At 72.2% G+C, this 56108-nt stretch carries 53 protein-coding genes (1 of these 53 running past the window's edge); 26 read left to right on the plus strand and 27 right to left on the minus strand.

What is annotated here, in order from left to right:
- Positions 1-187 precede the first annotated feature (187 nt).
- Positions 188-1522, minus strand: a complete 1335-nt coding sequence (locus tag ADL15_RS35065; protein WP_067700430.1) for a hypothetical protein — start codon at positions 1520-1522, stop codon at positions 188-190.
- 71 nt (positions 1523-1593) lie between these two features.
- On the minus strand, positions 1594-2631 hold the full coding sequence (locus ADL15_RS35070; RefSeq protein ID WP_067700280.1) for an NAD-dependent epimerase/dehydratase family protein: 1038 nt from the start codon (positions 2629-2631) through the stop codon (positions 1594-1596).
- Positions 2632-2763: 132 nt separating this feature from the next.
- Here ADL15_RS35070 and ADL15_RS35075 point away from each other — a divergent pair, with 132 nt between their 5' ends.
- From ADL15_RS35075 to ADL15_RS35105, 7 genes are read left to right on the plus strand one after another with little or no spacing between them, the layout of a single operon-like run.
- Positions 2764-3423 (plus strand): glycosyltransferase family 2 protein, encoded by a 660-nt coding sequence (locus ADL15_RS35075; protein ID WP_067700284.1) that lies wholly within the window; start codon positions 2764-2766, stop codon positions 3421-3423.
- Entirely contained in the window at positions 3420-4055 is a 636-nt protein-coding gene (locus ADL15_RS35080; RefSeq protein WP_067700287.1) for a TIGR04282 family arsenosugar biosynthesis glycosyltransferase, read from the plus strand. The genes ADL15_RS35075 and ADL15_RS35080 overlap by 4 nt, the downstream gene beginning before the upstream one ends.
- Positions 4052-4747, plus strand: coding sequence for a methyltransferase domain-containing protein (locus ADL15_RS53430; RefSeq protein ID WP_067700433.1), 696 nt, complete (start codon positions 4052-4054; stop codon positions 4745-4747). Before ADL15_RS35080 ends, ADL15_RS53430 begins: the two co-directional genes overlap by 4 nt.
- Positions 4720-5952: a molybdopterin-dependent oxidoreductase gene (locus ADL15_RS35090; protein ID WP_083972181.1), complete on the plus strand. Its 1233-nt coding sequence runs from the start codon at positions 4720-4722 to the stop codon at positions 5950-5952. Before ADL15_RS53430 ends, ADL15_RS35090 begins: the two co-directional genes overlap by 28 nt.
- On the plus strand, positions 5949-6365 hold the full coding sequence (locus ADL15_RS35095) for a hypothetical protein (protein WP_157441802.1): 417 nt from the start codon (positions 5949-5951) through the stop codon (positions 6363-6365). The genes ADL15_RS35090 and ADL15_RS35095 overlap by 4 nt, the downstream gene beginning before the upstream one ends.
- Positions 6366-6374: 9 nt before the next feature.
- Complete coding sequence (locus ADL15_RS35100) at positions 6375-7070, plus strand: response regulator transcription factor (RefSeq protein WP_067700439.1); 696 nt, start codon at positions 6375-6377, stop codon at positions 7068-7070.
- Positions 7063-8067 (plus strand): sensor histidine kinase, encoded by a 1005-nt coding sequence (locus ADL15_RS35105; RefSeq protein WP_067700293.1) that lies wholly within the window; start codon positions 7063-7065, stop codon positions 8065-8067. The genes ADL15_RS35100 and ADL15_RS35105 overlap by 8 nt, the downstream gene beginning before the upstream one ends.
- Before the next feature lie 288 nt (positions 8068-8355).
- Here ADL15_RS35105 and ADL15_RS35110 read toward each other — a convergent pair whose 3' ends face one another.
- Positions 8356-8961 carry a TetR/AcrR family transcriptional regulator gene (locus ADL15_RS35110; protein ID WP_067700295.1) on the minus strand — a complete coding sequence of 202 codons (606 nt, stop codon included), beginning with the start codon at positions 8959-8961 and terminating at the stop codon, positions 8356-8358.
- A gap of 85 nt (positions 8962-9046) precedes the next feature.
- Between ADL15_RS35110 and ADL15_RS35115 the strand changes: the two genes are divergently transcribed.
- Positions 9047-10480, plus strand: coding sequence for an MFS transporter (locus ADL15_RS35115; RefSeq protein ID WP_067700298.1), 1434 nt, complete (start codon positions 9047-9049; stop codon positions 10478-10480).
- Here ADL15_RS35115 and ADL15_RS54615 read toward each other — a convergent pair.
- A complete protein-coding gene (locus ADL15_RS54615; protein WP_198171147.1) occupies positions 10467-12755 on the minus strand; it encodes an Hsp70 family protein in 2289 nt (762 codons plus the stop codon). The genes ADL15_RS35115 and ADL15_RS54615 overlap by 14 nt on opposite strands.
- A gap of 53 nt (positions 12756-12808) precedes the next feature.
- Here ADL15_RS54615 and ADL15_RS35125 point away from each other — a divergent pair, with 53 nt between their 5' ends.
- A complete protein-coding gene (locus ADL15_RS35125; protein WP_067700301.1) occupies positions 12809-13306 on the plus strand; it encodes a hypothetical protein in 498 nt (165 codons plus the stop codon).
- A gap of 5 nt (positions 13307-13311) precedes the next feature.
- Here ADL15_RS35125 and ADL15_RS35130 read toward each other — a convergent pair whose 3' ends face one another.
- The 5 genes from ADL15_RS35130 to ADL15_RS35150 all read right to left on the minus strand — a co-directional run bounded on the left by ADL15_RS35130 (position 13312) and on the right by ADL15_RS35150 (position 21132).
- Entirely contained in the window at positions 13312-14808 is a 1497-nt protein-coding gene (locus ADL15_RS35130; protein WP_067700304.1) for a dynamin family protein, read from the minus strand.
- A complete protein-coding gene (locus ADL15_RS35135; RefSeq protein WP_067700307.1) occupies positions 14805-16604 on the minus strand; it encodes a dynamin family protein in 1800 nt (599 codons plus the stop codon). Before ADL15_RS35135 ends, ADL15_RS35130 begins: the two co-directional genes overlap by 4 nt.
- Before the next feature lie 76 nt (positions 16605-16680).
- Positions 16681-17418, minus strand: a complete 738-nt coding sequence (locus ADL15_RS35140) for a hypothetical protein (protein WP_067700310.1) — start codon at positions 17416-17418, stop codon at positions 16681-16683.
- Between the two features lie 97 nt (positions 17419-17515).
- Positions 17516-19972, minus strand: a complete 2457-nt coding sequence (locus ADL15_RS35145; RefSeq protein ID WP_067700313.1) for a helix-turn-helix transcriptional regulator — start codon at positions 19970-19972, stop codon at positions 17516-17518.
- Positions 19973-20028: 56 nt separating this feature from the next.
- On the minus strand, positions 20029-21132 hold the full coding sequence (locus ADL15_RS35150; RefSeq protein ID WP_083972185.1) for a sensor histidine kinase: 1104 nt from the start codon (positions 21130-21132) through the stop codon (positions 20029-20031).
- Positions 21133-21254: 122 nt separating this feature from the next.
- On the opposite strand from ADL15_RS35150, the gene ADL15_RS35155 reads away from it, so the two are divergent.
- Positions 21255-22295: an isopenicillin N synthase family dioxygenase gene (locus ADL15_RS35155; protein ID WP_067700319.1), complete on the plus strand. Its 1041-nt coding sequence runs from the start codon at positions 21255-21257 to the stop codon at positions 22293-22295.
- A 6-nt stretch (positions 22296-22301) separates the two neighbouring features.
- Here ADL15_RS35155 and ADL15_RS35160 read toward each other — a convergent pair whose 3' ends face one another.
- Genes ADL15_RS35160 through ADL15_RS35170 form a run of 3 tightly spaced genes read right to left on the minus strand, consistent with a single transcriptional unit; the run spans position 22302 to position 24304 of the window.
- The gene (locus ADL15_RS35160; protein WP_067700322.1) at positions 22302-23081 is read right to left on the minus strand and encodes a DinB family protein; all 780 of its coding nucleotides are present in this window, start codon (positions 23079-23081) and stop codon (positions 22302-22304) included.
- A 27-nt stretch (positions 23082-23108) separates the two neighbouring features.
- Entirely contained in the window at positions 23109-23669 is a 561-nt protein-coding gene (locus ADL15_RS35165) for a GNAT family N-acetyltransferase (protein ID WP_067700325.1), read from the minus strand.
- Entirely contained in the window at positions 23666-24304 is a 639-nt protein-coding gene (locus ADL15_RS35170; RefSeq protein WP_067700327.1) for a TetR/AcrR family transcriptional regulator, read from the minus strand. Before ADL15_RS35170 ends, ADL15_RS35165 begins: the two co-directional genes overlap by 4 nt.
- Before the next feature lie 83 nt (positions 24305-24387).
- Here ADL15_RS35170 and ADL15_RS35175 point away from each other — a divergent pair, with 83 nt between their 5' ends.
- From ADL15_RS35175 to ADL15_RS35185, 3 genes are all read left to right on the plus strand, one after another.
- Positions 24388-25506 carry an FAD-dependent oxidoreductase gene (locus ADL15_RS35175; RefSeq protein WP_067700330.1) on the plus strand — a complete coding sequence of 373 codons (1119 nt, stop codon included), beginning with the start codon at positions 24388-24390 and terminating at the stop codon, positions 25504-25506.
- A gap of 418 nt (positions 25507-25924) precedes the next feature.
- Positions 25925-26212: an ArsR/SmtB family transcription factor gene (locus ADL15_RS35180; protein ID WP_067700333.1), complete on the plus strand. Its 288-nt coding sequence runs from the start codon at positions 25925-25927 to the stop codon at positions 26210-26212.
- Between the two features lie 20 nt (positions 26213-26232).
- On the plus strand, positions 26233-27234 hold the full coding sequence (locus ADL15_RS35185) for an LLM class flavin-dependent oxidoreductase (protein ID WP_067700442.1): 1002 nt from the start codon (positions 26233-26235) through the stop codon (positions 27232-27234).
- Between the two features lie 104 nt (positions 27235-27338).
- Here ADL15_RS35185 and ADL15_RS35190 read toward each other — a convergent pair whose 3' ends face one another.
- The 3 genes from ADL15_RS35190 to ADL15_RS35200 form a co-directional block, all read right to left on the minus strand.
- A complete protein-coding gene (locus ADL15_RS35190) occupies positions 27339-28307 on the minus strand; it encodes a diacylglycerol/lipid kinase family protein (protein WP_067700336.1) in 969 nt (322 codons plus the stop codon).
- Between the two features lie 67 nt (positions 28308-28374).
- Positions 28375-29541: a UDP-N-acetylglucosamine--N-acetylmuramyl-(pentapeptide) pyrophosphoryl-undecaprenol N-acetylglucosamine transferase gene (locus ADL15_RS35195; protein WP_067700339.1), complete on the minus strand. Its 1167-nt coding sequence runs from the start codon at positions 29539-29541 to the stop codon at positions 28375-28377.
- Between the two features lie 75 nt (positions 29542-29616).
- Complete coding sequence (locus ADL15_RS35200; RefSeq protein ID WP_067700445.1) at positions 29617-30204, minus strand: DinB family protein; 588 nt, start codon at positions 30202-30204, stop codon at positions 29617-29619.
- A gap of 173 nt (positions 30205-30377) precedes the next feature.
- Between ADL15_RS35200 and ADL15_RS56635 the strand changes: the two genes are divergently transcribed.
- Positions 30378-31109 carry a tetratricopeptide repeat protein gene (locus tag ADL15_RS56635; RefSeq protein ID WP_067700342.1) on the plus strand — a complete coding sequence of 244 codons (732 nt, stop codon included), beginning with the start codon at positions 30378-30380 and terminating at the stop codon, positions 31107-31109.
- Positions 31106-31912 (plus strand): hypothetical protein, encoded by an 807-nt coding sequence (locus tag ADL15_RS35210; protein ID WP_067700345.1) that lies wholly within the window; start codon positions 31106-31108, stop codon positions 31910-31912. The genes ADL15_RS56635 and ADL15_RS35210 overlap by 4 nt, the downstream gene beginning before the upstream one ends.
- Here the strand turns inward: ADL15_RS35210 and ADL15_RS35215 are convergent.
- The gene (locus tag ADL15_RS35215; RefSeq protein ID WP_067700348.1) at positions 31869-32771 is read right to left on the minus strand and encodes an NmrA/HSCARG family protein; all 903 of its coding nucleotides are present in this window, start codon (positions 32769-32771) and stop codon (positions 31869-31871) included. The genes ADL15_RS35210 and ADL15_RS35215 overlap by 44 nt on opposite strands.
- A 55-nt stretch (positions 32772-32826) precedes the next feature.
- On the opposite strand from ADL15_RS35215, the gene soxR reads away from it, so the two are divergent.
- From soxR to ADL15_RS35230, 3 genes are all read left to right on the plus strand, one after another.
- Positions 32827-33282, plus strand: a complete 456-nt coding sequence (gene soxR, locus ADL15_RS35220) for a redox-sensitive transcriptional activator SoxR (RefSeq protein WP_067700351.1) — start codon at positions 32827-32829, stop codon at positions 33280-33282.
- 25 nt (positions 33283-33307) lie between these two features.
- On the plus strand, positions 33308-33997 hold the full coding sequence (locus ADL15_RS35225) for a GntR family transcriptional regulator (protein ID WP_083972193.1): 690 nt from the start codon (positions 33308-33310) through the stop codon (positions 33995-33997).
- A gap of 368 nt (positions 33998-34365) precedes the next feature.
- Entirely contained in the window at positions 34366-34848 is a 483-nt protein-coding gene (locus ADL15_RS35230) for a hypothetical protein (protein ID WP_067700353.1), read from the plus strand.
- A gap of 72 nt (positions 34849-34920) precedes the next feature.
- Here the strand turns inward: ADL15_RS35230 and ADL15_RS35235 are convergent, their stop codons facing one another.
- From ADL15_RS35235 to ADL15_RS35245, 3 genes are all read right to left on the minus strand, one after another.
- The gene (locus ADL15_RS35235) at positions 34921-36138 is read right to left on the minus strand and encodes a L,D-transpeptidase (RefSeq protein WP_232344745.1); all 1218 of its coding nucleotides are present in this window, start codon (positions 36136-36138) and stop codon (positions 34921-34923) included.
- A gap of 158 nt (positions 36139-36296) precedes the next feature.
- Positions 36297-37166: a 5-oxoprolinase subunit C family protein gene (locus ADL15_RS35240; RefSeq protein WP_067700359.1), complete on the minus strand. Its 870-nt coding sequence runs from the start codon at positions 37164-37166 to the stop codon at positions 36297-36299.
- Positions 37163-37780: a 5-oxoprolinase subunit B family protein gene (locus ADL15_RS35245; protein WP_067700361.1), complete on the minus strand. Its 618-nt coding sequence runs from the start codon at positions 37778-37780 to the stop codon at positions 37163-37165. Before ADL15_RS35245 ends, ADL15_RS35240 begins: the two co-directional genes overlap by 4 nt.
- Positions 37781-37902: 122 nt before the next feature.
- Between ADL15_RS35245 and ADL15_RS35250 the strand changes: the two genes are divergently transcribed.
- Together ADL15_RS35250 and ADL15_RS35255 are read left to right on the plus strand one after the other, a co-directional pair.
- The gene (locus tag ADL15_RS35250; protein ID WP_083972186.1) at positions 37903-39225 is read left to right on the plus strand and encodes an MFS transporter; all 1323 of its coding nucleotides are present in this window, start codon (positions 37903-37905) and stop codon (positions 39223-39225) included.
- Positions 39226-39262: 37 nt separating this feature from the next.
- Positions 39263-39982, plus strand: a complete 720-nt coding sequence (locus tag ADL15_RS35255; RefSeq protein ID WP_067700367.1) for a glycosyltransferase family 2 protein — start codon at positions 39263-39265, stop codon at positions 39980-39982.
- A gap of 459 nt (positions 39983-40441) precedes the next feature.
- Here the strand turns inward: ADL15_RS35255 and ADL15_RS35260 are convergent, their stop codons facing one another.
- Positions 40442-41446 (minus strand): NADPH:quinone reductase, encoded by a 1005-nt coding sequence (locus ADL15_RS35260; RefSeq protein WP_067700370.1) that lies wholly within the window; start codon positions 41444-41446, stop codon positions 40442-40444.
- Between the two features lie 100 nt (positions 41447-41546).
- On the opposite strand from ADL15_RS35260, the gene ADL15_RS35265 reads away from it, so the two are divergent.
- The gene (locus tag ADL15_RS35265; RefSeq protein ID WP_067700373.1) at positions 41547-42509 is read left to right on the plus strand and encodes an endonuclease/exonuclease/phosphatase family protein; all 963 of its coding nucleotides are present in this window, start codon (positions 41547-41549) and stop codon (positions 42507-42509) included.
- Here the strand turns inward: ADL15_RS35265 and ADL15_RS35270 are convergent.
- The 4 genes from ADL15_RS35270 to ADL15_RS35285 all read right to left on the minus strand — a co-directional run bounded on the left by ADL15_RS35270 (position 42503) and on the right by ADL15_RS35285 (position 45072).
- Positions 42503-43426 carry a S66 peptidase family protein gene (locus ADL15_RS35270; RefSeq protein ID WP_067700376.1) on the minus strand — a complete coding sequence of 308 codons (924 nt, stop codon included), beginning with the start codon at positions 43424-43426 and terminating at the stop codon, positions 42503-42505. The genes ADL15_RS35265 and ADL15_RS35270 overlap by 7 nt on opposite strands.
- A 150-nt stretch (positions 43427-43576) precedes the next feature.
- Complete coding sequence (locus ADL15_RS35275; protein ID WP_232344746.1) at positions 43577-44248, minus strand: hypothetical protein; 672 nt, start codon at positions 44246-44248, stop codon at positions 43577-43579.
- A gap of 25 nt (positions 44249-44273) precedes the next feature.
- The gene (locus tag ADL15_RS53435; protein WP_157441804.1) at positions 44274-44498 is read right to left on the minus strand and encodes a hypothetical protein; all 225 of its coding nucleotides are present in this window, start codon (positions 44496-44498) and stop codon (positions 44274-44276) included.
- A gap of 148 nt (positions 44499-44646) precedes the next feature.
- Complete coding sequence (locus ADL15_RS35285) at positions 44647-45072, minus strand: VOC family protein (protein ID WP_067700382.1); 426 nt, start codon at positions 45070-45072, stop codon at positions 44647-44649.
- Positions 45073-45252: 180 nt separating this feature from the next.
- Here ADL15_RS35285 and ADL15_RS35290 point away from each other — a divergent pair, with 180 nt between their 5' ends.
- Positions 45253-46917, plus strand: coding sequence for a discoidin domain-containing protein (locus tag ADL15_RS35290; protein ID WP_067700385.1), 1665 nt, complete (start codon positions 45253-45255; stop codon positions 46915-46917).
- A gap of 10 nt (positions 46918-46927) precedes the next feature.
- On the opposite strand, the gene ADL15_RS35295 is transcribed toward ADL15_RS35290, so the two are convergent.
- Positions 46928-48577, minus strand: coding sequence for a methyl-accepting chemotaxis protein (locus ADL15_RS35295; RefSeq protein WP_232344747.1), 1650 nt, complete (start codon positions 48575-48577; stop codon positions 46928-46930).
- A 136-nt stretch (positions 48578-48713) separates the two neighbouring features.
- Between ADL15_RS35295 and ADL15_RS35300 the strand changes: the two genes are divergently transcribed.
- Complete coding sequence (locus tag ADL15_RS35300) at positions 48714-50327, plus strand: AMP-binding protein (RefSeq protein ID WP_067700392.1); 1614 nt, start codon at positions 48714-48716, stop codon at positions 50325-50327.
- Between the two features lie 18 nt (positions 50328-50345).
- Here ADL15_RS35300 and ADL15_RS35305 read toward each other — a convergent pair whose 3' ends face one another.
- On the minus strand, positions 50346-50702 hold the full coding sequence (locus ADL15_RS35305; RefSeq protein WP_067700395.1) for a nuclear transport factor 2 family protein: 357 nt from the start codon (positions 50700-50702) through the stop codon (positions 50346-50348).
- Between the two features lie 161 nt (positions 50703-50863).
- Here ADL15_RS35305 and ADL15_RS35310 point away from each other — a divergent pair, with 161 nt between their 5' ends.
- The 3 genes from ADL15_RS35310 to ADL15_RS35320 all read left to right on the plus strand — a co-directional run bounded on the left by ADL15_RS35310 (position 50864) and on the right by ADL15_RS35320 (position 54675).
- Positions 50864-51655, plus strand: a complete 792-nt coding sequence (locus ADL15_RS35310) for a hypothetical protein (protein ID WP_067700398.1) — start codon at positions 50864-50866, stop codon at positions 51653-51655.
- A gap of 58 nt (positions 51656-51713) precedes the next feature.
- The gene (locus ADL15_RS35315; protein ID WP_232344748.1) at positions 51714-53330 is read left to right on the plus strand and encodes a xylulokinase; all 1617 of its coding nucleotides are present in this window, start codon (positions 51714-51716) and stop codon (positions 53328-53330) included.
- A gap of 154 nt (positions 53331-53484) precedes the next feature.
- Positions 53485-54675: an MFS transporter gene (locus tag ADL15_RS35320; protein ID WP_067700404.1), complete on the plus strand. Its 1191-nt coding sequence runs from the start codon at positions 53485-53487 to the stop codon at positions 54673-54675.
- Between the two features lie 62 nt (positions 54676-54737).
- On the opposite strand, the gene ADL15_RS35325 is transcribed toward ADL15_RS35320, so the two are convergent.
- On the minus strand, positions 54738-56108 hold the 3' portion of the coding sequence (locus ADL15_RS35325) for a M14 family zinc carboxypeptidase (RefSeq protein WP_067700407.1). The gene runs 705 nt beyond the window's last position; 1371 of the gene's 2076 nt are visible here — the last part of the coding sequence; the start codon falls outside the window, past its right edge; the stop codon is at positions 54738-54740.

The following is a 56108-nucleotide window of genomic DNA, read 5'->3' on the forward strand; positions in this document are numbered from 1 at the left end:
GGGCTGGTCGGTTGCGGTCGCCATGGGCGTGGGCTGGTCGGTTGCGGTCGCCATGGGGGCGGGCTGGTCGGTTGTGGTCGTCACGGGCGTGGGCTGGTCGGTTGCGGTCGCCATGGGGGCGGGCTGGTCGGTTGCGGTCGTCAAGGGCGTGGGCTGGTTGGTTGCGGGGTGAGCCGTGGGGGCCGGGTCACCAGCTGGTGAGGACCAGGTGGTTGATCAGGAGGGCGGTGGTGGCCTGCAAGGACAGCCAGCCGCGGCGGTCGGTGGCCGGCAGCAGGGACGCGGCGGCGGGGAGCCAGATGGCGAACGGGAGCCAGATGCGCTCCACCTCGGCCTTGCTCAGGCCGGACAGGTCGGCAGCGATGATCGCGGCGGCTGCGCCGAGGCAGAGCAGGACCGCCGGGGTGCGGGAGGTCAAGACTCGTGCGGCGGCGTGACGCAGGGTGGCTGCGGCGGCGGGGCCGGCACTCAGGGTGAGGGCGGCGAGGTTGGCCCAGATCCAGTACGCGTAGGGGCGCTGGCTCGCCAAACCCTGGTAGTAGCGTTGTTTGACCAGGTGATAGCCCTGCCACCAGTCGAACCCGAGCCCGGTCATCGCGGCCACCACGAGTCCCGCGCCGAGCCCGGCCCAGACCAGCAGCCCGATCCGGCGCGCTCGTATTGCGAGGACGGCTGCGGCGGGGAGGATCAGGAGCACCAGACCGTACGAAAGATAGGCGCAGAGCGCGAGGAAAAGACCACCGAGAGTGACCGCTAACCGGGAGGGGCGGGTCAGGCCGGTGGCGAGCAGCGCGAGCGCGGCCGCGGCGACGCCCATGAACAGGCCGTCGGCGGAGACCCCGACCCAGACGGCGCCGGGGAAGAGCACCAGGAACGGCAGGGCGACCCGGGCCGCGGGCTCGTCGCCGAGCGCACGCAGCGTGATCGCGACCGTCGTGACCGCGGAGCAGCCGACCAGGACGCAGAACGTCGCCGCCCACCCGCCGCCGGGTAATCCGATGCGGTCGAGGCCGACGAAGACGAGCAGGGCGCCGGGTGGGTGGCCGGCCACGTGTGTGGTCCACGGGTCGGGGCTGTCGGCGAGGATCCGGCCGGCGAATCCGCGGAGCATCGCGGGGATGTCGGTGACGCCGGGTACCTCGCTCAGGTATTCGAACTGTGTGGTGAGGCGACCGGCCACCCCGCGCTGCCAGCCGTCCACCAGGGCGAGCGCGAGCGTCCACGCCGTTGCGGAGAGCCACGCGACGGCCAGCAGCGGCCGCCACGCGAGGCGCTCCGCGATGGCCGGCCCCCAACGGATCACCGCGAGACCGATAGCGATCGCCAGCGGGGTGCCGACGCCGAGATGTGGCAGCACGTGCCCGAAGAGTGGCGCGGCCGGCGCGTGCACGGGCCGGCCGGCCCAGCCGAGCGCGGCCCCGACCAGCACTGACGTCGCGACCAGTCCCAACGCGACCGCGAGAGCCCAGCGGTCCCCCCGCGCCGAAGGCCCCCGCCGTGACAGCCAACCGCCAGCCGGCAGCGGCCCTTCGTGAAGCAGTCGCTCGCCGGAGGGCGGCCGGCCTGCTGACAGTGAGCGTCGCCCTCTGCCGCTCAGCCACGCAGCGGCGCGCACGCGAACTCCCGCAGCCCCTCGGCCGGTGCCGTCGCCGCTACGAAACCCAGCTCCGCGCCGGCCCGCGCCGGTGACGCCACCACGTGCCGCACATCGCCGAGCCGGAAGCGCCCGGTCACCACCGGCCCCGGCCCGCCGAACGCGTCCGCGAGCAACCCGGCCATCTCACCGATCGTGGTCGGCCGGCCGGACGCGACGTTGTAGGCCCGGTACCCCGCCCCCACCGAAAGTGCCGCCACATTCGCCGCTGCCACGTCGCTGACGTGCACGAAGTCCCGGCGTTGGCCACCGTCCTCATACACCTGCGGTGCCCGGCCGCCCTCCAGGGAGGATCGGAAGATTGCCGCCACCCCGCTGTACGGAGTGTCACGGGGCATCCCCGGACCGTACACATTGTGATAGCGCAGTGCGGCGACCGCGGCACCGCGCTCCCGCGCCCAGACCGCGGCCAGATGCTCCTGCGCGACCTTGGTGGCCGCGTAGACACTGCGCGGATCCATCGGGGCGTTCTCGGTCACCAGCCCGGCGGCCAGTGCGGCGCCGCAGTCCGGGCAGGACGGCTCGAAACGGCCCGCGTCCAGGTCGCCTGCCGCTCGCGGTGCCGGCCGCACCGGGCCGTGCCGGTCGCACTCGTACGATCCCTCGCCGTAGACCACCATCGAGCTGGCCAGCACCAGCCGCCCGATCCCGGCCTCGGACATCGCCGCGAGCAGCACGGCGGTGCCCAGGTCGTTGCAACCGACGTACTCAGGAAGATCTTCCGGACTGGCGCCGAGCCCGACCAACGCCGCCTGATGGACCACCGCATCGACGCCGCGGAGCGCGTCGCGGACAGCGGCCCGGTCCCGGACATCGGCCCGGTGCAGCGGAACGCCGTCCGGAACCTCCGGCGGTTCGCGGTGCGCGGCCGGATGGGCGCAGTCCAATACGGACACGTCGTGGCCGGCGGCCAGCAGAGCGGAGGTCACGTGCGAGCCGATGAAACCGGCGCCGCCGGTCACGAGAATGTGGGTCACGACTGCGACCGTAGGGCCGCCGGCGCCCTCGGACGGCGCCTCACGCCGATCCGTCAGCGGTTCGTAAGGTCTGTCGCGGACGTACCCAGTTCGTAAGATTTACCGGCCCTGAGCAGCGCTAACTTCCTCCCCATGACCGATGTGGTGTTGCCCTGCCTGAACGAGGCCGCCGCCCTGCCGTGGCTGCTGGCCCGGATGCCGGCCGGCTATCGGCCGATCGTGGCCGACAACGGATCCACCGACGGCTCGCTCGAGATCGTCCGCCGGCTCGGCGTCCGCCTCATCGAGGTGACACAGCCGGGGTACGGCGCGGCCGTGCACGCCGGAGTCCTCGCCGCGGACCCGGCCGACGGGGTGGTGTGCGTGATGGACGCGGACGGCTCGTTCGACCCGGCCGAGCTGCCGGCCCTGGCCGACCTTGTCCGTTCCGGAACAGCTGACCTGGCCTGTGGCCGCCGACGCCCGACCACGGCGCGGGCCTGGCCGGTGCACGCGCGCCTGGGCAACGCCGTGCTGGCCCGGCGGATCCGCGCGGACACCGGCCTGCCGGTGCACGACATCGCGCCGATGCGCGCCGCCCGGCAGGACGCGCTGCTCGCCCTGGACCTGCGCGACCGCCGGTTCGGGTACCCGCTCGAACTGCTGCTCGGCGCGGCCCGGGCCGGCTGGCGGGTGCACGAGGTGGACGTCACCTACCACCCGCGGGCGGCCGGGACCAAGTCGAAGGTCACCGGCACGGTCCGCGGCACGCTGCGCGCCATCCACGACATGCGAGCGGTGCTGGCCGCATGATCCAGCTGCTGGTGATGGCGAAAGCGCCGGTGCCGGGACGGGTGAAGACCCGGCTCTGCCCACCGTGCACCCCGGAGCAGGCGGCGACGATCGCGGCGGCCGCCCTCGCGGACACCCTCGACGCGGCGTCCGGGGCTCCGGCGGTGCGGCGGGTACTGGTCGTCGAGGGGGACTATCCGGCGCCGCCGGGCTGGGAGAGCGTGCCGCAGCGAGGGGACGGGCTGGGGGAGCGGCTCGCCCACGCGTTCGCGGACACGGCACTGCCCGGGGTGCCGGCGCTGCTGATCGGGATGGACACGCCGCAGGTCAGCGGCGCGTTGCTGTCCGCGGCGGCGGAGGCGCTGGAGCGGGACGGTGCGGTGTTCGGGCCGGCCGAGGACGGGGGCTGGTGGGCGCTGGGGCTCAGCGACCCGGCCGACGCGGACGTGCTGCCCGGGGTGCCGATGTCGGTGGCGGTGACCGGGGAACGGACCCTGGCCGCGCTGCGTGCCCGGGGTGTCCGGCCGACGGCGCTGGCCTGTCTGCGAGACGTGGACACCGCCGCTGACGCGATCATGGTTGCGGCGGACTGTCCCGCGCGGGGGCGCTTCCCCGCAGCGGTGACCGGGCTATTGCGGGGAGCACCCGCATGACCGCGCCCGCACTTGTCTGCCCGCCCGCTGAACTGGGTGCCCTCGACCTCTACGACCAGGCCCTGATCCGTGCCGCCGCGGGCGCCGCCGGCCAACTCGTGCTGCGCGACGCGACCGGCCGGGAGACCCGGGTCGACGCCGTGGACTGGTGCCGGGACCACCGTCCCGGTGACACCGGGCTGCTGGACCGCTGCTCCGGCGCCACCCTCGACGTCGGCTGCGGGCCGGGCCGGCTCACCGGTGCGCTGCTGCTCCGGGGCCGGGCCGCGCTGGGCGTCGACGTGAGCGCGGTGGCCGTCCGGATGGCCCGGGCCCGTGGGGCATCGGCCCTGCGCCGGGACGTGTTCGCGCCGCTGCCCGGGCACGGCCGCTGGCAGCACCTGCTGCTCGCCGACGGCAACCTCGGCATCGGCGGCGACCCGGTCGCCCTGCTCCGGCGTTGCCGGGAGCTGATCGCCCGGCGTGGCCAGGTGCACGCGGAGGTGGAACCGCCCGGCACCGGCAGCTGGGCCGGCGTGGCCACCCTGCACGCCGCCTCACTCGGCAGCGGCACCGACGGGGTGGGAGCTCCGCTGCGGTGGGCACGAGTCGCCGCCGACGACCTGGAGTCCCTCGCCCGGACCGCGGGACTGCGGATCCGGGCGGCCTGGAACGAGGAGGGGCGATGGTTCGCCACCCTGACGGCCGCCTGAAGCACGCTCTCACCTGGCTGAACGCCCCACCCGACCGGCTGCGGCGCGGCCCGTTCCGGCCGGACGCGTTCCCCTCGGCGCTGCGGTCGACCAGGCTCACCAGCCAGCTCGGCATCGCGCTGGGCGTCGCGTTCCTGGTCTGCTTCCTGACCGGCCTGATCAGCCACCTCGTCCAGCACCCACCGCGCTGGTTCTGGTGGCCGTCCGAGCCGGCCGGGCTGTACCGGTTCACCCAGGGCCTGCACGTGGCGACCGGACTCGCCACCGTCCCGCTGCTCGGCGCGAAACTCTGGTCGGTCTATCCCCGGCTGTTCACCTGGCCGCCGTTGAAGCACGCCGCGGAACGCCTGTCGGTCGTGGTGCTTGTCGCCGCCGCGCTGTTCCAGCTGGTCAGCGGGCTGCTGAACGTCGCCCACGAGTACCGGCCGATGCCGTTCTTCTTCACCACCGCGCACTACTGGGCCGGCTGGCTGGTCATCGGCGCGCTGCTGGTGCACGTCGGCGTGCAACTCCCGGTGGTCCGTGAGGCGCTGCGGTCCAGGGCACCGCGCGTGCGGCTGTCCAGGGGCCACGGCGCGCCCCCGGTGCCGGATGCCGACCGCAGGCAGCTCCTGCTCACGGTCGGCGCGGCCGCCGGGGTGATCACCGTGGCCACGCTGGGACAGACGGTCCGGCCGCTCGCCGCGATCTCCGCGCTGGCGCCGCGAAGGCCGGGCACCGGACCGCAGGGGCTTCCGGTCAACCGGACCGCGGCCGCCGCCGGTGTCCGCGACGCCGCGCTCGACCCCGGCTACCGGCTGACCGTCACCGGCTTCGGCCGTACCGTCGAGCTGAGCCTCGCCGACCTCGCCGCACTGCCGCAGCACACCACGGTGCTGCCGATCGCCTGTGTGGAGGGGTGGAGCGCGGTCGGCACCTGGTCCGGCGTGCGGCTGCGTGATCTCGCCGGCCTGCTCGGTGCCGATGAGGCCGACCTCACCGGCGGCGAGGCGGAGGTCGAGTCGCTGCAGACGGCTGGCCGCTATCGCACATCGACGGTGGCCGGGCCGCACCTGGCCGACGACCGGACCCTGATCGCGCTGCGGCTCGGCGGTGAACCCCTGGCCGTCGACCACGGCTACCCGGCCCGGCTGATCGCCCCGAACCGGCCCGGCGTGATGCAGACCAAATGGCTGACCCGGGTCACGATCCGGAGCCTGCGGTGAGACGTGCGCTGATCGCTTCCGGTCTACTGCTCATGGTGTACGCCGTGGTAGGCGCGACCACCGACACCCAGGTCAGCCTGCCCGGCGTCCTGATCTTCGGGGTGGCCGTGCTGGCCCTGCACGACGGCGTGTTCCTGCCGCTCGTCCTGGCCGCGGGCGCGCTGATCGGCCGGGTTCCGCCCCGCTGGCGGTCGACCGTCCGCGCCGTCGCCGTGGTCAACACCGCCGTCGCCGTCGTCGCCCTGCCGCTGCTGGTCAGCCGGGGACACGACGGCGACAATCCGACGATCCTTCCCCGCCCGTACGACATCGGTCTTCTTGTGATCGTGGTGACGACAACCGTGAGTGCCGTCCTGTGCCGTAAGGGAATCGAAAGATGGCGGAACGGGCGCCGGAGGCGGCCGCGTGGGTAGCCTGCCGTGGTGACCCACCGAGTGCTGGTAGTGGACGACGACCCGACCGTCAGCGACGTCGTCCGGCGCTACCTCGAGCAGGACGGCTGCCGGGTGCGGCTGGCCGCCGACGGGCTCGCCGCGCTCGCCGCCGTCGACGCCGAACGCCCGGATCTGGTTGTCCTCGACCTGATGCTCGGCGGCCTGGACGGTCTCGAGGTGTGCCGCCGGCTGCAGCGCGACCAGCCGGGCCTGCCGGTCGTCATGCTCACCGCGCTCGGCGAGGAGAGCGACCGGGTGCTCGGCCTCGAGGTCGGCGCGGACGACTACGTGACCAAGCCGTTCAGCCCGCGCGAACTCACCCTGCGGGTCCGCTCGGTGCTGCGCCGCACCGCGCCGGCCGCGTCACCGCGCCCCGCACTGCTCCGCGACGGCGACCTGGTCGCGGACACCGGGCGGCGTACCGCGGAACGCGCCGGCCGGCCGCTCGCGCTGACCGTGCGCGAGTTCGACCTGCTGGAGTTCCTGCTGCGGAACCCGGCGCGGGCCTGGTCCCGCGCCGACCTGCTGGACCGGGTGTGGGGCTGGCAGTTCGGCGACCAGTCCACCGTCACCGTGCACGTGCGGCGGCTGCGCGAGAAGATCGAGGACGATCCGGCGTCGCCGGTCCGGCTGGTCACCGCGTGGGGCGTCGGCTACCGGTACGAACCGGCCGCCCGTGCGTGACCTGATGCTGATCGGCCTGTACTCGCTGATCGCCGGCGCGGTGGTCGGCCTGGCAGGCGCGGTCGTGCTGCGGCTGCTGCGCGGCCGATCGATCACCGTGCACGTCTGCGTGCTGCTGGCGATCACCGTGACCGCGGTCGTGGCCGGGGTCGGCACGGTCGCCCAACTGATGTTCCTTTCCGGTCATGACCTGCAGGTAGTGCTGGTCACGGTGGCCGCCTCGGCGGTGGTCAGCCTCGGCGTCGGCACCGTCTTCGGGCGTCGGCTCGCGGCCGCCGCGGTCTGGGCGGCGCAGGCCCGCGAGCAGGAACGCCGGATGGAGGCCGGCCGCCGTGACCTGGTCGCCTGGGTGTCGCACGACCTGCGCACGCCGCTGGCCGGGCTGCGCGCGATGACCGAGGCCCTGCAGGACGGCGTGGTCGCCGACCCGCGCACCGTCGCGGAGTACCACCGGCGGATCGGCGCCGAGACCGACCGGATGAGCAGCCTGGTCGACGACCTGTTCGAACTGTCCCGGATCCACGCCGGCGCGCTCCGCCTCACCCCGACCGACCTGCCGCTGGCCGACATCGTCTCGGACGCGGTCGCCGCCGTCACCCCGCTCGCCGTCGGCCGCGGCATCCGGGTGGTGGCCGCCGGTGAGCGCTGGCCGATGGTCACCGGCGGCGCCGCCGAACTCAACCGGATCGTCAGCAACCTGCTGACCAACTCGGTGCGCTACACCCCCGCGAACGGCACGATCCAGATCGAAGCCGGCCGCGACGCGCGCGAGGTGTGGTTGACAGTTTCGGACAGCTGCGGCGGCATCCCGGAAGCGGACCTGCCCCGGGTGTTCGACGTCGCGTTCCGCGGCACCCGCGCTCGCACCCCGGAGGGCGCCGGCGGCGGCGGTCTCGGCCTCGCGATCGTCCGCGGCCTGGTGGAAGCGCACGGCGGCCGCGTCCAGGCCGGCAACATCACCGGAGGCTGCCGCTTCGAGGTCCGCCTCCCCGCCTGACTCCCGGCTGCAGCGCCGGCGCGAGACCCCGGCTGGTCCTGAGGGGTGTCTCAAGCACCCGGACACACCCCTGGAAGCCAGCCGGGGTTCGGACCGTGGGCTGCTGCCGGGTCCCGGCTGGTTGTGAGGGGTGTCTTGAGGGGGCGGAGGCACCCCCGGGAGCCAGCCGGGGAACAGTGGGGCGCGGGACGGTCTGGGGCGGCAGCGGTGTCGCGGTGGCCTCACGGGCGGGACTCGGCTCGTAGCCTACGGGCGGGCGCTGGATTGTTCGTACCGTATAAAAAGCGGTCAGTAGACCAGCCGTTGGATCGCGGTGACCAGGTCGTTGACCGTGGCGTCGAGCTCGGCGTCGGTCTTGTGGGCGAGCTTGGCGTATTCGGCGTCGCGGATGGCGGCGATCATCTCGGCGAGGCGTTCGGCGGGGATCGCGGTGGTGGCCGTGCCGGCGGCCTGGTCGCGGCGGATCTTGGCGGCGGCGCGCTCGTCGTAGCGGGTCTTGGCCTGGGTGACGAAGTCGCGCAGCTGGTCGGAGGAGGGCAGCGCGGTCGCGGCGCAGGACAGCAGCCCGGAATTCGCCCGCCAGAGCCGGGCCGAGATGCCCAGCTGGGTGCGGAGCAGCTCGGGGGCCGGGCCGGAACTGTCGAACCACACGTGCGAGGCGGCCAGCTCGTCCCAGACCTGGGCCATCAGCGCGGTCAGCACGGCGGGTTTGGTCGGGAAGTAGAAGTAGAAACTCGTGCGCGAGATGCCCGCGCCCGACGCCAGATCGTCGATGGTGACCGCATCGTACGACCGGTCGGCGAACATCTGCCCCGCCACCCGCAGGATCGCGGCCTCCCGGAGGTCGCCCTTGGAGGGGCCGGTCCGCCGTCGCGACGGTGCTACCTGACTCATGGTTCCAGTGTCCCTCGCTGTGATCATCGACGCGTCGACCAGATTTCTCGACACCGCGTCGACTTTGCGGCCTAGTCTATCGCTCGTGAACCAACCCGTACGCCCCCGGCTGCTGCTCCTTGCCGCCGCGGCCGCGAGCTTCCTGCTCTCGCTGATCCAATCCATTCCGGTCCCGGTGCTGCCGCAGATCGCCCAGCAGCTCGGCGCCGACGCCACCACGGTCGGCTGGGTGTCGACCGCGACGCTGCTCGCCGCGTCCGCCTGCACCCCGCTGCTCGGCCGGCTCGGCCACGTCCTCGGCATCAAGCCGGTGTTCATCGGCACGCTGATCGCCACCCTGGCCGGCAGCCTGCTCGCCGCGACCGTGCACGACATCCACTGGCTGATCGTCGCGCGGGTGCTGCAGGGCACCAGCTTCGGCCTGTTCCCGCTGGGTATGAGCCTTCTGCGCCACGAACTGCCGCCGCACAAGCTCACCCACAACATGGCCGTGGTCGCCTCGACGCTCGGTGTCGGCGGCGGTGTCGCGCTCGTCGCCTCCGGGCTGCTCACCCAGGGTGACGCCGACTACCGGCGGATCTTCTGGCTGTGCGCGCTGGTGAGCGCGATCGCGCTGGCTCTCGCGCTGACCCTGCCGCGGCGGGCTGGCGGCGGTGGCCGGGTCGACGTGCTGGGCGCGATCGTGCTCTCCGCCGGGCTGGTCAGCCTGCTGCTGCCGATCTCGCAGGGGCACAGCTGGGGCTGGACCTCGCCGCGGGTGCTGGTGCTCTTCGCCGCCGCGGTGATCATCCTGGTCGGGTTCTACTTCCTGCAGCGCCGGACCGCGGCACCGCTGGTTTCGGTGGAGATGCTGCGGCACCGTCCGATTCTGGTCGCCAACCTGGCCGCGATGGCGGTCGGCTTCGCGATGTTCGCGCTGCAGCTGGCCACCAGCTATTTCGTGCAGAGCCCGCGGGAGTACACCGGGTTCGGGTTCAGCGCGACGGTGCTGGAGACCAGCCTGATCTTCCTGCTGCCGGGCGCGGCGGCGAGCGTGGTGATGGGCCCGCTCGCCGGTGCGCTGATCGGGCGGGTCGGGCCGCGCGTGGTGCTCGTGCTGGCCTGCGGGCTGGCCGCGCTGGGCATGGCGTCGCTGGCGCTGCTGCACGACAACCGGGGTGAGACGATCGCCGCGTTCGTGGTGGCCAGCTGTGCGATCGCGATGGCGTACGCGGCGATGCCGGCCCTGCTGGTCAGCCACGTGCAGCCGGCCGAGACCGGGATCGCCAACTCGGTGAACTCGATCATGCGGACCGTCGGCGGCACGATCGGCAGCGCGCTGGTGATCACGATTCTGGCCGCGCAGACGCGCCAGGTGGGCGCGGTGTCACTGCCGACCGAGCAGGCGTACGAACTCAGCTACGCCCTGGGCGCGGCCGTCTTCGCGATCGGTGGCCTGCTCGTGCTGCTCTTCATCGACCGGGCCGCCAAGGTTCCCGCCGCGGCGGCACCGGCCGAGCTGGCGGTCACTCGCGCTTGATCGGGATGCAGTTACCGGTGTGGTAGCTGCCGTCGGCCGCGCGGACCATCCCGTGACCGGTCTTGGCGATCCGGGCGCAGACCTTGGTGGCGTTGCCGACCGCTTCGTAGTCCGAGTCGGTGACCCGCCGGATCGAGGGCTCCTTGTCCTCGTAGTAGTACTTGCCGTGCGCGGTCGCCTGGCTGCCCATCGTCGACTCGTCCGGGTGCTGCCCGTCGCCGCCGTAGATGTGCAGGTGGAAGCCCTTCTCGGTGTCGGCGGGGACGCCGTTCCACTCCGCGTCGTACCAGAGGGTGAACTTGCCGTCCCGGATGGTGGCCCGGGTGAGGCAGACCCAGCGGGTGCTCTGCTTCATCTGGTCGGTGCACGCCTCGTCGGCGGGTACCGCGGTGGTGGCCGGGCTGGTCGCGGCGCCGTTCGTGGTGCCGTTCGTGGTGCCGGGCGAGGAGTTGTGCTGCTGGGTGTGCTGGAGGCCGGCGGCGGCGGGGGTGCTGGGGCTGTCCTTGCTGTCGAAGGCGCCCATGGCCCAGGCGGTGCCGGTGACGCCGGCCAGGACTACGGCGACCGCGGCGGCTACCAGGATCGGGCCGCGGGCTTTTCTACCGCCGCCGCCGTTGCCGTTTTTGCCGGGTGCGGTCGGCGGTTTCGGCGGCGGTCCGGCCGGGCGGCCGGTGCTGCGGGCCGCGCCGACAGTGGCCGCGCCGACAGTGGCCGCACCGACCGTGGCCGCGCCGGCAGTCGCCGCGCCGACGGTCGCGCTGCCGCTGCCGCTGCCGCCGGCTCGGGGCGTGCCCGGTCCGCCGGCAGCGGGTGCGCCGGAGACCGGCCGGGTCGCGGTGCCGGAGGTCGGCGGGAGGATGACGGTCGGCTCGACCCGCGCCGACGCCCGCGCCCCGGCAACGCCTGGCCCGGCCTGCGGGGCTCCGGCCTGTGGGGTTCCGGTCTGCAACGGCGCGGTCGGCGAGGAACCGGCCTGCGCCGGGCCGCTTTGCGCCGCCCTGGCCTGCGCCGGGCCGCTTTGCGCCGCCCCGGCCTGCGCGGGACTGGTCTGCGGGGGAGTGGCCTGTTGCGGAATGGACTGCGTCGGGACGGACTGCGTCGGGACGGATTGCGGCGGCACCCCCGCGCCCGCGGCCGCGCCCACCGCGGCAGCCGCCCCGGTCGCCCACGGATCCACCGCGGGCGGCAGCGCCGACGCCCCGGCCGCCTTGGTGATCGCGGTCCCGGCCTGCCACGCCGCACCGAGTGCCACCGCATGCTTCGGATGAGCGTCCACCGCCACCGGCCGTCCCAGCTCCGACCCGACCATCTGCGCGATCAGCGGGATCCGCGACGACCCGCCCACCAGCAGCACCGAGTGCAGCTCGGCCGGTTCGGTGCCGGCCGACCGGATCGCCCGGCGCAACGCCTCGATCGACCCGTGCAGCACCGGCCGGACCATCGACTCCAGCTCGGAGCGGGTCAGCCGTACCTCGGTGCTGAGGTTCGGCAGCAGCACCGGGATCGTCGCGTCGGTGTCGGCCGACAGCGCCTCCTTGGCCTGCACGCACTCCTCCCGCAGGCGGGCGACCGCGGCGATCACCGCGGGGTCGTCCTCGTCGAGGTCGTCCAGCGCCCCGCCGAGCGCCCCGGCCACGTGCGCGAAGATCGCGGCGTCGAAGTCGATGCCACCGAGGCGCTCGATCCCCTCCGGCTGCCCGATCAGCTCGAAGCCGTCCGGGGTCTTGCGCAGCACGGCCGCGTCGAACGTGCCGCCGCCGAGGTCGTAGACGGCGACCGTGGCGCCCGGTTCCAGCCGCTGCTGCTGGGCGTAGAAGACCGCCGCGGCCTGCGGCTCGGTGGTCAGCTGCACCTTCTGCTCGATGCCGGCCAACCGGATCACCTGCTGCATCAGGTCGGTCTTGTACGGTCCCCAGTTCGCCGGGTGCGAGACGCAGATCGCGGCCGGTCCGCTGCCCTCCCGCGCCGACACCTCGTCGACCACGGCCCGCAGCACCCGGGCCATCAGCGACTCGGCGGAGTGCGGCACCCCGCCGAGCAGGATCGGGGTGGGGTCGCCCAGGCGCCGTTTGAACTCGCGGGCGACCCGGTGCGGTTCGCTCAGCCCGCGACGGCTGGCGCTCTCGCCGGTCAGGAACGTCTCGTCGGCGCGCAGCAGCACGACCGTGGGAATGGCGGCCGAACGGCTGCCCAGCGAGGCGATCTCGGCGTGGTCGGCGCGCCAGACCGCCGCAGCGGTGTAGGTGGTTCCTAGATCGATGCCGAGTGCATACATCCCGAGTACTCCGGATTCGGTCGAGGTCGCGACGTGGGTCGTAGGGTGGAACGATGGTTGCGGTCAGGTCGCTGCGGGAGATCTTCGGTGAGCTGGCCGGAGCCGGTGAGCACACGGGCGCGGATCCGGCCGCGTTGCTGGCCCGGTCCGGCCATCCCGACCTGCCCGAGGAGCTGGTGGCGCAGGCGGTGAGCGGTTTCGCCGAGACCGCTCGGCCCGAGATCGCCGAACACCTTTCGGCGTACGTGATGGCGCACAGCCCGATCCCCGGCCCCGGCGGCGAAGCGTTCGTGTCGTGGGTGGACCTGCTGGCCACCGCCCCGACGGATGACTTCGGTCTCGACTTCGGAGCGGGAGCGGATCACGCGGATCACGCGGATCACGAGGCGGTGACCGCAACGGACCACGACGTGTCCGACGCGGAAGACTGGGCGCCCGCCGAACTGGACGACTTCGGGGTCCACGCGCCGATCTGGCTCGAGGCGCCGGAAACCGACGATGCCGATGCCGACACCGACGTCGACGCCGACCCGGAAGACCTCTTCGACTGACCGGCTCATGACCGCCCCCGGTGCAGCTCGGCCAGCACACCCTCGCAGGAACGGATCGCCACCCGCGCTGCGATCGAGAGCTCGTAGCGGGTCAACGGGTTCTCCGCCCGCCGCTGCCACCGGGCGAGCGACTCGGCCGCGGCGGCCATCAGCTCGGCCTCACCGGCCTCGGCCGGCAGTTGCAGGCGCAGGTGCGCGGCGGTGCCCTCGCCGCCGATCACCCGTTCCAGCTCGGCCACCACGGCCGGTTTCCCGGTGACCCAGCCGGCCCGCAGCGACGCCAGCACGCGCAGCTCGTTGAACGGGTGCGCGGAGGCGATGATCTCCTCGACCAGCCCGGCGACGCGCGGGGTGGCCGGGCCCGGGGCGGCGCGGATCACCGAGTCGACCGCCAGCAGCGCCGAACGGCTCTTGAGGATCTCGCGGCGCTCGAAGAAGAGCGAGTCCAGGGTGCGCTGCAACGCCCGCAGTCCGCTGCGCTCGGTGAGCTGCTCGGACAACTCGGTGGCGGTGCCGGCCACCTTGCGGCGCAACAACGTGGCTCCCAGCCGTACGCCGAAAAGCCCGAAGCGATCCAACAGCGCGTCGCGCTCGATCGAGGTGAGACCCAGCTCCGGCAGTCGTTCGCGGAACCGGTCGGCGGAGAGCAGCAGGTCGTCGGCGGTCTTCACCGGCAGGTCGGCGACCCGGCGCAGGTGCGCCACCTCGGCCTCGGTCAGCGTCACCGCGGTCTCGGCGAGCAGCCCGGCGATCGGCACCACGGTCTGCACCAGCCGGCGTACGTTGATGTCGCCCGCCATCCGGGCAGCGATCCTGGTGGCGGAGGCGAGGGTGTCCAGGCGTCCGCCGCCGATCTCGTCGGCGCGGGAGAGCACCCCGATCGCGTTGACCGGGTTGGGTGCCGCCACCTGACGGTCGTGGAAGGCGCGCAGGAAGTTCAGGTCGTCGCGGTGCGCGTGCCGCATCAGGTAGATCACCGCGTCGGCCGGGGTGTCCTCGTCGTCCGGCGCGAGCAGTTCCCAGGTCCGCCGGGAGATCTCGGCCCGCAGCGAGCCGACCCCGGGGGTGTCGACGAGCGTGGCCGTCCGCAGCGTCTGCGACGGCCACTGGACCTCCAGCTCGGCGACCTCCTCGTGGGACAGTCCGCCCAGGTCGATCTCCAGGGCGTTGTCCTCCCGGGTGAACCGGGCCTGCCGGGGTGCGCCCTCGCGGGGACGCAGCGTCACCCGGTACGAGTGCCCGTCCTGATACCAGGTCACGATGCGGGTGCACTCACCCGCGTCGGTGGGCGCCAGCCGTTCCCCGATCAGCGCGTTGAGCAGCGTGGACTTGCCCGCCTTGACCCGGCCGGCGATGGCCACCCGCAGCGGGGCGTCCAGCCGCTCGCGGACGGTGCGCAGCCGGCTCTCGTACGGGCCGCCGCGGTAGGCGAACAGGGCCTCCTCGAGCACCACCCGGGTGCGGTCGAGCAGCCCCGCGGTGCGCGCGCCGTTGGCGGTCATGACGGCCGCGCCCGGCTCTGCAGGGTGGCCAGCCGTTTCAGCTCGGCGTCCAGGTCACGCACCCGGGCCTCCCGGTCGGTACGGCTGCGCCGGGCGGCCTCCTCGGCGCCGGCGAGAGCGGCGGCGTTCGACCGGCCCAGTTCCTCGGCCAGCCCGGTGTAGTGGTCCCGCAGCCGCCGGTGGATCTGGCGCAGCGTGTCGCGCGAGTCCTTGCCGACCACGAACGTGACCTCGTCGCAGTACCGGCGCATCGCGTTGCGGGCCTGCTGCTGGCGGGCCTTCTCCTCACGTTTCTTCTCCTCGCGCAGGCCCTTGCGGCCCATCACCAGCCCGATGCCCAGGCCGATCGGGCCGAGCACGATCCCGGCCATCGAGGCGAGCATGGTGAACATCAGGGTGCCGCCGTACGCGCTCTTCAACGCGACCATCGCCTGCTTGCGCAGCTTCATCTTCTCCAGATCTACCTTGTGGTCGAGGGTGGTCCGGTCCAGCACCGGTTCCGGGCTGTGCACGCCGATCGCGCCCAGCAAGCCGTCGGACGCGGCCCGGAAGTGCTCACCGACGCTCTCGCCGATCTCACCGGCGCGGACCCGGAGCAGCTCGTAGTTGGCGACCAGCTCGTGCGCGATCCGGGCGCGCAGCCAGGTCTGCATCTCCGGCCAGGTGTCGGCCGGGTCGCTCTCGTCGATGCTGTCGTCGGCCTCCCGGGTGACCTCGCGCATCCGCGCGCGCAGGTCGTGGTCCACATCCGAGGTGAGGTCGGCGATCCCGTCGCTCAGGGTCTGCTGCCACCGGGCCATCGAGGTCTTGAGCGCTTCGACGCGCTGCTTGGTCTCGCCGAGCTCGGCCACGATCCGCTGCCCGGCGGCCGGGTCGAGCAGGGCCGCGCGCTCGGCGGTGAACGTGGCGACCAGCTGGTCGCAGACCGCGAGGACCTCGTCGCGGACGTGTTCGGCGAGCCGCTGTTCGGCGCCGCCGCCGACCCGCCCGGAGACGAACCCGACCACGTCGGCGAAGCCCGATTCGACGTTGAGGTCGCGGGCGCCGGCCTTGACCGCGTGCATCCGCAGCACCGACGAGGCGGTCAGCACCGGCAGCGCCAGCCCGGCCCGGCGCAGGTGCGCCTCGTTCAGGTCGCGGATGCGCCGCCACGCCGGGTAGAAGTCGGTCTTGCTGATCAGGCAGATCACCGTGTCGCACGCGGCGCGCGCCCGGCGCAGGAACCGCACCTCGCTCTCGGTCAGCTCCTGTGCCGCGCTGGTCACGAAGATCACCGCGTCGGCCATCGAGATCGCGGCCAGGCTCGCCGCGGCGTGTGTGGAGCCGAGCCCGCCCACGCCCGGGGTGTCCACCAGCACCATGCCCCGCTCCAGGATCTTGCGGGGGAGCCGGATCTCCACGCCGACCGCCGTACCGGCCTCGTCGCCGGTGTCGCGGTGCTCGGTGATGTGCCGGCGCACCTGGTCGACCGGCACGTCCTCGCGGCGGGGCGGGTCGTCGTTGATGATCAGCGCGGCGCGGTGCTTCTCGCCGTGCCGCACGTAGGTCGGCGTGGCCGTGGCGACGTCGTCGTCCACCGGGCAGACGGTCGCCCCGACCAGCGCGTTGACCAGCGAGCTCTTGCCCTGTTTGAACTCGCCGGCGACCACCACGTGGATGCTCGGGTCGTCGAGTGCGCGCTGTGCGGCGGTCAGCCGCCGGGTCAGGTCCGCACGCCCGTACGCGGTACAGGCGCGCAGGCCCAGCGTCAGCAGCTCACCGGGCGCGGTGGCCGTCACGGTCGGTGCGGTGGTCATGAGTTCCCCCAGCGGACTAGGTGTGGCCCGCCACCGGGTGAGCGGTGGCGGGCACCTGGGACAACGGGCGGACGGGTCAGGAGACCCCGACCGAACCGTCCTCGGAGTGGTCACCGGCGTGGTGCTCGTGCCCCGGCTCGTCGTCGTGGCCCGGGTAGGCCGGCGGCTCCGCGTGCTCCGGGTAGCCGGGCTGCTGGTAGGGCTGGTCGGGCGTGTCGTAGGTCGGTGCGTCCCCGGTCGGCTGGTGCGGGACGTAGTCGGCAGGCTTCGGGTAGTCCGCGTCGTAGTCGTAGGGCTGCTCGTGGTCCGGCTTGGCGCCGCCGCCGTAGTTGTCGTCGTACTTGTGCTGCTCGACGTTCACGTCGCGCCCCACGGTCGTCGGGGCACTGTCGACGTCGAGGTAACCGTCCACGTCGCCGTCCACCGCCACGTCCACCGAGTTGTCCACCGAGTTGTCGGTGGAGGCGTCGATGTCGATGTTCTGGGTGATGTCCCGGTCGTCGGAGTAGGTCACGTAGGTGACGTAGTTCAGGTGCTGGATGATCTCGCCAACGCCCTGCTCGCCGTCGTAGGTCGGCGGGGTCACGGGGGTCGCGTCGTAGTCCGGGCCGGCCGCGTACGGGTCCTTCTGCCCGTGCTGCGCGGCGACCGAGGCGGCGGCCTCCGGAACGTCCACCTCGGAGAGATCCGCGTCGGTCAGCCCGCGGGCCGCCAGAACGCCGGACGGGTCGGAGGCGTACTCCTGAGCGACCTCACGGTCGGTGAAGATGTCCGAGATGAGGTCCTTGATAGCACCTGAGACGTCGATCGTCATGTCCGTTCCTTCCTCTCGTGCTGTCACCCGGTGTCGACGGGCATGCATACAGCTTGTCGAGCGGGACCGGGTCCGGTCATCGGGGCGATCCCCCTTCTCATGCCCCCGGGTTAGGGGATCGCCCGCCCGTGGTTGATACGCGAATCGCTGGTTGCGTCTCGCCCAGCGTCTCGTGTAGAGCTGTCACCAACTCCGCCCTGCTGGTGGCGCCGAGCTTGGTCCGGATCCGGGCCACGTGGTGCTCCACCGTCTTCGCCGAGATGTAGAGCTGCGCGCCGATCTCGCGGTGGGTCCGCCCGGCCAGCACCAGCCGGGCCACGGCCTGTTCCCGATCGGACAGCACTCCGCCGGTAGGCCGGGGCTCGACCGGCGCCACGCCTTCTTTCACGAAGACCAGGCCCCGGGCGCGCTCCAGCAACCAGCGAGCCACCGCCGGATCTCTCACCCGCAGCGCCGCCTGCCCGGCCAGCCGGGACCCCTCCCAGGGCAGCTCCACCTCGGCCAGCCGTTCCGCGGCGGCCAGCACGGCCGGCGCGTCGACCTCGTCGCGCAGCACCGCCGCCCACATCCCGGCGGCCGCGCACTGCGCCTGCTGGCGGTCGCCCAGCTCGGCTCCGGCCTCCCGGGCCACCGCGCGCAGGGCAGCCGCGCCCTGTTCGGCCACCGCCGGTTCCTCCAGGGCCACCGCCACCTGCAGGCGGATCCAGTGGGCGCTGACCAGCCAGGCCGGCGGGGCGCCCAGGTCGGCCACGATCTGCTCCAGGCGGCCGAGCACCGGTTCGATCCGCCGGTGCCCGCGCAGCCGGGCCGCGGTGACCACCAGCTCCTCGACCGCCTCGATCTGCAGCAGGTCGACCGCGCCGCGGGCCAGGATCGGCTCGGCCCCGGTCCAGCTCTGCCGCATCCGGGCCAGGTCGCCGCGCCGGCGGGCCAGCCCGGCGCCGAGCGCCGCCCACAGCAGCGCCTCCCGGCCCGGCAACGGGGCGCCGGCCGGCCGCTCCAGCTCCTCGGCGGCGGTGTCGTAGCGGCCGGCGCGCAACCGGACCCAGGCCAGCAGCAGCCGGTGCCGTTGCGCGGCCACCGGACCGCCCACCGTGCTGGCCAGCGCCCGCCGGAGCAGGGCCTCCGCGGTGGCCTGGTCGCCCGCGGTCACCGCGACCAGGGCGCCGAGCGCGTGCGGGGTGTCCGGCAGCACCACCGCGGGCTCGGCCCGTTCGACCGCCTCGGCCGCCTCGATCAGCAGCGGCAGCGCGCGGGCCGGGCGGCCGGTGGCCAGCGCGGCCTCGGCCAGGCGCAGCAGGCTGGCCGGTGCCTGGGTGCGGGCCGCGGTTCGCGCCGGGTCGAGCCGGCCCACCACCATCAGGGCCGGCACTGCCAGCACCGGCCCCGGCGCGGTCGCGGCCAGCAGGGTCTCCGCGGCCCGCCCGGCCCGCCCGTCGTGGGCGGCCACCGCGCCGGCCACCAGCGTCAGCCGGCCCTCCGGGTCGGCGCCCGGCGGCACGTCGGGCGAGTGCGGGTGTCCCAGCAGGGCGGCCGCCTCGGCCCGGCCGGCGGCCAGCCCGGGCAGCGGCACACCGCAGGCCGCCGCGTCGTCGAACCAGGCCAGCGCGTCCGCAGGGCGGCTGAAGCGCAGTTGCTCACCGGCCCGCTGGTAGATCACGGCGGCCGCGCCGCCGCGCGCCTGAGCGGCCCGCAGGTGCTCGGCGGCCGGCACCGCGGACGTCCCGGTGGCCATCAGCGCGGAGGCGACCGCGTCGTGCACCCGGCGGCGCTCGGCCGGGGACGCCTCCTGCCGGATCGCCGCGGCGATCGCCGGGACCAGGGTCTCGCCGGTGCCGGCGAACCAGCCGCTGTCGCGCAGGTCCCGCATCAGGGCGGCCAGGTCGGGCAGCGCGATGCCGGCCGCGGCGGCCAGCGTCGCGTCCGGCAGTTCCCGGGAGTCACCGCGCCCGGGGGAGCCGGGAACACCCTCAGGAGGCTCCGGAACGCCATGCCGCAGCGCCAGCACCCGGGCCAGCGCGGTCACCGCGGGCGGGCGCCGGGCGAGGTGCCGCTGCACGCGCGCCACCAGCGCCGGCGTCGTGCCGTGCCCGGCGCCGGCCAGCGCGGCGACGATCGCCGGGCGGCCGTCGGAGGCGGCGTGCACCCGCGCGGCCTCCGACGCGGTGACCCGCCGCCCGGTGAGCCGGCCGGTCAGCCGGGCCACGGCGGCGAGGTCGAGCGGTTCGAGCACCACCGTGCCGCCGCCGGCGAGCGCCTCGTCCAGCTCGGCGAGCTCGGGCCGGTCGATGGTGGGCCGGCGGGCCACCAGCATCGGCACGCCACGCCGGGCGGCCGCGGCCAGCTCACGCAGGACGGCGCCGGGGAGCCGATGCGCGTCGTCGACGACGATCAGCGTCCCGGTGGTGGCGGCGGCGAGCCGATCGGCCCAGGCCTGGGCAGGCTCGGTCCACCCGGGAAGTTCCAGGACCGGCCCCGGGAAGGCCGCGGCGATCTCGGCCAGCCGGTGCGTACGGCCGGATCCGTCGACTCCCACCACGATGGTCGCGGGCATGGCGTCATCCTCGTCGGCCCGGCCGCCCCGGCCAAGCAACAGTCCAGCAACCGTCTCTAACGGGGGAGCAGGGGAAGGTCGGCGCGGACGGTGTGCACGCCGGCGTCCATCCCGGCCGCGAGGGTGCCGCCGGCCGCCTCGGCCCGTTCCCGCATGCCGATCAGGCCGTGCCCGGTGCCGGCACCCCGGCGCGCGGGATGCGCCGGGTTGGTCACGGTGATCCGCAGTCCGGCCGCGGTGTACTCCAGCGTGACGTCGGCTCGCCGGCCGATGCCGTGCTTGTTCGCGTTGGTCAGCGACTCCTGGACGATCCGGTACGCCGCCAGGTCGGCGGCTCCGGCCAGCGGGGCCGGGACACCGGTGCGGCTCAGTCGTACGGTGAAATCCGCCTTGCGGAAGCCCTCGATCAGATCGTCGAGAGCGGCGAAGGCCGGCGCCGGCCGCAGACCCTGCGGCGGATCGCCCTCCTGGCGCAGCAGCCCGACCGTGGCCCGCAGTTCGTCGAGCGCGGTGCGGCTGGTGTCGCGGATCCCGGCGAGCGCCTCCCGGGCCCGGTCCGGGTGCGCCGCCATCAGGTGGTGCGCCACCCCGGCCTGCGCGTTGACCAGCGCGATGTGATGGGCCACGACGTCGTGCAGGTCCCGGGCGATCCGGACGCGTTCCTCGCGCACCGCGCTGACCCGCACCTCGGCGAGCAGCGCGCGCCGGTTCCGGGTGGCCTCGCCGGCCGCCACCGCGAGGGCCACGTAGTTGGCCGGCACCAGGTTGGCCAGGTCGAGCAGGCCGCCCCGCTGCCACGGGATGATCGCGGCGGTCAGCGCCACCGCCGCGAACACCCCGGCGGTCCGGGCCACCCGGCGTTCCCGCACGGTCGCCAGCGTGTAGAGCGCGACGATCGTGGCCACGTCGACCAGGACCAGGTGGGGCGCGGTGAGCGGCAGCGCGGCGCCGGTCAGGACGGTCACCACCGTCACCGGCACCGGGTGGCGCAGCCGGAACAGCAGGGCGATGGCGCCGGTGAGGACCAGGATCAGCCCGAGGCCACCGGGTCTCCGGCTGACGTGGCCGCCGACGTAGGACACCGCCGCCATCATCACCATGATCACCAGTAGTGGTGGCAGCCAGATCGGCCGGCTTCGCGTCACGGACCGGATCAGCACCCGTCCAGTGTCGCAAAATGATCGTTCCCGGTCGTCCACCCGTGGCGGTGCTCGCGCCTACCGCAACCGCGGTACCCCGGTCCGCCATGTCCGGGTAACAATCGGCGGGCAGACTCGTCGGCATGACAGAGTTCCTGGTCCCGACGGTGGACATCAGCTCCTGGGCCGGTGACGGCAGCCCGGAGGAGAGATCGCGGGTCGCCCGGGACCTCGACCACGCCTGCCGCACCGTCGGCTTCATCCAGATCGTCGGCCACGGCGTGCCCGCGTCGGTCACCGACGGGCTCGCCGCCGCGGTCGACGACTTCTTCACCCGGCCGCTCGACGTGAAGAAGCGCTACCTGCGCCCGGCCGCCGAGAACCGCGGGTACAGCCCGCCGAAGAGCGAGTCGCTGAGCTACAGCCTCGGCGTCGACCCGGTCACCCGCATGAACGACTTCTTCGAGGCGTTCAACGTCGGCGCCTCCGCCGCCGATTACCCCCATGCGGTGGTCGCGGCCGACGATTACGCCGCGAATACCTGGCCTGCGGAAAACCTCGATTTCCGTACGCGGGCGGAGTCCTATTTCGCGCACGCCCGCCGCGTCGCGCACACCCTGACCCGCATCTTCGCCGCGGCCCTCGGTGTCGAACCCGGCTGGTTCGACACGTTCACCGACCACTCCCTCGACGTGCTGCGGATGAACAACTACGCGCTGCCGCCGGGCGAGATCGAGCTCGGCGCCGACCTGACCGGGATGGGTGAGCACACCGACTTCGGCATCGTCACGGTGCTCTGGGCCGACCAGGTCGCCGGCCTGCAGATCCTCGGCGCCGACAACACGTGGCACGACGTGCAGCCCGCCGACGGCGCCCTGCTGGTCAACCTGGGCGACATCACCGCCCGCCTGACCAACGACGTGTGGATGTCGACGTTGCACCGGGTCAAGCCGCCGGTGGTGGACGGCACCATCGAGCGGCGTCGCTCGGTCGCGTTCTTCCACGACGGCAACGCCGACGCCACGATCCGCACCCTGCCGCAGTTCGTCCCGGTCGGCGAGGAGCCGCTCTACGACCCGGTGACGGTCAAGGAGCACATCCTCGCCAAGCTCAACGGCTCCCGGGCCGGGCTGAAGAACACCACCGCGGTCCGCGAGGCGGCCCGCGTCCACGCCGCCCGGTAGCCGGGCTCAGCTGCCGCGGCTCGCCAGCACGGTCAGGTCGCGTTCGGCGTAACGGCGGTGCTCCCACTCCTCGTTGAGCAGCCACCGCAGCACGTCGCGCAGCGGGTAACCGATCGGTTCCGGCCAGCCGGGCTCGGTTACCGGCGCGGTGGTGGCGTCGAGCCGCTCGTCGGTGAGCGTGTCGAGGACCCGCTGGACCAGGGCGCGGCGGTCGCGGCGCAGCACGAGCATCTCGTCCAGGCCGGGCCGCGCCGCCGGGTCGCTCGTGATGCCGGGCGTGCTCGGCAGCTGGTCGAAGGGCAGGCCGAGTGGGTGCCACGGGTACGGGTCGCCGAGGATCACCCGGCCGATCCAGGCGTCGTGGGCGAACACCAGGTGCCGCAGGGTCTCGATGAACGACCATTCGCCGTCGACGCGTTCGTGCAGCAGCGCCGGGTCCAGCAGCCGGGCGCGGGCGACCGTCCCGACCCAGAGCCGATCCATGATCTCCCAGGCCGCGCGGTGACCGCCGGGGTCGGTGGGCCGCATCGCGGCGCGCTCCGGATCCCGGCGGTCCAGCTCGGCCTCGACCAGCGGCGCCACGTCGACGCCGTTGATCACCAGGCCGTCGATCTCGCCGGTGATCTCGACCTGGAACATCTCGGCGCCGCTGATCCGTGCGCCGTTCAGGGTGAGCGCCCGCAACCGGGCGCCGGAGAGGTCCACATCGCGGATGTCGGCGGCGCGCAGGTCCAGACCGGCCACGCGCGGGCCGCGGCGATCGTCGGTGGGCGCATCGTCGGTCATCGGCCCAGCCTGCCGCATCCGGCCGGGTCAGGGGCGGCCGGGCGGCCGGTCGTTCAGGATGCGCTGGTACATCACGCTGTCCTGCCAGACGCCGTTGATGTGCAGGTAGGCGCGGGCGGTGCCGAAGTGCTCGAAGCCGTTCCTGAGCAGCACCCGCTGCGACGCCACGTTGGTGATGTTGGTGCTCGCCTCGATCCGGTGCAGGTCGAGGGACTGGTCGGCGAATTCGCAGATCGCCGCGACGGCCGCGCCGGCCAGACCCTTGCCGGTCTCGGCCGCGCCGACCCAGTAGCCGAGGATCGCGCCGCACATCGGCCCGTAGGTGATGTTGTGCAGGGTGGAGAAGCCGACGATCGTCGCGTCGCGCTCCATCACGAAGGAGTAGAACCGGCCGTCGCGCTGCTGCTGGAGCAGGCCGTCGACCCGTTCCCGCTGCCCCTCGAGGGTCCAGAACGACGGCGGCCGGGGCGGATCGTACGGCGCCAGATGGTCGCGGTTGCGGACCAGCGCGTCGTGCAGCGCGGGCACGTCGGCGGCGGTGAGCAGCCGCAGCAGGACGCCGCCGGGCAGGTGGCCGATTTTGGTCATGAGGTTTGCGGCTCCGGGGAGTCCAGGCCGATCAGCCGGGCCAGCACGGCCACCTGGTCGGCGAAGTGTGCGACGAACGCGGGGGACCGGGGGTCGGCGCCGGTCAGGCCCTCGATCACGTGTGGCAGCGTGGTGGTCGCCATGCACGCGGCCATCAGCATCACCTGCAGGCAGGCCGGATCGACCTCGGCCGGCAGCCGCCCGGCGGCCTGCAGCGCGCGCAGTTGGTCGACACCGCCGCCGAGCATCCGGCTGCGCTCGGCGCGGTCGGGGTCGTCGTCCGGCCCGGTCCACTGCAGGCCGCTCCACGCGAACATCCGCACACCGGCCGGGCTGCGCAGCGCTTCCAGGGCGAAGTTGCGCAGCTGGTCGGGCAGCGGCGTGCCGGGCGGGGCCAGCTCCTCGCGGCGCTGCTCCCACTGCTGGGACATCGCCCGGTAGAGGCCTTCCTTGCCGCCGAAGTAGTACGACACCAGCTGCTGGTTGACCCCGGCCCGCTCGGCGATCGCCCGGGTGCGGGCGCCGGCGTACCCGTGCTCGCCGAACTCGGCGACGGCCGCCTCGAGGATGCGCTGTCGGGTGCGCTCGGGGTCGCGCTGCCGCTCGTGCGGCTCGGGTGATCTGCGCGCTGGCACGCCGCGATCATATACACCCGCTTGAGACAGTCAATTAATCATCTGATTGACAAAGTCGTGCGGGCGATTGATACCGTCGGCTCATGACACGAATCCTGATCAGCGGCGCGGGCCTCGGTGGCCTGGCGCTCGCCCAAGCCCTCCGCCACGGCGGCCTCGACGTCGCCGTCTACGAGCGCGACCCCACCCCGCAGACCCGTGACCAGGGCTATCGCCTGCACATCGACCAGGACGGCAACACCGCGCTGCGGGCCTGCCTGCCGCCGCCGGTGCTCGACCTGGTGCGGGACACCAGCGGCGTCAACGGTGACCTGGTCGCTGCGTTCACCCAGCGGCTGGAGCGGGTCAGCGCCCAGGAGTTCCCCGGCCTCGGCCCCGACCTGATCTCCAACGTGGACCGGGACACGTTCCGCCAGGGCCTGCTCACCGGGCTCGACGACGTGGTCGTCTTCGGTCGCACGGTCACCGGCTACGAGACCACCGGCACCGGCCGGGTGCGGGTCGGGTTCGCCGGCGGGGGCGGCGACGAGGGTGACCTGCTGGTCGGGGCGGACGGGGTCGGCTCCGCCGTCCGCCGGCAGTTGCTGCCGCAGGCGGGCACCCGTGACCTGGGGCTGCGGTGCCTCTACGGGCGCATGCCGATCACCGAGGTCACCGAACCGCTGATCCCCGCCGACTTCCACCGCGGCTTCTGCTGGGTCGCCGGCGACAACGGTCTCGGCGCCGGCTTCGCCCCGGTCCGTTTCCGCCACCGCCCGGCCGGCTACCTGATGACCGTGCTGGTCGGCCCGCCGGCGCTCCTCGGCCCCGGGCGCCCGGACCTGCGCCAGATCGCACTCGAGTCCACCGCCGACTGGCACCCCACGATCAAAACCCTCTTCTCGTACGCCGAGGAAAGCTCTTTCTTCCCCGTCACGATCCGGGCGGCGCAGCGGGTCCCGGCCTGGCCCTCGGGTCCGGTGACCCTGCTCGGCGACGCGGTGCACACCATGCCCCCGGCCGGCGGCGTCGGCGCGAACACCGCCCTGCAGGACGCCGCGACGCTCTCCGCCGAGCTGCTCGCCGCGGCGCGTGGCACCCGGTCCCTGCTGGAAGCGGTCACCGCCTACGAGCGGGTCATGCTCCCGCGCGGCTTCACCACCGTCGACAACTCCGTCCATATGCTCACCCAGATGTTCCCGTCACCCAGCGATCGCGTGTGAACTTTCGGTGCGGACCGCACCAAAACTCCCCACATTGCGGCCTGCCCGCGGTTGCGTGTGAAGTTGTGGTGCGGAGCGCGCCGAAAGTCCCCACGCTGCGGCCTGCGAGCGGTTGTGTGTGAAGTTGTGGTGCGGAGCGCGCCGAAAGTCCCCACGCTGCGGCCTGCGAGCGGTTGCGTGTGAAGTTGTGGTGCGGAGCGCGCCGAAGGTCCCCACGCTGCGGGGTATGAGCTGCTGTGTGTGCACTTTCGGTGCGTTCCGTCGGAATTCCCGGCGTTCTTCTCCGTCTGAACGGCAGGAGCGGGCCGTTGCTTAGCCGGGCCCGCGGCCGGTGAGCCGCGTCATGGTGGGTGGCGGGTGGCACGCTGGGTGACGTAATTTCGGCAATAAGCGAAATGCCGAAGGATGGTGTGCCGAGATGCTGGAGGAGTGCAAGGCGCTCTCGAACGAGACGCGCCTGGCGATCCTGGAGTGGCTGAAGGATCCCGCCACCCACTTCCCCGGGATCGGGGACGGTGCCGACGGGGTCTGCGTCGGCCTGATCCAGCGCCGGGTCGGCTGCTCGGCCTCGACCGTCTCGGCGCATCTGGCGACCCTGCAACGCGCCGGTTTCCTGCAGGCGACCCGGCGCGGTCAGTGGACCTACTACCGCCGGGACGAGGAGCGCATCCGCGCCTTCGCCGCACGCGTGCACCACGATCTGTGACCCTGGAAGGCGGCACCCTCATGCCCACCACCCTCTCCCTGCTCGACCTGGCGCCGATCTCCGCCGGGCAGACCGCCCGCGACAGCTTCGAGGCCAGCGTGGCGCTCGCCCGGGCCGCCGAGCAGGCCGGTTACGCCCGGGTCTGGTATGCCGAGCACCACAACATGGCCTCGATCGCGTCCTCGGCGACGAGCGTCCTGATCGGCTACGTCGCCGCACACACCGAGTCGATCAAGCTGGGCGCTGGTGGTGTGATGCTGCCGAACCACTCGCCGCTGGTTATCGCGGAGCAGTTCGGCACCCTAGAGTCGCTCTTCCCGGGCCGGATCGACCTCGGGCTCGGCCGGGCGCCGGGCAGCGACCAGGTCACCGCCCGCGCCCTGCGCCGCGATCACCTGTCCGCCGACTCGTTCCCGCAGGACGTCGTCGAGCTGCAGGGCTATCTGGCCGGCAAGTCGGTGATCCCCGGGGTGCAGGCGGTGCCGCGCGCCGAGCAGCCGGTGCCGCTCTACATCCTCGGCTCGTCGCTGTTCGGCGCGCAACTCGCCGCGAAGCTCGGCCTGCCCTACGCGTTCGCCTCGCACTTCGCGCCGGACGCGCTGCACCAGGCGGTGCAGGTCTACCGCCGGACGTTCACCCCGTCGGCGCAGCTGGCGGAGCCGTATGTGATCGCCGGAGTCAACGTGATCGCCGCGGAGACCCACGACGAGGCGGTGCGGCAGATGACGTCGTCGTACCGGGCGCGGACCCGGGCGTTCATCTCGCGCGGCGCGATCGGGCAGAACTTCACCGACGCCGAGATCGACGCGTTCCTGGCCTCGCCGGGCGGGCAGAACCTGGCGTCGATGACCCGCTACACCGCGGTCGGCACCCCGGACGAGGTGCGCGACTACCTGGCCGAGTTCGCCGCGTCGTGCGAGGCCGACGAGCTGATCACGGCGCACCACGCCCAGTCGGTGGCCGACCGGGTCCGCTCGATCGAGCTGACCGGCGCGGCGATGACCGCACCGGCGGCCGCCTGACAAACCCCGCGCTTGCCTTACGGCCGCTTTCGATCACTGTTCGACCCTTTTCCGGTACGCCGGGACGCGCGTCCGGTCGTACCGGAAAAGGGGGAACCTGAAGATCAAGCGGTCGTGGCGCGGCGGAGTTCTTCGGCGTCGCGGGACACCGCGTCGGCGTCGTGGGCCAGATCCGGGTCGGTCTCCGGCTGGGGGACGCAGAGGATCAGCGCCTGCGGACGGACCGTGACCAGCAGCTCCCGGCCCGGCTCGATCAGGTCGCCGTCGAGCTGGCGGGGCTGGGAACGGTTGCTGACGATCCGCACCTTGGTCGCGGTGTAAGTCTCCATCCGCGCCACGGACTGCTTGCGACGCAGCACGCCCCAGCCCAGCGCGGCCCAGTGCCGCAGGTTGCGCGGGCTGAGAATGGCCACGTCGAGCAGGCCGTCGTCGGGCTGGGCGTCCTGGAGCAGGCGCATGCCGCCCTGCAGCCGCCCGACGTTGCCGACGATCACCGTGCGCGGGCGTCGCCGCAGGGCCGGCCGGTCGTCGAGGGTGATGGTCAGCCGCATCGGACGGTCCCGCAGGTGCTTGACCGCGCCGGCGACGTAGGCCAGCCAGCCGATGTGCTTCTTCGCGGTGTCGTTCGTGGCGTCCAGCATGTGCGCGTCGAAGCCCATCCCGGCCATCACCGCGAAGCTCTGCTCGCCGACACAGCCGACGTCGATGCGCCGCCGGCCACCCTGCAGCACCACCTCGAGGCCGGTGGCCAGGTCGTTGCTGAGCCCGAGGTTCGCGGCCAGCAGGTTGCCGGTGCCGGCCGGCAGCACGGCGAGCGCCACCTCGGTGCCGGCCAGCGCGGTCACGCAGGCCATCACGGTGCCGTCACCGCCGCAGGCGAAGACCACTTCGGCGCCGTCCCGCACGGCCTGGGCGGCCTGGCCCGCGCCGGGATCGTCGACGGTGGTCTCCAGCCACATCGGCGCCGGCCAGCCCGCGGTGGCCAACGCCTCGGTGATGGTCCGGCGCAGCTCGTCGAGGTCGGCGACCTTCACCGGGTTGACGACTACGGCGGACCGCAACGGTGTGTCCATGGGGAGTCCTCGCGCTTCGGGGGGTGTGACCGTCCCTCAGTACCCCGAACCGCTCCTGATCAGTCGGTCAGCCCGCGGCCGCGGTGAGGATCTCGGTCACCACGTGGTCGGCGGCGTCCGGCCGGCCGTGGGTGGCGGCGGCCCGGCCCAGCGCGATCCGGTGACCGGGGTCGGCCAGCAGGCCGTTGATGGTGTCGCGCAGCCGGTCCGCCGTGGCCTCGTCGCCGTCCAGCATGACCGCCGCGCCCTGCTGGGTGAGGTGCCGGGCGGTGATCCGCTGCTCGCCACCGGCCGAGTACGGGTACGGGATCAGCACACACGCCTTGCCGAGCGCGGTCAGCTCGGCGACCGTGCCGGCCCCGCTGCGGGCGACCACGATGGCGGCCGCGGCGAGCAGGTCGGGCAGCTCCTCGTGGATGAAGTCGACCACCCGGTAGCGGTGCGCCAGGTGTGCCGGCAGGTTCGCGGCGACCTGCTGCATCTCGGCGTGGTTGAGGCTGCCGCACTGGTGCACGACCTGGCAGTGCTGCAGCAGGCCGGGCAGCGCCTCGGCGAGCATCCGGTTGACCTGCTGCGCGCCGGAGGCCCCGCCGGTGACCAGCACCAGCGGGACGGCCGGGTCCAGCCCGTACGCGGCGAGGCCCTTCGCCGGATCGCCCTGCAGCACGGCGGGCCGGATCGGGTTGCCGGTGACCACCGCGCGCTGGCGGGCCTTCGGCGGCAGGTGCTCGAGCGACGCCTCGTGGCTGAGCAGGATCCGGGTGGCCACCCGGGCCAGGATCCGGTTGGCCAGGCCCAGGCTGAGCGTCTGCTCGTGCAGCAGGTACGGCACCCGGAACAGCGCCGCGGCCAGCCCGATCGGCACCGACACGAACCCGCCGGTGCTGAGCACCACGGCCGGCCGGGTCCGGGCCACGGTGTATGCGGCCTGCACGATGCCCAGCGGGATCCGGAACGCGTCGACGACGTTGCGGGCGATGTCCTTCGGGCTGGTCGAGCGGCGCAGCTTGCCGGTGGTGACCGCCTTGAACGGGATGCCGTGCCGCACCGCGATGGTGGCTTCCAGGCCGTCGGCGACACCGACCCAGAGCAGCTCCGGTGTGACGCCGGTCGCCGCCAGCCGGGCCTGCAGGGTGGTGACCGTGGTCAGCGCCGGGTAGGTGTGCCCGCCGGTGCCGCCACCGGTGACGATCATGCGGAGCGACTGCAGGCGCTGGGTGCTGTACAGGGACATGTGAAGCCACCCCGAGGATCGTGGTACCGGACGGACCGGGGCAGTGTAGCGATCCACCCGGCACCACCATGATCATCAGTCCTTGCGGGTGCTCTCGGCGAGCTTCTGCAGCCGGTCGTGGTAGGCCTGCCGCTGGGCCGGATCGGTCAGCGCCAGGTTGCTGATGTCCGGCCGCATGCCCACCGCCCCGTCGACGGACTCCCGGGTGATGTCCGCGTGCCCGGCGTGCCGGTTCGTCTCGGCGATCATGTGCACCAGGATCCGGTGCAGCGTCACCCCGCTGTTGTCCGGCCACCACGGCACCGCGCCCGGTGCGTCCAGCTCGAGCGTCTCGATCGTGGTGTCCGAGTGCGCCCAGACCCGGCGGTAGAACGCGACGATCAGGTCCGGCGACTCGTCGGCGGCGGCCCACATGTCGGTGTCCGGCTCGGCGTCGTCATCGAGCCCGGGCAGCATGTCGTCGAGCGGGCGTCCGAACGTCGCGCCGAAATACCCGGCCTCCACCAGGGCGACGTGTTTCACCAGGCCGAGCAGGTTGGTGCCGGTCGGGGTCAGCGGGCGGCGCAGGTCGTACTCGGAGAGCCCGTCGAGCTTCCACAGCAGGGCTTCGCGGGCACTGCGCAGGTAGCGGTGCAGATCTGCTTTGGGGTCGAATCCGGTCATGCTGTGCAGCATGCCAGGAGCGCGCTGAGACGTGTGTCACGGCGACTTTCGGTTAGTGGGGCGGACCGCGGCCCGTCTCCTTGGCAGCCGCCTCGCTCCGGGGACTGCCCTCGTCCTGGGGCGAGGCGCGCCCAGGCCGTCGACCTGGCGGCCGGACGGCATACTTCGGCCTCATGGATTTCAGTGAACGGGTGCGGTCCGCGTTCCGGCGCGGTGAGACCGACGCCGTGGTACGGATGAGCGAAGCCGAGATCGTCCGGGCTCGCGCGGCCGGTGACCCGGCCGGCGAGGTCGAGGCCCGCTACAGCCTGGCGCGGGTGGCCATCCGCGGCGGTGACCTGGCCGGTGGCGAGGCCCGCGCGCGGGAGGCCCTCGACGTGGCGGAGCGCTCCGGCGACCGGGCCCTCGAGGAGCGGCCCCGGCACGTTCTCGCCGCGGTCGCCCGGATGTCCGGTGACCTGGCCCGGGCCCGGGAGCTCTATCAGATGAGCATCGCGCTCAACGAAGCCCTGGGCCGCCCGGCGACGGTCAACTCGGAATACCACAACCTGGCGTTCTGCGAGCTCGGCCTCGGTCACCTGGACGTGGCCCGGCAGCTGTTCGCCGAGGGCCGCGAGCGGGTGTTCCGGCACGGGTGGGCGGACTTCGTGCCGTACGTCTGCCTGGCCGGCGCCGCGCTCGCCGCAGCCGAAAGTGATCATGCCCGCGCGGCGCTGATGGCCGGGGTGACCGACGCCGCGTTCGCCGCGCTCGGTCAGGTGCCGGACCCGGACGATGCGGCCGACCTGGCCGCGGTCCGCGCCGCCGCGTTGCAGGCCCTCGGCCCGGACGCTTTCGCCCAGCACTACGACCGGGGACTTCAGGTGGAACCGCGGGCGGCTTTCGCGAGCGGAGCACGGCAATGACCTACGACATCGGCGCGGAGCAGGTCGAGGCCGCCTTCATGTACGACTACGAACTCGGCATGCCGGAGGCGGCCCGCACCCGGCTGGGCGTCTCGGCCGCCCGGATCGGCGGTGGCGTGGCCCTCGCGATGGCCGCCGACCCGACGACGTACTGGAGCAAGGCGCTCGGCTTCGGCCTGACCGAGCCGTTCACCCTGGCCCTGTTCGACGAGATCCTCGACTTCTACCGGGGCTCCGGGGTGAAGCAGGCGGTGATCCAGCTGATCCCGGCGGTGCTGCCGGCCGGGTTCGCCGCGGCGGCCGCCGCCCGGGGCGTCGAGCGCGGCACCACCTGGATCAAGCTCGGCGGCGACCCGGCCCATGTCGCCGCGACCCCGACCGACCTGCGGATCGGCCCGGTGCCGGTCGAGCAGGCCGGGGCGTTCGCCGGCACCGTGCTGGACACGTTCGGGATGCCGGCCGGTGACCTGACCACGATGCTCGCGTCCACCGTCGGCCGGCCCGGCTGGCAGCCCTACGCGGCCTGGGACGGCGACCTGATCGTCGCGGGCGGCAACGTCTACCTGCACGACGGCGGCGCCGGGCTGAACGCGGCCGCCACCCGCGCCGAGTATCGCCGCCGGGGCGCGCAGGGTGCGCTGATCGCGGCCCGGGCCGCGGCCGCCGCCGCCGCCGGCTCCACCCGGGTCTACGCCGAGACCGGCAAGCCCGCACCGCACGGGCACAACCCGTCACTGGCCAACATGCTCAAGGCCGGTCTCACCCCGCTCTACGAACGGGAGAACTGGCTGTGGCGCCGATGACCCGGTCCCAGTCGACCGAGCGCGCCCAGTCCGCGTAGCTGTGCCAGCCGACCTCCGGATACCTGGCGTGCAGCGTGTCCAGGTCGGCGAACTCGGTGTTCTCCTCGAACCGTTGGAACATGTCGGCGATCTCGTCACCGGCCCATTGCCGCACCTGGGCGAGCGGCAGCTGCCGGTACGGGATCTCCCGGCCCAGCACCTCGCCGAGCGCCCGGGCCGCCTCCTCGCCGGTGACCCGGTCGGAGATCACGTCGATCCGCTCGCCGGCGAACCGGTCCGGGTTCTCCACGGCGAGCACGGCGAGGGCGGCGATGTCCCGGACGGTCACCTGGTCGAGCGGCTTGCCGGGGGAGAGCGGGTTGGCCAGCACACCGTCGGTGAGCCGGCTGAACCCGACGTTGAGCACGTTCTCCATGAAGTACACCGGACCGAGGACGGTCGCGCGGACCTCCCGCTCGCGCAGGTGCGCCTCGATCAGTTGCTTGCTGTCGGCGTGACCGATGTCGGTCGCGGCGATCCGGCCGGCGCCGCGTACCGAGGAAAAAACGAGATGGGCCTCGGCCCGCTCCGCGGCCTCGACCAGCAGCCTGCCTTGCGCTACCTCCTGGTCCTGACCGCCTTCTCCGAAGGGTACGGACAGCCCGAAGACCGCGTCGGCACCCGTGATCGCGCGACCGAGCGCCTCCGGATCGGACAGGTCGCCGGCGGCGAGCCGTGCCCCGGCGGTGGACAGGGCCCGCGCGGCCGGTGCCTCGGGGGACCGCACGTAGGCGGTGACGTCGTGGCCGTGGTCGAGCAGCAGCCGGGCGACGGCACCGCCCTGCTTGCCGGTGGCGCCGATGACGAGAACGTTGGTCATGGGACAGATCCTCTGGGCTCAACCGTGGTTGAGGGCAAGCACTAGATTCGGTCGCATGCCCCGGCCGCACACCCCGTTCCACGAGCTCACCGTCGGCCAGGTCGCCGACCGCAGCGGCGTGGCGATCTCCGCCCTGCACTTCTACGAGCGCAAAGGCCTGATCCGCAGCGTCCGGACGGCGACGAACCAGCGCCGGTTCAGCCGGGAGACGCTGCGCCGGGTCGCGTTCATCCGGGCGTCGCAGCACGTCGGGATCTCGCTCGCCGCGATCCGTGACGCCCTGGACCAGCTGCCGAGCGAGCGGACGCCGACCCCGGACGACTGGGCGCAGCTGTCCGCGACCTGGCGCACCGAGCTGGACGATCGGATCGCCCAGCTGCAGGCGTTGCGGGACCAGCTCACCGACTGCATCGGCTGCGGCTGCCTGTCGCTGCGGTCATGTCACCTGACGAACCCGCGCGACGTCCTCGGCCGGGAGGGGGCGGGTGCCCGGCGCCTCCCGCATCCGTGAAGCGGGATTGTTCTACGATCTGCATGTGACCGACGAGTGGGGGACCCGGCTGGCCGGAGATCGGGCGCTGCTCGACCGGGGCAGCACCGCGGAGCGGGTGGCGGACATCCTGCGGCAGCGGATCACCGAGGGGGTGTTCCTGCCCGGCACCCGGCTGAGCGAGGAGAGCCTGCGCGAGGCGCTCGGCATCTCCCGCAACACGCTGCGCGAGGCGTTCCGGCTGCTGTCGCACGAGGGCCTGCTGGAACACCAGCTGAACCGGGGCGTCTTCGTCCGGCTGCTGAGCACCGCGGACATCCGTGACCTCTACGCGATCCGGCGCATCCTGGAGTGCGGCGCGCTGCGCAACCTGACGACCGTTCCGGCGGAGGCGGTGTCGCTGGCCGGCGCCGCGATCGAGGTGGCCGAGCAGGCGGCGGCGCGCGGCGACTGGAGCGCGGTCGGCACGGCGAACATGCGGTTCCACCAGACGATCGCCGACATGGCCGGCAGCCGCCGGGTCGCCGAGGCGGTCCGGGCGCTGCTGGCCGAACTCCGTCTGGTGTTCCTGGTGGTGGCCGACCCACGGCAGCTGCACGAGCCGTATCTGGCCGGGAACCGGGCCCTCTACGAGCTGCTGGCCGCGGGTGACCCGCAGGCGGCGGAGGAGGCGCTGCAGCGCTACTTCGACGACGCGGAGGCGCAGCTGCTGGCCGCCTACGCCGCGGCGGCCTGACCGCGGCGATTCTGCCATTCGGAAACCGGCGCCGATTATAGGCGTTGTCGCCTTCGCCGGTGGGAATTCCCGGCTATCTCAGTCGGACGTAGCGGCCAGGTAAGCCATAGGAACGATCTCCCCCCTAGGGGTGCGAACCCGGCCTGGCATCCCTCGTTCTGATAGGACAAGAACTACGTTCGGCGACCTCGCTGTTGGCAACCAGGCAGTCAGCGAGGTCGCAGAAAAGAATGGTTTGCACGCCGTGGCGCCCGAACGGCTCCCGGGATGCGAAAGGGCTCTATCGGACGAACCCTGCACTTCACGATCGGCCGCTCAGTTCCTGGGAGACGGCCTCACCACGCATATGAAAATCCGAGGAGACCGGAATGAAGGAGCACGGTTCGGCAATCGCCATGGAATTCGCCAAGGGCCCGTTCGAAGGCTCGGACTACAACCTGATCATGATGGTGCTCGCGATGGCCGGGGTTCTGGCGACGCTGCTCTCCGTCCAGCAGGCCCGCAGGTCGCACCGCCGGCGGACGCCGAAGATCACGATGCCGCTGGACAACGCCCGATGCGGCGAGAGCATCCCGTTCACCGCCGCCGGTTTCCACCGTTTCGAGGTGGTGATCCTGTTCTTCACCGCATTCCAGGCGGCGGAGAACGTACCGGCGAGCGCGCGGGAGGGCACCGTTCAACTGCAGGCCGACCGTAACGGACGACTGAGCGATTCGGTGACCGTGCCGGTGGAGCTGCCGATCGGGAAGAATCTGATCGTGGTGCAGCGCACCGACCCGCACGCCGATCCGGCTGAGGTGTCGCGGGAGTTCTACGTCCTGGCGCGCCGCGGCGAGCGCCAGGAGCACTGAAAGGCGGCACGATGTACCCGCCTCGCCGTCATGCCCCCATGATCGGCGAGGCTGGCACCGCCCGGATGGTGACTAGTCCCGGCCGTACTTGTCGAACGAGACGGTCCAGTCGCCCAGGCCGTTGTAGATCGGGAGCTTGCGGGGGCTGTGCGTCACGTCGACGACGTCACCGAGGATGAAGTTCTCGTAGACCCACTTGGCGTCTTTCATGCTCAGGTTGATGCAGCCGTGCGACTTGTTGGCCTCGCCGAGCTGACCGTTCCACGGGGCGGCGTGCAGGAACTCACCCGAATAGGTGATCCGGGTGCAGTACTCGACGTTCTCACTGACGTAATAGTTAGGGTCATTCTTGTCCTGGACGCCATAGCTGGCCGAGGTCATGGTGTGGTACCGCTCCTTGGAGAGCACCACGTGCGGGCCGCCGGCCGTCCAGAAGCTGATCGACTCGCCGTTCTTGCCGGTGGTGCCACCGCCGCGGCCGAGGCTGCTCTTCATGGTGCGGACCAGCTTGCCGTCGATGTAGACCTTCGTCATGTGCGTCCGGTTGTCGCTGATCGCGATCAACTGGCGGTTGACGGTGAAGTGCGTCGAGGCGTTCTTGCCGCCGTACGTGGTCTTGCCGAGCTTGGTGCCGAACGCGTTGACCTTGACCTTGACGGTGGTGCCGCGCGCCCAGTACTTCGCCGGCCGCCAGTGCACCGTCGAGTCGCTCGACCAGTAGAACTTGCCCTCGACCTGCGGCGACGTGGTGATCTCGATGGCCTTCTCGGCAGCGGCCTTGTTGACCGAGTGGCTGAACGCGACGATCACCGGCTGGCCGGCGCCGTAGTTCTTGCCGGTCTTCAGCGAGGCCAGCCCGTTCGCCTGAAACGTGACCCGGGCGATGTTGTCCGGCTTCAGCGTGGCGAACGTGGCGGTCGTGGTGGTGGACGCGCCGAGGCTGTCGGCGGCCGTCGCGACAACCTTGTATTTCTTGCTGTAGTCGAGATCCTCGGTCGACTGCCAGGTGCCGTCGGACTGCATCTCGCCGTCGATCTTCGTCTTGCCGGAGGTCACGGTGACCGATTTCAGCGATCCGTCCGCTACGGTGACCACGATCGGCTTCGCCGGCGACCACTCCTTGGCGCCGTGCGCCGGAGTCACGGTGACCTTGGCCGGCGCGGCCACCGGCGTGGTCGCCAGGGCCTCCGTCTCGGCCTCGGGCGTGGTGAACACCGGGTTGGTGTCCGCGCTTGCCTTGGTCGACGAGCAACCGGCGGCGGTGCCAGCGGTCGCGGCGGCGGCAGCCACGCCCAGTGAACCGATAATGACCTTACGTCGCTGAATCATGGCTCTCGCAATCGAGGGGGGTCCCGGCCGTTGCCCATCATGGCCGCATAGGTCAAGACGGTGCTGAGGCCCGAAAAGTTGCCTGCCGCGTCGATTGATTTTGGCGAGACCCGAGAATGTTACGTGTATCCGTCCGTCGGTGAGAAGCGGATCTCGGTCCCCGGACGGGCCTGGCCGAGAAGGTCGACGTCGGCCGGGTCGACCACGCCGATCACCGGGTAGCCGCCGGTGGTGGGGTGGTCGGCCAGGAAGATCAATGGCTGGCCGTTCGCCGGCACCTGGATCGCGCCCAGCACGAGGCCTTCGCTGGGCAGCTCGCCGCCGACGGCGCGGGTCAGCTCCGGCCCGGTCAGCCGGGCGCCGACCCGGTCGGTCGCGGCGGACACCCGGTATTCCGCGGTGAACAGGGTGACCAGCGCGGCCGGGGTGAACCAGTCGTCGCGTGGCCCGGGCCACACCCGCAGCCGCAGGGCGCCGGCGGGCCGCGGGTAGGGCGCGAGGTCGACCGCGGGCGGCGGTCCGGTCACCGGGCCGAGCGGGAGCATGTCGCCGTCGCGGACCTGGCCGGGGCCGAGCCCGGAGAGCGTGTCGGTGGCCCGGCTGCCCAGCACCGGCGGCACCGCGATCCCGCCGGCGGCCGCCAGGTAGACCCGTAGCCCCGCGGTCGCCCGGCCGAGAACGATCAGCGCGCCGGCCGGCACCGCGAGCGGGAAGCCCGGGTCCGCTGGGCGGCCGTCGACGGTCACCGTGCACGGCGCGCCGGTGACCGCGAGCGTGACCGACCGGGTGGCCCGCAGCCGCGCGCCGCCGAGCAGGATCTCCAGCCCGGCGGCCTCCGGTGGGTTGCCGACCAGGCGGTTCGCCAGCCGCAGCGCCCCGGCGTCGGCCGCACCGGAGCGGGGCACGCCGAGGTGGGCGAAACCGGGCCGGCCGAGATCCTGCACGGTGGTGCGCACCCCGGCGCGGACCACCTCCAACGCCGCGCTCATCCGGCGTCCACGAACCGCACGGCGGTCCCGGGCGTGAGCAGCGTCGGCGGATCACGTTCAAGATCAAAAAGCACCGCTTCGGTACGGCCGATGCACTGCCACCCACCCGGTGACGCGGTCGGGTACACCCCGCTGTACGGCCCGGCCAGTGCCACCGTTCCCACCGGCACCCGGGTCCGCGGCGATGCCCGCCGGGGCACGTGGTGGCGCTCGTCCAGCCCGGTCAGGTACGCGAACCCGGGCGCGAACCCGCAGAACGCCACCCGGAACTCGGTGCCGGTGTGCACGGCCACCACGCCGGCCCGGTCGGTGTGCCACAGCCGGGCGACGTCATCGAGGTCTTCCCCGTCGTACCAAACCGGGATTGTGATCGTCGGCGCGGAGCCGGCGGCGGATCGCGGTCTGGCGGGACGCGTGGTTTTCAGCAGTGTGGTGATCCGGGCGGGGTCGGTGATGCCGTCGACCAGCACGGTGCGCGCCGCCGGGACGATCTCCGTCGCGGTCAGCGTGCCCTCCGCCCGCGCCGCCGTGAGCAGGTCGTAGGCGGCGAAGACGGCCTCGGTGTCGTCCAGTTCGACGAGGACGGCCGAGGGGCCGGCCCGGTGTGCGCGCATGACTCTCCGCTTCCGACGGGTAACACAAGCTTCATATTGAGGTATTGCCGGATTGTTGAACGATTTCTAGAGTGTGGCATACGACACCACGGATCCCACGATCACCCCCGTAGGAGCAAGCCATGACAGCTGTCCCCAGTCAGAGCTCGAGACGCCGCGTGATCATCGCCAGCCTGGTCGGCACCTCCCTCGAGTGGTACGACTTCTTCCTCTACGCCTCGGCCGCCGCCCTGGTCTTCGGCAAGCTGTTCTTCCCGAGCTTCGAGCCGGTCACCGGCACGCTGCTGGCGTTCACCACCTACGCCGTGGGGTTCGTGGCCCGCCCGCTCGGCGGCATCATTTTCGGTCACTTCGGCGACCGGGTCGGCCGCAAGGGCGTGCTCGTCGTGACGCTGCTGCTGATGGGCGGCGCCACGTTCCTGATCGGCGTGCTGCCCACCTATGCGACGATCGGCGCGGCCGCACCGATCCTGCTGGTCACGCTGCGCTTCGTGCAGGGCCTCGGCCTCGGCGGCGAGTGGGGCGGGGCGGTGGTGATGTCGCTCGAGCACGGCGACCCGCAGCGGCGCGGACTGTCCGCCTCGTGGCCGCAGGTCGGCGTCCCGGCCGGCAACCTGCTCGCGTCCGGGGTGCTCTGGGTGCTCTCCGCGACCCTCTCGGAGAGTTCCTTTCTCAGCTGGGGATGGCGCCTACCGTTCCTGCTGTCTGGCGTGCTTGTGCTGGTGGGCCTCTGGATTCGGGTCGCGGTCACGGAGTCGCCGGCGTTTGCGGAGGTTGCGGCCCAGGGCGTGAAGGCCAAGCTGCCGCTGCTCGAGGTGCTCCGCGAACACCCGCGCGGGCTGCTGGTCGCGATGGCCGCACGCATCGGCACCGACGTCGCTTTTTACACCTTCTCCTTGTACGTCCTGACGTACGTGACCGGAACCGTCGGCCTGCCGCGCACCGTCGCGCTCACCGGGGTGCTGGTCGCCTCCGGCCTGCAACTGCTGCTCATCCCGTTCTTCGGCGGGCTCTCCGACCGGGTCGGCCGGCGTCCCGTCTACGCGGCCGGTGCGATCGCGGCCGCGGTCTGGAGCTTCGCCTTCTTCCCGCTGCTGGACACCGGCAACACCCTGGTCATCGTGCTCACCGTGGTGGTCGCGCTGGCCACCCACGCCGCGATGTACGGCCCGCAGGCCGCGTTCGTCGCCGAGATGTTCTCCACCCGGCTGCGCTACTCGGGCGCCTCGATGGGCTACCAGATCGCCGGCATCTTCGGCGGCGCGCTCGCCCCGATCATCGCGATCAAGCTGGTGGCGGCGACCGGCAGCGCGTTCGCGGTGTCGGTCTACGTGACGGCCGCGCTGCTGCTCACACTGGTCGCGCTGGCCTTCGCCCCGGAGACGTCCGGCGCCCCGTCCGCTCCCGGCGTGATCCGGCCCGGTCTGTCTCCTACCGGACGGTAGGGATTCGGCCGGTGGCCCGCAGGGTAGGAACCGGCCGGTGAACACCTCGTACCCGGACGTCGCCCTGCTGCTCGCGGTCCACAATCCCGGACCGCACCTGAAAGACCTGATCACCGGCACGATCGCCGACGGCCTCGATCCCACCCGGATCGTGGTCGTCGACGACGGCAGCGGCCCGTCCGCCGAACCCGAGCTGTCGGCGATCCGATCCCTCGGCTGCCCGGTCCTGATCCACCCGACCAACCAGGGCAAGGGCGTCGCCCTCAAAACCGGTTTCCGGTACGTCCGGACCACCCTGCCCGGCCTCGACGTGATCAGCGCCGACGCGGACGGCCAGCACCACCCGCAGGACGTACGCCGGATCGCCGAGCGCACCGGCCGGGGCCTGATCGTGCTCGGCACCCGCCCGTTCGCGCCGATGCCGTTGCGCAGCCGCTTCGGCAACACCGTCACCCACCTGCTGTTCCGCGCCGCGACCGGCCGCGACGTGTCGGACACCCAGACCGGCCTGCGCGCCTACCCCGCCGACCTGCTCGAGCGGTTCGAGGCCATCGAGGGGGAGCGCTTCGAGTACGAGATGAACGTCCTGCTGGACGCGGCCGCGGCGTCCCGGCCGATGGAGGAGGTGGCGATCCCGGCCCGCTACCTCAACGGCAACGCCGCCTCACACTTCGGCGGCCTGGCCGACTCGATCCGGATCTATCGGCCGCTGTTGCGCTACGCGTTCACGTCGTTGCTGACCCGGCGCGCTCGCTGACCGCTCGTGCCGCTTTTCCGCGGCGTGCTCGCTGATCGGCGTGGGCTTGGTCTGCGGGGCGCTAGGTGATCGCCAGCCGGGGTCGTGCCCGGGGTTCCGGTTGCTGGCTGGCTCGTGGGGGTGTGTCCGGGTTGCTGAGGGGCTCCTGGCAGCCAGCCGGTGTGGGCTCGCCGTCGGGCGGCTGGTGCTGGCGGTTGCTTCCCCGGCGTCGAGGCAACCGTCAGCACCAGCTCGTGCTCGGCGGCGGCGGCTGGTGGTGGCGGCCGCCTCCCGGTGCCGGAGGCAGCCGTGAGTGCCAGCCGGGGTCGCGCCCGGGGTTCTGGTGCCGGCTGGCTTGCAGGGGTGTGTCCGGGCTCTTGAGGGACCCCTCACGGCCAGCCGGGCGGCGTGGGCTGGTTGTTGGGGGTGTCTCGACGCTTCGGACACACCCCTAGCGGCCAGCCGGGGGCTGTGGGCGTACTAAGCGACGGCGATCAGGACCTTGCCGACGGCGTTGTGTTCGACGGCGTTGTGGGCTTCGGCTGTCTGGTCGAGCGGGAAGTGGTGCACCGGCAGGCCGTGGGCTTCGCCGATCGGGAGGGCACCGTCGCGCAGGGCCGCCCCGATGTCCTCGGCGGCGGCCTGCAGGGCACGCTCGCCGACCGAGTAGAGGATCAGGAACTGGATGCGGGTGTTGAGCATCATCAGCGGGCGGATGTCGAACGCCGCCGTGTCGCCGCCGTTGTTGGCGTAGATCGCGATGGTGGCGTGGTTGGCGATGACGGCCTGGTTGAGCGGGGCGTTCGGGCCGGGGGAGACCTCGACGACCAGGTTCACGCCGTCGGGTGCGACCGCGCGGATCTCCTTGGCCGCCTCGGTGTGCCGGTAGTCGACGACGTGGTGGGCACCGGCCGCGGTGGCCAGGGCGGCCTTCTCCGGGCTGCTGACCGTGGTCACCACGGTGGCGCCGGCCCAGCGGGCGAGCTGGATCGCGGCGTGCCCGACCGCGCCGGCGCCGCCCGCGACCAGCACGGTGCGGCCGAGCAGGGCGCCCGGGTGGAGGCGGTCCGGGCCGCCCTCGGCGACGGTCAGCGCGCGGTGGGCGGTGACGGCGGGGACGCCCAGGGCGGCTCCCAGGTCGTACGAAATGGTGTCGGGCAGGGGAAAAGCGTGCCCGGCGGCGATGATCGTGTAGTCGGCGGCGGTGCCGAAGGCGCTGCCGTGCGCGGCGAGCATGACCCAGACCCGATCGCCGACCCGGTGGGACAGCACGCCGGGACCTACCGCGTCGACCAGGCCGGCGCCGTCCATGTTCGGCGTGGCCTCGGGGAAGCCCGGATCACCGGCCGAGCGGCGCTTCCAGTCGGTCGGGTTGACGCCGGAGCGCATCACCCGGACCCGGATCTGGCCGTCACCCGGCTCGGGAACGTCCCGCTCGGCGAGGCGGAGCTCGGAACTGTCGCGGCTGAACACGATCGCCCTCATGGAAGTGACCCTACGACCGGGGGAACCGGTGGGCATAGCGCATTCATGATCAACGCAGCTTCCCTACGGTTGACCAGCACCGTCGTTGGAGGAGGTCACCATGGGCGAGTTCGACGACAGTCGTCGTGGATCGAGAGCGGTCGTACCGATCCTGGCCGGCGTCCTCGCCGCGGCGCTGAGCCTGCTGCTGCTCGGGCATCGGGCGCTGCCCGGCTCGGCGGGTTCCCTGCTGGACAGTGCGCTGCCCTGGCTGGCCGCGCCGAGCGTGTTCCTGCTGCTGGTCACGATCCCGGCGCGGCGGGCCGGTGTGCTCGCGGCGTCGCTGGTGCCGACGGTGATCTGGGCGGTGCTGTTCGCCCCGACGCTGACCGATCACGCCCAGTCCGGGGAGCGGGATCTGCGGGTCGCGTCGCTCAACCTCGGCAAGGCCACGCCGGGTGAGGCGCTGCCGCCGCTGCTGGCCGCGCAACCCGACGTGCTGGTGCTCCAGGAGATCACTCTGGACAACCGGGATGCCGTGACGGCGACGGTGGCGGCGGTGTTCCCGTACCGCACCGAGACCGGGACGGTGGCGATCCTCAGCCGGTTCCCGCTGTCGGCGACCGAGCCGGTCGACATCCGGATCGGCTGGACCCGGGCGATCGCGACCACGGTGGCCACGGCCGGTGGCCCGGTTCGCGTTTACGCTGCTCACCTGGCCTCGATCCGGGCCGACATGACCGCGGACCGGGACCGTACGCTCGCCGCCCTGGCCGCCGCCGCGCACGCCGACCCGAGCCCGCGCCTGGTCCTGGCCGGCGACCTGAACACCGCGACCACCGACCGGCAGTTCGCCGCGTTCACCCCGCTGCGGGACAGCCAGCAGGAGGCCGGTGCGGGCTTCGGGTTCACCTGGCCGGCGGTGTTGCCGGTGGTCCGCCCGGACCACATCCTGGTGCGCGGCTTGGCCACCCGCCGTTCGTGGGTGCTGCGGGTGCCGGGCAGCGATCACCGCGCGGTGCTGGCCGACGTGGACACCACCGCGCTGCCGGCCGCTGCCGAGCCGTCCGGAACTGGTCAGTAAGCGGCCTGCACGCCGGCTTCCACGGTGAGCGTGCCGGCGGCGGTGTCGATGGTGGCGCGGCTGCCGAGCGGCACGGTCAGCTGGCCGGTGCCATGACCGACACGCAACCCGCCGAGCACCGGAACCCCCAAACTTCCCAACCGATCTTGTACGGCCTCAGCCGCCGTCCACTGCCCACCGGTCACCGGCGCGTTGGTGAACTGGCCCAGCGCCACCCCGGCCAGCCGCCGCAGCGCACCCGCCCGGATCAGGTGGGTCAGCATCCGGTCGTAGCTGTACGCGGACTCATCGGTGTCCTCGAGCAGCAGGATCGCCCCGCGCAGGTCGGGCAGGTCCCGGGTGTTCACACTGGTCTGCACCATGGTCAGGTTGCCGCCGAGCAGGGTGCCGGTGGCCGTGCCGGGGACGATCACCGCGGCGCTGGGCTCGGCCGGGTCGCGGGTCAGCACGATCGGGTCGGTGGTCATCACCGCCCGGCGCAGCGACTCGATCTCGGTGGGGCCGGTACGGGAGTCGGTCCAGTTGATCATCGGGCCGTAGAAGCTGACCAGTCGCGCCGCGGTCCACAGCCGGCCGCTGAGCACGGTCAGGTCGCTGAACCCGACGAAGACGCGCGGGTCCCGCTTGATCGCGGCGAGGTCGAGCCGGTCGATGATGCGCTGGGTGCCGTACCCGCCCCGGGCGGCGAAGACGCCTCGGACGCCGGGGTCGCGGAACGCCGCGTTCAGGTCGGCGAGCCGGTCCTCGTCGGTGCCGGCCAGGTAGCCGTACCGGTCGTACAGATGGGTCCCGGTCTCGACCACCAGACCGAAACTCTCCAAGATCTGGATGCCGCGGGCCACCCGGGTGTCCGGGATGCCGGCCGGTGCGACCACCCGGACCCGGTCACCGGGGCACAGTGCGGGGGCGCGGATCACGGCTCGTGCTCCTGCCTGTGCGGGTGTTCCGGTCGCGGCAGCGGCGGCGCCCGCGGCTGTCGCTGCGATGAGGGTACGGCGGGAGATCGTCACCCGCGGAACGTTGCCGGGACTCATCGCCGCAGTCAAGTATGTCGATGGGATGGTGCGTCACCGTTCTTCGTGCCAGGGCCGTCCTCCATCATCGCGTACCAGGGTGTGCCCCGGCTGCAGGTTCAGGACACCGATCAGGCTCTGGTCCTCGTCGACGGCGTGGTGCAGGTGTCCGATCCGGCCGGTGTCACCGTCCGCGCCGGACGCGCCGACCAGGTGCCACACGCCGTCCTCGGCGTGGTGGCTGACCCGCAGGGCCGGCTCGCGCTGCTCGAAGACCTCGGTGGACTGCACGGCGAGGGTGCCCAGCAGCCAGTGGCGCATCCAGTGGGCCCGCCGGTCGCGTTCCATCACCAGGTCGGTGACCCACCAGATGAACGGCAGGGTGTCGTGGGCGCGTGCCTGGTCCGCGGTCAGATCAGGGCCGCCCTCGGGGACCCGCTCGAACGGCTCGTCGGTGAGCGCGTACGCGATGCCGTCGTCGTTGACGAAGATGACCGCGTGGAACGAGCCGCCACCGGGGTTACCGGCGCCGATCCCGACCGTCAGGTGGCCGACGTGCGGGTCGGCGCCGGTGGTCCAGCCGAACGCGTACGAGGCCATCTCCCCGCGCGGCGAGACGAACTCCCCGAACGCTCGCCGATCCATCCCGGTCACGTCCGCTGTGGGCACCTCGACCAGCGCACCCTCCACCACCTGGATCTCCACCCGGGCACGATAGCCGATCAAGATCAGGCGCTATCGCGGCAGCGTCTCAGTGTCGTTGAGTTCGACGCGGCTGGTCCCGGCCGTCAGCGAGTCGACGATCGTCGCGCGGCCGTTCCCGTACTCCGGTGATGCTGCGGGCGAGCGCGTCCCACCGCGCGACGGTCCTGGCCAGGTCGAACCGAGGCCGCGCCTCGGCCGGTGGCACCGCGGGGGAGCTCACCACGGCGAGCACCGCGACCCACGACGCCACCGCCATCAATCGCCGTCTCATGGCGGTTCAACGGTCCGGGGGCCCGGGTGGTCACGGTGCTCTCAACCGGCCGGCAACCGCGGTCGCAACGGGCCGCGGTCAGCGTGGCGTCGTGTTCGTGGTCGAGTCCCGCTCGGGCCCGTGCCCGCGCGCGGTGGACTGAACCGGGTCAGCCGGGCGGGGCGTGGTGGCAGACCGCTTCGAGGTTGATGCCGTGCGGGTCCAGGACGAAGGCGCCGTAGTAGTCCTCGTGGTATTCCGGGTGGACCGCGGGCGGCAGCATCGCGACGGCGCCCGCCCGGAGCGCGGCGTCGTGAAACGTGGCCACCGCGTCGCGGGTGTCGACGGTGAAGGCCAGGTGCATGTTCGTGCCGACGATGCCGCCGTCGATGAGCCAGAAGTACGGCTTGACGCCGGCCAGACCGAAACCGGTCATCGCGGTCGGCTGGTTCGGTGTCGCGTGCGGCGGGATCTCGAGCATTTTCGTGATCCCGATGGCGGCCAGCACGGGTTCGTAGAAGGCCACGGCGGCGGCGAGGTCGGGCACGGCGACGTTGAGGTGATCGATCCGGGATCCCGAGCGGTCTGGTTTCATCACCGCAGCCTGTCCGGAATTCCGGACATCGGGTGACCGCAATCCTTGAGCTCCGGAATTTCCGTCACGAGTCCACGATATTGCAAAGAATCGTCTAACTATTGCGTACGTGTGACCGGCACTGCCACGATGGCCATCGATATCCGTCGCCGTCCCCGTCTCGGCTCGACAGGAGTTCCCATGGCTGTATCCCGGCGTACCCTGCTGTCCTCCGCCGCCCTCGCCCCCGCCGCCGCGCTGCTGAGCGGCACCGAGCGGGCCGCCGCCGCGTCCCCCGCCGGTGACGTCGTCGGCAAGGTCACCGTCGGCTACCAGGGCTGGTTCGCGGCCCCCGGTGACGGCGCGCCGATCGGCGGCTGGTGGCACTGGAGCCGTGACCGTTTCCAGCCGCCGTCGCCGGCCAACACCACGATCGTGTCCTGGCCCGACGTCCGCGACTACGCGCACACCTACCCGACCGCGTACCCGAATCTCGGCAGCGGCCAGCCGGCCGTCCTGTTCTCCTCCTACGACCAGCAGACCGTCGACACGCACTTCGACTGGATGCGCACCTACGGCATCGACACCGCGGCCCTGCAACGGTTCAACCCGGTCGGCGACGAGGGGCCGACACGCGACGCCATGGCACTCAAGGTCCGCGGCGCGGCCGAGCGTTCCGGCCGCAAGTTCTATGTGATGTACGACGTGAGCGGCTGGTCGAGCATGCAGTCCGAGATCAAGGCCGACTGGACGGCGAAGATGTCGGCGCACGCCGCGTCCAGCGCCTACGCCCGGCAGAACGGCAAACCGGTCGTCTGCATCTGGGGTTTCGGCTTCAACGACGAGAACCACGCGTTCACCCCGGCCGCCTGCCTGGACGTGATCACCTGGTTCAAGGCGCAGGGCTGTTACGTGATCGGCGGGGTGCCCACCTACTGGCGGGAGGGCAAGAACGACAGCCGCACCGGGTTCCTCGACGTCTACCGCGCGTTCCACATGCTCTCGCCGTGGATGGTCGGCCGCACCGGTGACCTGGCCGGGCTGGACTGGTTCTACGCCAACGTGAACACCGCCGACCAGGCCGACTGCACCGCGCACGGCATCGACTACCAGCCGTGTGTGCTGCCCGGTGACCTGTCGGCCGGGCATCGGCGGCACGGCGACTTCTACTGGCGCAGCGTGTACAACATGGTCCGGCTCGGGGCACAGGGTCTCTACGTGTCGATGTTCGACGAGTTCAACGAGGGCAACCAGATCGCCAAGACCGCGGAGACGGCCGCCTCGGTGCCCGCCGGGACCGGCGTCCGCGCGCTCGACGAGGACGGCACGTACTGCTCCGCCGACTACTACCTGCGGATCACCACGGATGCCGGCCGGATGCTGAAGGGCCAGATCGCGCTTACCGCCGTACGCCCGACTGCGCCCACCCTGACCACGCCGCCGCCGCAACCGGGCGGCGATCTCGCGGCCCGGAAACCGATGTCCGCAAGCAGTACCAAGGACCAGTATGTCGCGGCCAACGCGGTCGACGGCGACGCCGGCAGTTACTGGGAGAGCGCCAACGGCGTCTTCCCGCAGTGGATCCAGGTCGACCTGGGCGCCGCGATCCCGGTCGCCCGGGTGGTGCTCAGGCTCCCGCCGTCGTGGGGTGCGCGCAGCCAGACCCTGGCGGTGACGGGCAGCACCGACGGTTCCTCGTTCGGGACGCTGGCGGCAGCGGCCGGGCGGGTGTTCGACCCGGCCGCCGGCAACACCGTGACCGTGGTGTTCCCGGCGGCGACGGCCCGCTACCTGCGGGTCACCGCGACCGCGAACACCGGCTGGCCGGCCGGGCAACTCTCCGCGCTGGAGGTCTACGCCAGCTGATCGCTCCCGGTCAGATGCGGAAGCCGCTGATCACCTGCTGCAGCTCCGCACTGATCCCGGTCAGCTCCTGCACCGTCGCGGTCGCCTCGCCCAGCGACGCCGTGGTCGTCTGCGCCGCGCTGGCCACCCCGGTGATCGTGCCGGCGATCTCGGTGCTGCCATGTGCCGCGTCGCTGACGCTGCGGCTCATCTCACCGGTGGTCGCGGTCTGCTCCTCGACGGCCGACGCGATGGTCAACTGGTAGTCGTTGATCCGGGCGATGATCTGCGAGATCTCCCCGATCGCGGCGACCGCGTCGACGGTGTCGGACTGGATCGCGGCGACCCGCTTGGAGATGTCGTCGGTGGCCCGCGCGGTCTCCTGGGCGAGATCCTTGACCTCGCTGGCGACGACCGCGAAGCCCTTGCCCATCTCGCCGGCCCGGGCCGCCTCGATGGTGGCGTTCAGCGCGAGCAGGTTCGTCTGTTCGGCGATCGCGGTGATCGTCTTGACCACGTTGCCGATCTCGGCGCTGGAGTCGCCGAGCTTGGAGACGGTGGTGTTGGTGGTCGCGGCGACGGTCACCGCCTCGGCGGCGACCCGGGCGGCCTGGTTGGCGCTCTCGGCGATCTCCCGGATCGAGACGCCCATCTCCTCGCTGCCGGCCGCGACCGTCTGCACGTTCATCGACACCGTTCCGGCGGCGGTCGCGACGGTGTCCGCCTGGGTCGCGGCGTCCCGGGCCGACTCGCCGATCCGGTCGGTGGCGCTGGTCAGCCGCTGCGTGCTCTGCCCGAGGACCCGCGAGCTGGCGGTCAGCCGCCCGACCATCTCCCGCAGCGCGTCCCGGGCCACGTTGACCGCGACGGCCATCGCGCCGAGCTCGTCGCGGACCTGGACCTCGGCCGGCACGGTGAGGTCGCCGTGCGACACCGCGGCGAGCGAGTCCGAGACGCTGCCGAGCTGCCGGACGATGACCCGGCAGACGAACGCGCCGAGCCCGACCGCGAGGGCCAGCGCGATCCCCATGAAGAGCAGCATCTGGTTGCGGGCGCCGCCCGCCGAGTCCTCGGCTTCCGTGGTCGCCGTGCCGGCCTCGGCGGCCTCGGTCTCCTGGAGTTTGGTGATCGCGTCCGTCAGCTTCGTCTGGGTCTCGGTCCAGGCGGCCGTGATCTGATCGGCGGCCGGTGTCTCGAAGCCGCTGGCCGGGGCCTCCCGGAACAGCACCACATCACGCAGGTTCTGGAAGTAGGTGAACGACTCCTCGACTTGCTGCGCCGCCGCCAGGCGGTCGGTCGATCCGGCCGCCAGTGTCTGGTACGACGTGAGCGCCGCGGCGAACGCGTCGTCCGCGTCCTTGACCATCCCGCGGGACGTGGGCTTCTGTGCCGCCGGGACGGCCATCCAGCCGAACGTGGCCTGCCAGGCGTCGCTCGACGCGCCCCGCAGCGTGCTGAGCTGGACCAGTGCGTCGACGTGCCCGTCCTTCATCTGTTTGACGTCGTCGCTGAGGCCGTTCATCCGGTTGATGCCCAGGACGCCGATCGCGAGCGCCGCGGCCGCCACGGCCAGCACGGAGGCGAAGATCTTCGTACCCACTCGGAAGTCGGCGAGCCGCCCCGCCAGCGCGTTCCGTTCCGCGGTGACCTGTTCCATCGTCGGTCGCACACCCATGCTCATCGGTTGTTCCCCCTCGGTGTGCGCAGTACCGCCCGACATCTTCAGATTCGGCCGGAGATGAGACTATGTGAGGAAAATCCACGATCGTGGCGCAATGGCGACTGCCATCCCCGGCGCGGTGTAGTTCCATCGACGGATGCGACCCTCGTCCTACGCCAACGGTCTGGCCGGCACACCGCTGCTCGGCGAGACCATCGATGCCAACCTGCGCCGCACGGTGGCCCGGCACGGCGACCGGGAAGCCCTGGTCGACCTGCCCACCGGCCGGCGCCTCACCTACACACAACTGGACACCGCCGTCGACGAACTCGCCCGTGGCCTGCTCGCGGCCGGTGTCACCACCGGCGACCGGGTCGGCATCTGGGCGCCGAACTGCGCCGAGTGGTTCCTCGTGCAGTACGCGACCGCGCGGATCGGCGCCGTCCTGGTCACCATCAACCCCGCCTACCGCACCCACGAGCTGCGCTATGTGCTGGAGCAGGCGTCGATCAGCACGCTGATCGCGGCGGTCGAGCACAAGGGCAGCGACTACCGCGCGATGATCCACGAGGCCCGGCCGGGGCTGGCGGCCCTGCGCCGGGTCGTGCTGATCGGCGACGAGTCGTGGGCGGACCTGATCGCCGGCGCGGGCCGTGCACAGGTCTGCGCGGACCTGTCCTTCGACGACCCGATCAACATCCAGTACACGTCGGGCACCACCGGCTTCCCCAAGGGCGCCACGCTGAGCCACCACAACATCCTCAACAACGGCTTCTTCGTCGGCGAGGCGATGAGCTACACGGAGCAGGACCGGGTCTGCGTGCCGGTGCCGTTCTACCACTGCTTCGGGATGGTGATGGGCAACCTCGCCGCCACCTCGCACGGCGCCTGCGTCGTCATCCCGGCGCCCGGTTTCGACCCGGCGGCGACGCTGCGGGCCGTCCAGGAGGAGAGATGCACGTCGTTGTACGGCGTACCGACGATGTTCATCGCCGAGCTCGGGCTGCCCGAGTTCCGCACCTACGACCTGTCGTCGCTGCGTACCGGGTGCATGGCCGGCTCGCCCTGCCCGGTCGAGGTGATGAAGCGGGTGATCGGCGAGATGAACATGCGCGACGTGACCATCGCGTACGGCATGACCGAGACGTCACCGGTCTCTACCCAGACCCGCAGCGACGACACGCTGGACCGGCGTACCGGCACGGTCGGCCGGGTGCATCCGCACCTGGAGGTGAAGGTCGCCGACCCCAAGACCGGCCGCCCGGTGCCGGTCGGCACGCCGGGGGAGCTGTGCACCCGCGGGTACTCGGTGATGCTCGGGTACTGGGAGCAGCCGGACCGGACCGCCGAGGTGATCCGCGACGGCTGGATGCACACCGGTGACCTGGCCACCATGGACGACGAGGGTTACCTGGCCATCGTCGGCCGGATCAAGGACCTGGTCATCCGCGGCGGCGAGAACATCTACCCCCGCGAGGTCGAGGAGTTCCTGCACGCCCATCCGGACATCCTGGACGCCCAGGTGATCGGAGTCCCCGACGAGAAGTACGGCGAGGAGCTGATGGCCTGGGTCCGGCTGCGCGACGGCGCCACACCGCTGACCGCCGAGGCGCTGCGCGAGTTCTGCGCCGGTCGCCTGGCCCACTACAAGATCCCGCGGTACGTCCACGTCGTCGCGGAGTTCCCGCTCACCGTCACCGGCAAGGTCCGCAAGGTCGAGATGCGCGAGGAGGCGATCCGGCTCCTCGGCGCCGCCGATCAGTGGCGCTGAGGATGCGCGGCGGCGGGGTCAGGCCGCGAAGATGGTGTGCAGCGCGGCGATGCGTCCGTCCCGGACGGTGATGATGTCGATGCCCCGGGCGGCCGGCTCGCCGTCGGCCGGGCCGAACGTCCAGCCGAGCGCGCCGGTCTCCGCGCTGGCGTAGCGCTTGCCGTCCTCGGCGAACACGAACGTCGGCGGCACCTCGGCGAGCAGCCCGCCCGCCTTCGCCTCCAGCGCGTCCCAGCCGTGCACCGCGCCCTCGGGGTCGGTGAACACCACGTCCTCGGTGTAGATCCGCTCGATCGCCGCGCGGCGGGTCACGGCGTCCCGGTTGCCGAACACGTCGATCAGGTTCGCGGTCAGCAGGTCGGTCACGGTGGGCATCAGCGGTCTCCCGGCTCTCGTTCCGTACAAGATCAAGGATTCTAGACACCGGCTCGCCCGGCGGCGGAAGAATATCGGTGAGAAGCCGCAGCACTCGCGCCCGCTGGTCGATCAGCAGGTGTCCAGCGGTGTCAGCCGACGGCCGAGCAGAGGGAGGTCGGATGTCCGCCCAGCCACCCGAGGCGCACCCCGGCACCCACGACGTCGGCTGGTGGGAGCAGTTCGAGAGCGCGTCCGGCCGGTTCGACGCGGCGATCCTCACCACCGGGCTGACCGAGCTGCTGCTCCCGAAGATCACCTCGCAGCTGCTGCAGCGGGAGGCGATCATCGCGGCCGACATCGCGATCATGTACCGGAACAAGCCGAACAGCGAGGGGCTGCGCGACCGCTACGACGCCGCCGCGCACCGGCTCCGCGAGACGATCGGCCGGCTCGCCGACCGGGACATCGACCGGACCACCCTGCTCGAGGCCGAGGCGGTCTCCTGGGTCATCGACGGCGACTTCGCGCACGCGGCCGCCGAGATCGAGGCCCGGGTCGGCACGGTCGTGCTGCTGCGCGTCTTCGTCGCCGCGCTGCGCGTCGCGCACCTGGACGTCAACGTCACCGCGCAACTGCTGAACGGCGGACGCACCCCGGCCGAGTCCATCTACGCCGGAAAGATCCTCGGGAAGTACGGCTACTGGCCGGACTGGCTGCACAACCTGGTCGTCGAGCACGCCATGGCCGGCACCCTGACCGACGAGTTCGTGGCCGCGCTCGACCTGTGCGCGTTCGCCACGCTGCGCTCCACCCAGGCGCGCCTGGCCCGCCAGCTGCTGCGCCAGGAACCTGAGGCGATCAACAACGCGGCACGGACCCTGGAGACCATCGGCGAGATCGAGATCGCGGCCCGGCTGCGCGAGGGTGACATGGGCGCTGTCGCGTTCGCCGCCCGGTTCGCCTCGGTGTGACGGACACGTGACAGGGTCCGCGCGGTAAAGGTTTTCACGACTGCGGTAGAACATGACCATGACGGAGACGGTTGAACGGCCAGTGGCCGACACGCGCGAGGCGATCGAACAGGGCCGTACCGCGCTCGGGATCGAACTGGGCTCCACCCGGATCAAGGCGGTGCTGATCGGGCCCGGTCACGAGGCGATCGCGGTCGGCAGTCACGACTGGGAGAACCAGTTCGTCGACCGCACCTGGACGTACTCGCTCGACGCGGTCTGGTCCGGCCTGCAGGCGTGCTTCGCCGCGCTCGCCGCCGACGTGCGCGAGCAGTACGGCGTCGAGCTGCGCGGCACCGGCGCGCTCGGCGTCTCCGCGATGATGCACGGCTACCTGGCCTTCGACGCCGAGGGTGAGCTGCTGACCCCGTTCCGCACCTGGCGCAACACCAACACCGGCGACGCGTCCGAGCAGCTCAGCGAGCTGTTCGGGTACAACATCCCGCACCGCTGGAGCATCGCGCACCTCTACCAGGCGGTGCTCAATCGCGAGGAGCACGTCGGCCGGCTCGCCCACCTGACCACCCTGGCCGGGTACGTGCACTGGAAGCTCACCGGCCAGCAGGTCCTGGGTGTCGGCGACGCCAGCGGCGTGTTCCCGATCGACACCGCCACCGGTGGCTACGACGCCGGCATGCTCGCCCAGTTCGACCAGCTGGTGGCCGGTCGCGGCCTGTCCTCGCCGCTGGCCGAGCTGCTGCCCGCGGTGCTGCCCGCCGGCGAGGCGGCCGGCACGCTCACCGCGGACGGCGCGCGCCTGCTCGACCCGAGCGGCACCCTGCAGCCGGGCGCCGCGCTGTGCCCGCCGGAGGGCGACGCCGGCACCGGCATGGTGGCCACCAACTCGGTGGCCCGGCGCACCGGCAACGTCAGCGCCGGCACCAGCATCTTCGCGATGATCGTGCTGGACGGGCCGCTGAGCCGGATGCACCCCGAGGTCGACCTGGTCACCACCCCGGCCGGCGACCTGGTCGCGATGGTGCACTGCAACAACGGCGCCAGCGAGCTCAACGCGTGGGCCGGGCTGTTCGCCGAGTTCGCCACCGCGCTCGGTGCCAAGGCGGACACCAACACGGTCTTCGAGACGCTCTTCCGGGCCGCGCTGGACGGGGCACCGGACGGCGGCGGCCTGATGGCGTTCAACAACCTGTCCGGTGAGCCGATCACCAAGCTGCACGAGGGCCGGCCGCTGTTCCTGCGGGTGCCGGGCAGCTCGCTCGACCTGGCCACGTTCATGCGCACCCAGCTGTACGCCGCGCTGGCCACCCTGCGGATCGGCATGGACGTGCTGCAGAAGGCCGAGTCGGTCCAGCTGGACCGGATGTTCGCGCACGGCGGGCTGTTCAAGACCGAGGGCGTGGCGCAGAAGCTGCTCGCCGCGGCGATCAACACGCCGGTCTCGGTCGGTGACCTGGCCGCCGAGGGTGGGGCGTGGGGCATCGCGATCCTGGCCGCGTTCCTCACCGACCGGCAGCCGGGCCAGAGCCTCGACGACTTCCTGACCGGCACGGTCTTCGCCGGCGCGCGGCTGGACACGGCGGCTCCGGACGCCGTCGACGTGGCCGGTTTCGACGCGTTCATGCAGCGCTACGTGGCCGCGCTGCCGGTGCAGCAGGCGGCGGTCGACCACACCTGAGTCGTGGGTGACACCGGCCGGATCCGGCTTGCCAGCGGAGACGGCCGGTGTTTACCGTCGGGGTGCCGGGTGAGAGGCGCTGCGACGGGCGATGGTCCGCCACGCTCATCCGGTTCCCGATCCAAGGGCGCCTCCTGACCAGAGGAGGCGTGACATGACGACCGCGACAGGTCTGACCACTCCCGGACACGTGCGCCGGCCGCGCGTCGGGTTGCTGACCCTGACCGCTGCCGCGTTCCTGTCGGTGACCACCGAGATGTTGCCGACCGGGCTGCTGCCCGCGATCGGTGAGAGCTTCGACGTGCCGGTCTCCCGGGTGGGGTTGCTGGTCACCGCGTACGCGTTGATGGTCGCTGTTTTCGCGGCCTCGATCGGAGCCGCGACCGTAAGGATTCCGCGGCGCCGGCTGCTCACCCTCGCGCTGGTGGGCTATGCGATCACCAACGGGGCCACCGCGATCGCGGGCAGCTTCGGTGTCGCGCTCGCCGCCCGGGTGGCCGGTGGCATCGTGCACGGACTGTTCTGGGCGATCGCGGCCGGTTACGCGGCGCGGCTGGTCCCGCCGGACCGGATCGGCCGGGCGGCCACGTTCGTCTTCGCCGGTGGCACGGTCGCGTTCGTCGCCGGTGTCCCGGCCGGCACCTCGCTCGGCGAGCTGGTCGGCTGGCGCACCACGTTCGGGCTGTTCGCCGGGCTGTTCGCGCTGCTCGCGGTCGCGGTCCGGTGGCTGCTGCCGGCGCTGCCGGGCGCGGAGGCCGGCTCGGTGGTGCGGCTGCGCACGGTGCTGCGGCTGCCCGGCATCGCCACCGTGGTGGCCACCACCGTCGTGATCAACCTGGGTTTCTACACGTTCTACACGTATGTCGCGCCGTTCCTGCGGCAGGCGGGCGTGTCCGAGACCGCGATCGGTCCGGCCCTTCTGGTGTACGGCGTGGCCAACGGCGTCGGCCTGTTCCTGGCCGGCGTCATCGTCGACCGCCGTCCGCGCTCCGGCATCGTCACCTCGGTGAGCCTGCTGATCGCCGCGCTGGTCCTGGCGAGCGTCGCGGGCAGCAGCGTGCCGGCCCTGCTGGCGCTGGCCGTGTGCGGGCTCGCGGGCGGCACCATGCCGGTGTTCCTGCAGGCCGCCGCGCTGCGAGTGGCCCCCGCCGCACCGGACGCGGCGTCCGGGCTGACCGCGGCGGCGTTCAACGTCGGCATCGGCGGGGGAGCGCTGCTGGGCTCGGCCACGATAGGGGTGGGCGGGGTGCCGGGCCTGGCGGTGGTGGGCGCGCTGCTGGCCGCCGCCGCGCTGGCCGTCGTCGTGTTCGGCAGTCGCCTGGCGTTCCCACCCCGCCCGGCCTGAGGCGAGGCGAGGCGCGTGTGAAGTAATGGTGCGGAGCGCACCATTACTTCACACGCTATCGGTCAGGACCCGGCTTGGTCCTGCGCGTTCTTCGCGACCCGGACCAGCTCCACCAGGCCACCCGCGTACTCCTGGGCCTCGGCGTGCGCCTCGTCGAACGGCGGCTGGAAGCCGACGCCCTCCCACTCCTGCGTCGCTTCGTTCCAGCGGTCGTTGCCCACCTCGAAGTCCCACGCGTCGATGCCCAGCTCATAATAGAGCTGGTCAGCGGAGTTCCCGGCGGCCGAGTAGAGCACGTCGGCGACCGGCCCGGTGTACGCCGGCCAGGTCACCGTCCCGCGCTCGGCGGCGATCGCACCGACGATCCGCCGGGCACTGTCCAGGAAGAACTTGGACTCGTCGATGGTCGGGCGGGGCAGCGTGACCCGGCCCTCGGCCTTGTACGACCCGGGCGGCCACATGAAGTAGCCGCCGTAGGAGTGCACGTTCATCGCGAACCGGATGTTCGGATGCGCGGACGCCAGCGCGATCACGTTGCTGCTCTCCGCCTCGGAAAGTTCCGCGGTGCCGGCATACGTCCCGGACAGGCAGTTCGCGTTGCCACCGACATATCCGTCGAAATACGAACCGACCGTGTAGTTGCGGTTCAGGTCGACGCCCCACGAGTCGCGGTACCGCGGATCGCGGTTCGCCCCGGTGCAGTGGTTGACCAGGTTCTTCCGCTGGAAGTTGAAGTCGTTGAACGAGTAGTTCGCGCCGTCCGGGTTGACCGTCGGAACCACGAAGACGTCCACGTTGTCGACCAGTTCCCGGGTGGCCGGATCGGTCGCGTAGTTGGCCAGCAGCCGCTCGGCCAGCTCCAAGGTCACCAGCGGCGTCGCCCACTCCCGCGCGTGCTCCTGCGAGTAGGCCAGCACACCGATCTTGGAACCGTCACGGACCTTCCCGATCCGCAGCGCCTGCACGGTCCAGGGCTTCTGCGACACCTCGGTGCCCTTGAGCCCGTCGTCGAGGCGGACCGGCGCGACCACCGGCATCGGCAGTCCGGCCGAGCCGGTTTCCACGACCGCGCGGAACCGCTGCGGGTATTTCGCGGAGATGAAGGCCGCGACGTCATCGGTGGTGCTGATCGTCTTGCCGGCACCGTCGGTGGCGAGCCGGACCGTCAGGACCCGATCAGCGTACGACGCGGAGAGCGCCCGATTCGGCGCGCCGGGATCGACGGTGCGCACCTGCACACCGTTCATGCTCTGGTCACCGAACTTGACCGACTCCACCACCACCGCGGCCACGGCGGGGTCACCCAGATAGGCGACAGCGTTCCGCCGGTAGCCCTGGGTCTTGTTCGGCAGGTTGATCACGTCGACGAGCTTCGGGTACTGCCGGGCCAGCCGCTTGATCCGCGCGGCGATGTCGGCCGGCGTCATGTACGC

The sequence above is a fragment of the Actinoplanes awajinensis subsp. mycoplanecinus genome (assembly GCF_001509495.1).
In the GTDB taxonomy this organism is placed as follows: Bacteria; Actinomycetota; Actinomycetes; order Mycobacteriales; family Micromonosporaceae; genus Actinoplanes; species Actinoplanes palleronii.

Excerpts from the sequence above, each read along its gene's own strand:
- ADL15_RS35075 (WP_067700284.1), top strand. The coding sequence starts at position 2,764 with ATGACCGATGTGGTGTTGCCCTGCCTGAACGAGGCCGCCGCCCTGCCG.
- ADL15_RS35080 (WP_067700287.1), top strand. The coding sequence starts at position 3,420 with ATGATCCAGCTGCTGGTGATGGCGAAAGCGCCGGTGCCGGGACGGGTG.
- ADL15_RS53430 (WP_067700433.1), top strand. The coding sequence starts at position 4,052 with ATGACCGCGCCCGCACTTGTCTGCCCGCCCGCTGAACTGGGTGCCCTC.
- ADL15_RS35090 (WP_083972181.1), top strand. The coding sequence starts at position 4,720 with ATGGTTCGCCACCCTGACGGCCGCCTGAAGCACGCTCTCACCTGGCTG.
- ADL15_RS35110 (WP_067700295.1), bottom strand. The coding sequence starts at position 8,961 with ATGAGTCAGGTAGCACCGTCGCGACGGCGGACCGGCCCCTCCAAGGGC.
- ADL15_RS54615 (WP_198171147.1), bottom strand. The coding sequence starts at position 12,755 with ATGTATGCACTCGGCATCGATCTAGGAACCACCTACACCGCTGCGGCG.
- ADL15_RS35125 (WP_067700301.1), top strand. The coding sequence starts at position 12,809 with ATGGTTGCGGTCAGGTCGCTGCGGGAGATCTTCGGTGAGCTGGCCGGA.
- ADL15_RS35130 (WP_067700304.1), bottom strand. The coding sequence starts at position 14,808 with ATGACCGCCAACGGCGCGCGCACCGCGGGGCTGCTCGACCGCACCCGG.
- ADL15_RS35135 (WP_067700307.1), bottom strand. The coding sequence starts at position 16,604 with ATGACCACCGCACCGACCGTGACGGCCACCGCGCCCGGTGAGCTGCTG.
- ADL15_RS35140 (WP_067700310.1), bottom strand. The coding sequence starts at position 17,418 with ATGACGATCGACGTCTCAGGTGCTATCAAGGACCTCATCTCGGACATC.
- ADL15_RS35145 (WP_067700313.1), bottom strand. The coding sequence starts at position 19,972 with ATGCCCGCGACCATCGTGGTGGGAGTCGACGGATCCGGCCGTACGCAC.
- ADL15_RS35155 (WP_067700319.1), top strand. The coding sequence starts at position 21,255 with ATGACAGAGTTCCTGGTCCCGACGGTGGACATCAGCTCCTGGGCCGGT.
- ADL15_RS35160 (WP_067700322.1), bottom strand. The coding sequence starts at position 23,081 with ATGACCGACGATGCGCCCACCGACGATCGCCGCGGCCCGCGCGTGGCC.
- ADL15_RS35165 (WP_067700325.1), bottom strand. The coding sequence starts at position 23,669 with ATGACCAAAATCGGCCACCTGCCCGGCGGCGTCCTGCTGCGGCTGCTC.
- ADL15_RS35175 (WP_067700330.1), top strand. The coding sequence starts at position 24,388 with ATGACACGAATCCTGATCAGCGGCGCGGGCCTCGGTGGCCTGGCGCTC.
- ADL15_RS35180 (WP_067700333.1), top strand. The coding sequence starts at position 25,925 with ATGCTGGAGGAGTGCAAGGCGCTCTCGAACGAGACGCGCCTGGCGATC.
- ADL15_RS35185 (WP_067700442.1), top strand. The coding sequence starts at position 26,233 with ATGCCCACCACCCTCTCCCTGCTCGACCTGGCGCCGATCTCCGCCGGG.
- ADL15_RS35190 (WP_067700336.1), bottom strand. The coding sequence starts at position 28,307 with ATGGACACACCGTTGCGGTCCGCCGTAGTCGTCAACCCGGTGAAGGTC.
- ADL15_RS35195 (WP_067700339.1), bottom strand. The coding sequence starts at position 29,541 with ATGTCCCTGTACAGCACCCAGCGCCTGCAGTCGCTCCGCATGATCGTC.
- ADL15_RS35200 (WP_067700445.1), bottom strand. The coding sequence starts at position 30,204 with ATGACCGGATTCGACCCCAAAGCAGATCTGCACCGCTACCTGCGCAGT.
- ADL15_RS56635 (WP_067700342.1), top strand. The coding sequence starts at position 30,378 with ATGGATTTCAGTGAACGGGTGCGGTCCGCGTTCCGGCGCGGTGAGACC.
- ADL15_RS35210 (WP_067700345.1), top strand. The coding sequence starts at position 31,106 with ATGACCTACGACATCGGCGCGGAGCAGGTCGAGGCCGCCTTCATGTAC.
- ADL15_RS35215 (WP_067700348.1), bottom strand. The coding sequence starts at position 32,771 with ATGACCAACGTTCTCGTCATCGGCGCCACCGGCAAGCAGGGCGGTGCC.
- soxR (WP_067700351.1), top strand. The coding sequence starts at position 32,827 with ATGCCCCGGCCGCACACCCCGTTCCACGAGCTCACCGTCGGCCAGGTC.
- ADL15_RS35230 (WP_067700353.1), top strand. The coding sequence starts at position 34,366 with ATGAAGGAGCACGGTTCGGCAATCGCCATGGAATTCGCCAAGGGCCCG.
- ADL15_RS35240 (WP_067700359.1), bottom strand. The coding sequence starts at position 37,166 with ATGAGCGCGGCGTTGGAGGTGGTCCGCGCCGGGGTGCGCACCACCGTG.
- ADL15_RS35245 (WP_067700361.1), bottom strand. The coding sequence starts at position 37,780 with ATGCGCGCACACCGGGCCGGCCCCTCGGCCGTCCTCGTCGAACTGGAC.
- ADL15_RS35250 (WP_083972186.1), top strand. The coding sequence starts at position 37,903 with ATGACAGCTGTCCCCAGTCAGAGCTCGAGACGCCGCGTGATCATCGCC.
- ADL15_RS35260 (WP_067700370.1), bottom strand. The coding sequence starts at position 41,446 with ATGAGGGCGATCGTGTTCAGCCGCGACAGTTCCGAGCTCCGCCTCGCC.
- ADL15_RS35265 (WP_067700373.1), top strand. The coding sequence starts at position 41,547 with ATGGGCGAGTTCGACGACAGTCGTCGTGGATCGAGAGCGGTCGTACCG.
- ADL15_RS53435 (WP_157441804.1), bottom strand. The coding sequence starts at position 44,498 with ATGAGACGGCGATTGATGGCGGTGGCGTCGTGGGTCGCGGTGCTCGCC.
- ADL15_RS35285 (WP_067700382.1), bottom strand. The coding sequence starts at position 45,072 with ATGAAACCAGACCGCTCGGGATCCCGGATCGATCACCTCAACGTCGCC.
- ADL15_RS35290 (WP_067700385.1), top strand. The coding sequence starts at position 45,253 with ATGGCTGTATCCCGGCGTACCCTGCTGTCCTCCGCCGCCCTCGCCCCC.
- ADL15_RS35295 (WP_232344747.1), bottom strand. The coding sequence starts at position 48,577 with ATGAGCATGGGTGTGCGACCGACGATGGAACAGGTCACCGCGGAACGG.
- ADL15_RS35300 (WP_067700392.1), top strand. The coding sequence starts at position 48,714 with ATGCGACCCTCGTCCTACGCCAACGGTCTGGCCGGCACACCGCTGCTC.
- ADL15_RS35305 (WP_067700395.1), bottom strand. The coding sequence starts at position 50,702 with ATGCCCACCGTGACCGACCTGCTGACCGCGAACCTGATCGACGTGTTC.
- ADL15_RS35310 (WP_067700398.1), top strand. The coding sequence starts at position 50,864 with ATGTCCGCCCAGCCACCCGAGGCGCACCCCGGCACCCACGACGTCGGC.
- ADL15_RS35315 (WP_232344748.1), top strand. The coding sequence starts at position 51,714 with ATGACGGAGACGGTTGAACGGCCAGTGGCCGACACGCGCGAGGCGATC.
- ADL15_RS35320 (WP_067700404.1), top strand. The coding sequence starts at position 53,485 with ATGACGACCGCGACAGGTCTGACCACTCCCGGACACGTGCGCCGGCCG.